The organism is Streptomyces sp. CA-294286, assembly GCF_050947155.1.
Taxonomy (GTDB): Bacteria; Actinomycetota; Actinomycetes; order Streptomycetales; family Streptomycetaceae; genus Streptomyces.
On sequence record NZ_CP192005.1, the window covers coordinates 4748628 to 4806298 of the forward strand.

Annotated in this window: 51 protein-coding genes (2 of these 51 cut by a window edge); 37 read left to right on the plus strand and 14 right to left on the minus strand. The window is 72.3% G+C overall.

Annotated elements, in window-relative coordinates:
* Positions 1-1508: the 5' portion of an isoleucine--tRNA ligase gene (ileS, locus tag ACQPZG_RS25695; RefSeq protein ID WP_433548079.1), read on the minus strand. 1669 nt of this gene lie to the left of the window's left edge; only the first 1508 of its 3177 coding nucleotides appear in the window; the start codon lies at positions 1506-1508; its stop codon lies off the left edge, out of view.
* Between the two features lie 589 nt (positions 1509-2097).
* On the opposite strand from ileS, the gene ACQPZG_RS25700 reads away from it, so the two are divergent.
* From ACQPZG_RS25700 to ACQPZG_RS25725, 6 genes are all read left to right on the plus strand, one after another.
* Positions 2098-2916, plus strand: a complete 819-nt coding sequence (locus ACQPZG_RS25700) for a TraR/DksA family transcriptional regulator (RefSeq protein ID WP_433548080.1) — start codon at positions 2098-2100, stop codon at positions 2914-2916.
* Positions 2917-3253: 337 nt separating this feature from the next.
* Positions 3254-3976: a signal peptidase II gene (lspA, locus tag ACQPZG_RS25705; RefSeq protein ID WP_433548081.1), complete on the plus strand. Its 723-nt coding sequence runs from the start codon at positions 3254-3256 to the stop codon at positions 3974-3976.
* A gap of 142 nt (positions 3977-4118) precedes the next feature.
* The gene (locus tag ACQPZG_RS25710; protein ID WP_433548082.1) at positions 4119-5060 is read left to right on the plus strand and encodes an RluA family pseudouridine synthase; all 942 of its coding nucleotides are present in this window, start codon (positions 4119-4121) and stop codon (positions 5058-5060) included.
* Between the two features lie 4 nt (positions 5061-5064).
* Entirely contained in the window at positions 5065-5529 is a 465-nt protein-coding gene (locus ACQPZG_RS25715) for a GNAT family N-acetyltransferase (RefSeq protein ID WP_433548083.1), read from the plus strand.
* A 212-nt stretch (positions 5530-5741) separates the two neighbouring features.
* On the plus strand, positions 5742-7328 hold the full coding sequence (locus ACQPZG_RS25720) for a Na+/H+ antiporter (protein WP_433548084.1): 1587 nt from the start codon (positions 5742-5744) through the stop codon (positions 7326-7328).
* A gap of 255 nt (positions 7329-7583) precedes the next feature.
* On the plus strand, positions 7584-8774 hold the full coding sequence (locus tag ACQPZG_RS25725; RefSeq protein ID WP_433548085.1) for a DUF418 domain-containing protein: 1191 nt from the start codon (positions 7584-7586) through the stop codon (positions 8772-8774).
* Between the two features lie 73 nt (positions 8775-8847).
* On the opposite strand, the gene ACQPZG_RS25730 is transcribed toward ACQPZG_RS25725, so the two are convergent.
* Positions 8848-10068, minus strand: coding sequence for a mechanosensitive ion channel family protein (locus ACQPZG_RS25730; protein WP_433548086.1), 1221 nt, complete (start codon positions 10066-10068; stop codon positions 8848-8850).
* A 30-nt stretch (positions 10069-10098) separates the two neighbouring features.
* Between ACQPZG_RS25730 and ACQPZG_RS25735 the strand changes: the two genes are divergently transcribed.
* Positions 10099-10668 (plus strand): dienelactone hydrolase family protein, encoded by a 570-nt coding sequence (locus tag ACQPZG_RS25735; RefSeq protein ID WP_433548087.1) that lies wholly within the window; start codon positions 10099-10101, stop codon positions 10666-10668.
* 34 nt (positions 10669-10702) lie between these two features.
* Here the strand turns inward: ACQPZG_RS25735 and ACQPZG_RS25740 are convergent, their stop codons facing one another.
* The 5 genes from ACQPZG_RS25740 to ACQPZG_RS25760 form a co-directional block, all read right to left on the minus strand.
* Complete coding sequence (locus tag ACQPZG_RS25740) at positions 10703-12445, minus strand: serine/threonine-protein kinase (RefSeq protein ID WP_433548088.1); 1743 nt, start codon at positions 12443-12445, stop codon at positions 10703-10705.
* Positions 12446-12450: 5 nt separating this feature from the next.
* Positions 12451-14139, minus strand: a complete 1689-nt coding sequence (locus tag ACQPZG_RS25745) for an alkaline phosphatase D family protein (RefSeq protein ID WP_433548089.1) — start codon at positions 14137-14139, stop codon at positions 12451-12453.
* 108 nt (positions 14140-14247) lie between these two features.
* Positions 14248-15060 (minus strand): thioredoxin domain-containing protein, encoded by an 813-nt coding sequence (locus ACQPZG_RS25750; protein ID WP_433548090.1) that lies wholly within the window; start codon positions 15058-15060, stop codon positions 14248-14250.
* 71 nt (positions 15061-15131) lie between these two features.
* Positions 15132-15827, minus strand: a complete 696-nt coding sequence (locus ACQPZG_RS25755) for a hypothetical protein (protein WP_433548091.1) — start codon at positions 15825-15827, stop codon at positions 15132-15134.
* Positions 15828-15870: 43 nt separating this feature from the next.
* A complete protein-coding gene (locus tag ACQPZG_RS25760; RefSeq protein WP_433549548.1) occupies positions 15871-17196 on the minus strand; it encodes a DUF2252 domain-containing protein in 1326 nt (441 codons plus the stop codon).
* Positions 17197-17386: 190 nt separating this feature from the next.
* Here ACQPZG_RS25760 and dnaE point away from each other — a divergent pair, with 190 nt between their 5' ends.
* Positions 17387-20920, plus strand: a complete 3534-nt coding sequence (gene dnaE / locus ACQPZG_RS25765) for a DNA polymerase III subunit alpha (RefSeq protein ID WP_433548092.1) — start codon at positions 17387-17389, stop codon at positions 20918-20920.
* 217 nt (positions 20921-21137) lie between these two features.
* Here the strand turns inward: dnaE and ACQPZG_RS25770 are convergent, their stop codons facing one another.
* Positions 21138-21305 carry a hypothetical protein gene (locus tag ACQPZG_RS25770; protein WP_433548093.1) on the minus strand — a complete coding sequence of 56 codons (168 nt, stop codon included), beginning with the start codon at positions 21303-21305 and terminating at the stop codon, positions 21138-21140.
* A 269-nt stretch (positions 21306-21574) separates the two neighbouring features.
* On the opposite strand from ACQPZG_RS25770, the gene ACQPZG_RS25775 reads away from it, so the two are divergent.
* The 4 genes from ACQPZG_RS25775 (at position 21575) to ACQPZG_RS25790 (ending at position 25829) form a co-directional block, all read left to right on the plus strand.
* On the plus strand, positions 21575-22882 hold the full coding sequence (locus ACQPZG_RS25775; RefSeq protein ID WP_433548094.1) for an NYN domain-containing protein: 1308 nt from the start codon (positions 21575-21577) through the stop codon (positions 22880-22882).
* 254 nt (positions 22883-23136) lie between these two features.
* Positions 23137-24123 (plus strand): ABC transporter ATP-binding protein, encoded by a 987-nt coding sequence (locus ACQPZG_RS25780; protein ID WP_433549549.1) that lies wholly within the window; start codon positions 23137-23139, stop codon positions 24121-24123.
* Positions 24120-24974, plus strand: coding sequence for an ABC transporter permease (locus ACQPZG_RS25785; RefSeq protein WP_433548095.1), 855 nt, complete (start codon positions 24120-24122; stop codon positions 24972-24974). The genes ACQPZG_RS25780 and ACQPZG_RS25785 overlap by 4 nt, the downstream gene beginning before the upstream one ends.
* Before the next feature lie 63 nt (positions 24975-25037).
* A complete protein-coding gene (locus ACQPZG_RS25790) occupies positions 25038-25829 on the plus strand; it encodes an ABC transporter permease (RefSeq protein ID WP_433548096.1) in 792 nt (263 codons plus the stop codon).
* A gap of 251 nt (positions 25830-26080) precedes the next feature.
* On the opposite strand, the gene ybaK is transcribed toward ACQPZG_RS25790, so the two are convergent.
* The 4 genes from ybaK to ACQPZG_RS25810 all read right to left on the minus strand — a co-directional run bounded on the left by ybaK (position 26081) and on the right by ACQPZG_RS25810 (position 30305).
* Entirely contained in the window at positions 26081-26590 is a 510-nt protein-coding gene (gene ybaK, locus ACQPZG_RS25795; RefSeq protein WP_433548097.1) for a Cys-tRNA(Pro) deacylase, read from the minus strand.
* A 17-nt stretch (positions 26591-26607) separates the two neighbouring features.
* Complete coding sequence (locus tag ACQPZG_RS25800) at positions 26608-27384, minus strand: LON peptidase substrate-binding domain-containing protein (RefSeq protein WP_433548098.1); 777 nt, start codon at positions 27382-27384, stop codon at positions 26608-26610.
* 5 nt (positions 27385-27389) lie between these two features.
* Complete coding sequence (locus ACQPZG_RS25805) at positions 27390-28475, minus strand: hypothetical protein (protein ID WP_433548099.1); 1086 nt, start codon at positions 28473-28475, stop codon at positions 27390-27392.
* A gap of 222 nt (positions 28476-28697) precedes the next feature.
* Complete coding sequence (locus tag ACQPZG_RS25810; protein WP_433548100.1) at positions 28698-30305, minus strand: oxidoreductase; 1608 nt, start codon at positions 30303-30305, stop codon at positions 28698-28700.
* Positions 30306-30449: 144 nt separating this feature from the next.
* Between ACQPZG_RS25810 and hisD the strand changes: the two genes are divergently transcribed.
* The 11 genes from hisD to ACQPZG_RS25865 all read left to right on the plus strand — a co-directional run bounded on the left by hisD (position 30450) and on the right by ACQPZG_RS25865 (position 39220).
* Positions 30450-31769 carry a histidinol dehydrogenase gene (gene hisD, locus ACQPZG_RS25815; RefSeq protein ID WP_433548101.1) on the plus strand — a complete coding sequence of 440 codons (1320 nt, stop codon included), beginning with the start codon at positions 30450-30452 and terminating at the stop codon, positions 31767-31769.
* Entirely contained in the window at positions 31766-32872 is a 1107-nt protein-coding gene (locus ACQPZG_RS25820; protein ID WP_433548102.1) for a histidinol-phosphate transaminase, read from the plus strand. Before hisD ends, ACQPZG_RS25820 begins: the two co-directional genes overlap by 4 nt.
* Positions 32869-33462: an imidazoleglycerol-phosphate dehydratase HisB gene (gene hisB / locus ACQPZG_RS25825; protein ID WP_185025646.1), complete on the plus strand. Its 594-nt coding sequence runs from the start codon at positions 32869-32871 to the stop codon at positions 33460-33462. Before ACQPZG_RS25820 ends, hisB begins: the two co-directional genes overlap by 4 nt.
* Before the next feature lie 4 nt (positions 33463-33466).
* On the plus strand, positions 33467-33634 hold the full coding sequence (locus tag ACQPZG_RS25830) for a hypothetical protein (RefSeq protein WP_433548103.1): 168 nt from the start codon (positions 33467-33469) through the stop codon (positions 33632-33634).
* Positions 33631-34272 (plus strand): imidazole glycerol phosphate synthase subunit HisH, encoded by a 642-nt coding sequence (gene hisH / locus ACQPZG_RS25835; protein WP_433548104.1) that lies wholly within the window; start codon positions 33631-33633, stop codon positions 34270-34272. The genes ACQPZG_RS25830 and hisH overlap by 4 nt, the downstream gene beginning before the upstream one ends.
* Positions 34272-35000: a bifunctional 1-(5-phosphoribosyl)-5-((5-phosphoribosylamino)methylideneamino)imidazole-4-carboxamide isomerase/phosphoribosylanthranilate isomerase PriA gene (priA, locus tag ACQPZG_RS25840; RefSeq protein ID WP_433548105.1), complete on the plus strand. Its 729-nt coding sequence runs from the start codon at positions 34272-34274 to the stop codon at positions 34998-35000. Before hisH ends, priA begins: the two co-directional genes overlap by 1 nt.
* A complete protein-coding gene (locus tag ACQPZG_RS25845) occupies positions 34997-35413 on the plus strand; it encodes a RidA family protein (RefSeq protein ID WP_433548106.1) in 417 nt (138 codons plus the stop codon). Before priA ends, ACQPZG_RS25845 begins: the two co-directional genes overlap by 4 nt.
* On the plus strand, positions 35410-36165 hold the full coding sequence (gene hisF, locus ACQPZG_RS25850; RefSeq protein ID WP_433548107.1) for an imidazole glycerol phosphate synthase subunit HisF: 756 nt from the start codon (positions 35410-35412) through the stop codon (positions 36163-36165). Before ACQPZG_RS25845 ends, hisF begins: the two co-directional genes overlap by 4 nt.
* Positions 36166-36287: 122 nt before the next feature.
* Positions 36288-37517 carry a cytochrome P450 family protein gene (locus ACQPZG_RS25855; protein WP_433548108.1) on the plus strand — a complete coding sequence of 410 codons (1230 nt, stop codon included), beginning with the start codon at positions 36288-36290 and terminating at the stop codon, positions 37515-37517.
* Positions 37518-37612: 95 nt separating this feature from the next.
* Positions 37613-37888 carry a hypothetical protein gene (locus tag ACQPZG_RS25860; RefSeq protein WP_433548109.1) on the plus strand — a complete coding sequence of 92 codons (276 nt, stop codon included), beginning with the start codon at positions 37613-37615 and terminating at the stop codon, positions 37886-37888.
* A 15-nt stretch (positions 37889-37903) separates the two neighbouring features.
* Positions 37904-39220 (plus strand): MFS transporter, encoded by a 1317-nt coding sequence (locus ACQPZG_RS25865; protein WP_433548110.1) that lies wholly within the window; start codon positions 37904-37906, stop codon positions 39218-39220.
* A gap of 156 nt (positions 39221-39376) precedes the next feature.
* On the opposite strand, the gene ACQPZG_RS25870 is transcribed toward ACQPZG_RS25865, so the two are convergent.
* Positions 39377-40009, minus strand: coding sequence for a TIGR03085 family metal-binding protein (locus tag ACQPZG_RS25870; protein ID WP_433548111.1), 633 nt, complete (start codon positions 40007-40009; stop codon positions 39377-39379).
* An 83-nt stretch (positions 40010-40092) separates the two neighbouring features.
* On the opposite strand from ACQPZG_RS25870, the gene hisI reads away from it, so the two are divergent.
* The 11 genes from hisI to lgt all read left to right on the plus strand — a co-directional run bounded on the left by hisI (position 40093) and on the right by lgt (position 49693).
* On the plus strand, positions 40093-40476 hold the full coding sequence (gene hisI, locus ACQPZG_RS25875; protein ID WP_433548112.1) for a phosphoribosyl-AMP cyclohydrolase: 384 nt from the start codon (positions 40093-40095) through the stop codon (positions 40474-40476).
* An 11-nt stretch (positions 40477-40487) separates the two neighbouring features.
* Entirely contained in the window at positions 40488-41984 is a 1497-nt protein-coding gene (locus ACQPZG_RS25880; protein WP_433548113.1) for an anthranilate synthase component I, read from the plus strand.
* A gap of 49 nt (positions 41985-42033) precedes the next feature.
* On the plus strand, positions 42034-42720 hold the full coding sequence (locus ACQPZG_RS25885; RefSeq protein ID WP_433548114.1) for a TIGR02234 family membrane protein: 687 nt from the start codon (positions 42034-42036) through the stop codon (positions 42718-42720).
* 87 nt (positions 42721-42807) lie between these two features.
* Positions 42808-43068, plus strand: coding sequence for an HGxxPAAW family protein (locus ACQPZG_RS25890; RefSeq protein ID WP_433548115.1), 261 nt, complete (start codon positions 42808-42810; stop codon positions 43066-43068).
* 193 nt (positions 43069-43261) lie between these two features.
* A complete protein-coding gene (locus tag ACQPZG_RS25895) occupies positions 43262-43738 on the plus strand; it encodes a DUF2752 domain-containing protein (protein WP_433548116.1) in 477 nt (158 codons plus the stop codon).
* A gap of 128 nt (positions 43739-43866) precedes the next feature.
* Complete coding sequence (trpC, locus tag ACQPZG_RS25900) at positions 43867-44676, plus strand: indole-3-glycerol phosphate synthase TrpC (protein ID WP_433548117.1); 810 nt, start codon at positions 43867-43869, stop codon at positions 44674-44676.
* A 7-nt stretch (positions 44677-44683) separates the two neighbouring features.
* Positions 44684-44827 carry a tryptophan biosynthesis modulator TrpM gene (gene trpM, locus ACQPZG_RS25905; protein ID WP_373312432.1) on the plus strand — a complete coding sequence of 48 codons (144 nt, stop codon included), beginning with the start codon at positions 44684-44686 and terminating at the stop codon, positions 44825-44827.
* A gap of 79 nt (positions 44828-44906) precedes the next feature.
* Positions 44907-46190 carry a tryptophan synthase subunit beta gene (gene trpB, locus ACQPZG_RS25910; protein WP_433548118.1) on the plus strand — a complete coding sequence of 428 codons (1284 nt, stop codon included), beginning with the start codon at positions 44907-44909 and terminating at the stop codon, positions 46188-46190.
* The gene (gene trpA / locus ACQPZG_RS25915) at positions 46187-47002 is read left to right on the plus strand and encodes a tryptophan synthase subunit alpha (RefSeq protein ID WP_433548119.1); all 816 of its coding nucleotides are present in this window, start codon (positions 46187-46189) and stop codon (positions 47000-47002) included. The genes trpB and trpA overlap by 4 nt, the downstream gene beginning before the upstream one ends.
* A 132-nt stretch (positions 47003-47134) precedes the next feature.
* Complete coding sequence (locus tag ACQPZG_RS25920) at positions 47135-48220, plus strand: DsbA family protein (protein ID WP_433548120.1); 1086 nt, start codon at positions 47135-47137, stop codon at positions 48218-48220.
* A gap of 486 nt (positions 48221-48706) precedes the next feature.
* On the plus strand, positions 48707-49693 hold the full coding sequence (gene lgt / locus ACQPZG_RS25925) for a prolipoprotein diacylglyceryl transferase (RefSeq protein WP_433548121.1): 987 nt from the start codon (positions 48707-48709) through the stop codon (positions 49691-49693).
* Positions 49694-49821: 128 nt separating this feature from the next.
* Here the strand turns inward: lgt and rbsK are convergent, their stop codons facing one another.
* On the minus strand, positions 49822-50733 hold the full coding sequence (rbsK, locus tag ACQPZG_RS25930; RefSeq protein ID WP_433548122.1) for a ribokinase: 912 nt from the start codon (positions 50731-50733) through the stop codon (positions 49822-49824).
* A 316-nt stretch (positions 50734-51049) separates the two neighbouring features.
* Here rbsK and ACQPZG_RS25935 point away from each other — a divergent pair, with 316 nt between their 5' ends.
* The 3 genes from ACQPZG_RS25935 to ACQPZG_RS25945 all read left to right on the plus strand — a co-directional run.
* Positions 51050-51778 (plus strand): VIT1/CCC1 transporter family protein, encoded by a 729-nt coding sequence (locus tag ACQPZG_RS25935; RefSeq protein WP_433548123.1) that lies wholly within the window; start codon positions 51050-51052, stop codon positions 51776-51778.
* A gap of 455 nt (positions 51779-52233) precedes the next feature.
* Positions 52234-56799 (plus strand): glutamate synthase large subunit, encoded by a 4566-nt coding sequence (gltB, locus tag ACQPZG_RS25940; protein ID WP_433548124.1) that lies wholly within the window; start codon positions 52234-52236, stop codon positions 56797-56799.
* On the plus strand, positions 56792-57671 hold the 5' portion of the coding sequence (locus tag ACQPZG_RS25945) for a glutamate synthase subunit beta (RefSeq protein WP_433548125.1). The gene runs 581 nt beyond the window's last position; 880 of the gene's 1461 nt are visible here — the first part of the coding sequence; its start codon is at positions 56792-56794; its stop codon lies off the right edge, out of view. Before gltB ends, ACQPZG_RS25945 begins: the two co-directional genes overlap by 8 nt.

Below are 57671 nucleotides of genomic sequence, written 5' to 3' on the forward strand. Positions count from 1 at the left end.
CTGTGGTCCTGACCGGACAGCTCGGAGAGCTCGGCGCGGGAGCCCACACAGGTGAGGTGGTCGTCCTCGCAGCGCCAGATGGGCAGCGGGGTGCCCCAGTAGCGGTTGCGGGACAGGGCCCAGTCGATGTTGTTGTTGAGCCAGTCGCCGAAGCGTCCGTGCTTGACCGAGTCCGGGAACCAGTTGGTCTTCTCGTTCTCTTCGAGCAGACGGTCCTTGACGGCGGTCGTACGGACGTACCAGGACGGCTGCGCGTAGTAGAGCAGCGCGGTGTGACAGCGCCAGCAGTGCGGATAGCTGTGCTCGTAGGGGACGTGCCGGAACAGCAGACCACGGGCGTCCAGGTCGGCGGTGAGCTGCTCGTCGGCCTTCTTGAAGAACACGCCGCCGACGAGCGGGATCTCCTCCTCGAAGGTGCCGTCGGGGCGGACCGGGTTCACCACCGGCAGGCCGTACGACTTGCAGACCACGAGGTCGTCGGCGCCGAAGGCGGGGGACTGGTGGACGAGGCCGGTGCCGTCCTCGGTGGTGACGTAGTCGGCGTTGACGACGAAGTGGGCCCCGGAAGGGCCGGTCCCGTCGGTTGCCCCGCTCGCACTCGGGAACTCCACCAGCTCGAAGGGGCGCTGGTAGGTCCAGCGCTCCATCTCGGCGCCGGTGAAGGACTCGCCGGTCACCGACCAGCCCTCGCCGAGGGCCTTCTCCAGGAGCGGTTCGGCGACGACGAGCTTCTCCGTGCCGTCGGTGGCGACGACGTAGCGGACCGTCGGGTGCGCGGCGACGGCCGTGTTGGAGACCAGGGTCCAGGGGGTGGTCGTCCAGACCAGGAGCGCGGCCTCGCCCGCGAGGGGGCCGCCGGTCAGCGGGAAGCGGACGAAGACCGACGGGTCGACGACCGTCTCGTAGCCCTGCGCCAGCTCGTGGTCGGAGAGGCCGGTGCCGCAGCGGGGGCACCAGGGGGCGACCCGGTAGTCCTGGGTGAGCAGGCCCTTGTTGAAGATCTCCTTCAAGGACCACCAGACGGACTCGACGTACTCCGGGTCCATGGTCCGGTACGCGTCGTCCAGGTCGACCCAGTAGCCCATCCGCTGGGTCAGCTCGGCGAAGGCGTCGGTGTGGCGGGTGACGGACTCGCGGCACTTGTCGTTGAACGCGGCGATGCCGTAGTTCTCGATGTCCTGCTTGCCGCTGAAGCCGAGTTCCTTCTCGACCGCCAGCTCGACGGGCAGGCCGTGGCAGTCCCAGCCCGCCTTCCGGCCCACGTGGTAGCCCTGCATCGTACGGAAGCGGGGGAAGACGTCCTTGAAGACGCGGGCTTCGATGTGGTGGGCGCCGGGCATGCCGTTGGCGGTCGGCGGACCCTCGTAGAAGACCCACTCGGGGCGGCCCTCGGAGGCTTCGAGGGACTTGGCGAAGACCTTGGCCTGCTCCCAGAAGTCGAGCACGGCGTGTTCCAGGGCGGGCAGGTCGACCTGTGCGGGGACCGGGTTGTACTGCGGCGGTGTCATCGGGCGCTCTTCCTCCGGCGGACTGGTGGCTTCCGTCGGAGGGACGAGAGCGATCGTGCTGCTCCCGCGGTACCACCCTCCTTGACCTCGGACGACGTGCGTCCGCGGCCCCCTCATTAGGGGCGCGATGCCGGGTCTAGTCGTCCGCCCGGCTGCGGCGGACTTTCTTCCGGCGGCTCCGGGGTGATGCTTCACGCCGTGCTCGCCCCCGGGCTCTCACCGTCCCCGGATCGCTCATCGCTGCGTGCGGCGCTACTCGGCCCCATCGACGCCTTTCGCTCCGGCCAGTGTACGGGCCGGGGCAGACGGCCGCAGACAGCTCTTCCGGGGCGGGCGCGGGAAGGGCGCGGCGCGGGGCGGGCGGCGCGAGTGACACCCGAATGGCCATACGGGGGCGGGCGGAGTGCGCACGCGCGCGCGTGGGGCGATTACCCGGCGGAGAGCTGGGCACAACGGATGCAGGTTCGTCTCGATACGGCGTAGGGGAGGGCACGACCGGCGGAATCCCCCGTTGCCGCGGCGCCGAGGCCGATTTATCGTCCCAGCACGATTCGCGTGCAAGATCACAATATGTGAAGGGGCCGCGGCCATGGTGGCTGACAAGACCGCCGGAACGAAGAAGACGGCGTCGAAGAGAACCACCGGAGCGGCGGCCGGAAAGCAGCCCGCCGAGGAGGAGCAGAGCGTCGGGGCGGGCGGCAGCGAGCACGCGGCGGCGCCCGTGAAGCGGACCGCCTCCGCCGCCGGGAAGACGGCGAAGAAGTCCCCGGCGGCGAAGGCGGCGAAGACAGCGGTGAAGAAGGCTCCGGCCAAGAGGGCCGCGGCCGGGAAGACGGCTTCGGCGGCGCCCGCCGGAGAAGCCGGGAGACAGGCCGCACCCGCGGCCGAGGCGGCGGCCGAGGCCGCGGAGACGGGAGCCGAGACGGTGGTTGCGAAGAAGAGTCCGGGCGGGGCCGCGACGGCCGGGAAGAAGGCGGTGCCGGCGGCGCGCGCGACCACCGGGGTGGTGCCGGGCGAACTGGCCGTGCGGCCGGGGGAGGACCCCTGGACCCCGGCGGAGGTCTCCGAGGCGCGGGCGGAGCTGGACAGCGAGATCCTGCGGCTGCGCGCCGAGATCGCGGCTGCCGAGGAGGCGCTGAGCGGGCTGATGCGCGACTCCGGGGACGGGGCGGGCGACGACGACGCCGACACCGGAACCAAGAACATCACCCGCGAGCACGAGATGTCGCTGGCCGCCAACGCCCGGGAGATGCTGGAGCAGACGGAACACGCGCGGGACCGGCTGGACGCGTGGACGTACGGCGTCTGCGAGAACTGCGGGAAGCCGATCGGGAAGGCACGGATGCAGGCGTTCCCGCGGGCGACGCTGTGCGTGGAGTGCAAGCAGAAGCAGGAGAGGCGGTACTGAGGAGGCGCTCGCGAGACTTCCCGCCCCGCCCCGCCCCGTCCCGTCCCTTGCCGGGCCAGGGCGTCGGGGCGCTCACGCGGCATCCCGTCCACGCACGCCGCGCGGGCGCGACCCGTCCGCTCACGTTGCGCGGGCGTGGAGCGGAGGCCGCGTCGGGTGGGGTGCGGCCCGGTGCCGGGCCGTCCCTCCCCCGGACCCCTCACCCCGGCCTCGCGGGGCGGGCCCCGGGCGGCCCGCGCGGTCCCAGGAGCCGCGGGGGCGCGGTCGCGGGGGCTCGGGGTCCGTACGGGTGTGCCGTACCCTCGTGCTCATTCGGGTTTGAGGGCGAGGGACTTACGTGGCAGAGGCGGAGCGCATCATCGGTACGCCAGATGTGGGAGGAGCCGAACCGGAGCAGCCCTCGGAGGTCGAGAGCGCTGCTGCGGGGCGGGCTGCCGGGGACGGCGCGGGAGGATCCGCGCGCACCGGGGAGCCCGCAGACGAGGCGGAGGCCGGCCGGGCCGCAAGTGCGGCGGGCCAGACCCAGGACGGGTCCGGGCAGGCCGAGGGCGAGGCGGTGCCGGCCGCGCGGGGGAAGCGGAAGCTCGCGGCCCTGTTCGTGATCGCGCTGCTCGCCTACGCCCTGGACCTCGGCACGAAGCTGCTGGTGGTGGCCAAGCTGGAGCCCAGCGGCGAGACGATCGACGTGATCGGCGAGCTGCTGCAGTTCCGGGCGATCCGCAACGCGGGCGCCGCGTTCGGCTTCGGCGAGGCGTTCACGATCATCTTCACCCTCATCGCGACCTCCGTGATCGTGGTGATCGCCCGACTGGCGCGCAAGCTCTACAGCACGCCGTGGGCGATCGCGCTGGGGCTGCTGCTCGGCGGGGCGCTGGGCAACCTCACGGACCGGATCTTCCGTACGCCCGGCTTCCTGGAAGGGGCGGTGGTCGACTTCATCGCGCCCGCGAACTTCGCCGTCTTCAACCTCGCCGACTCGGCGATCGTCTGCGGCGGCATCCTGATCGTGATCCTGTCGTTCCGGGGCCTGGACCCGGACGGGACCGTGCACAAGGACTGACGAGGACCGACGCGCCGCCGGGCGGGGCCGGGCGGCAGTGCCCGTCGCGGGGGAGTCGGGCGGGGCAGGCCGAAGGCCCGTCGCCAGGGGGCGGGGGCGGCTTTCGGTAAGGCTTGTCGGTGGGGTCCTGCATACTCGACGGGTGAGTACGATTCCCGAGATCCGCACCCTGCCCGTTCCCGATGGCCTGGAGGGCGAGCGCGTCGACGCCGCCATTTCCCGGATGTTCGGGTTTTCCCGGACCAAGGCGGCCGAGCTCGCCGCTGCCGGAAAGGTCCAGGTCGACGGCTCGGTGGTCGGGAAGTCCGAACGCGTGCACGGCGGAGCCTGGCTCGAAGTCGAGATGCCCGCGCCGCCCACCCCGGTACAGATCGTCGCCGAGCCCGTCGAGGGCATGGAGATCATCCACGACGACGACGACGTCCTGGTGATCGTGAAGCCGGTCGGCGTCGCCGCCCACCCCAGCCCCGGCTGGACCGGCACGACCGTGATCGGTGGTCTCGCCGCCGCCGGGTACCGGATCTCCACGTCCGGCGCGGCCGAGCGCCAGGGCATCGTGCACCGGCTCGACGTCGGCACGTCCGGCCTGATGGTCGTCGCCAAGTCGGAGCGCGCGTACACCTCCCTGAAGACGCAGTTCCGCGAGCGTACGGTCGACAAGCGCTACCACGCGCTGGTCCAGGGCCACCCCGACCCGATGAGCGGCACGATCGACGCCCCCGTGGGCCGGCACCCGAACCACGACTACAAGTGGGCCGTCGTGGCGGAGGGCAAGCCGTCCGTCACGCACTACGACCTCATCGAGGCGTTCCGTGCGGCCTCCCTGCTCGACATCAAGCTGGAGACCGGCCGCACGCACCAGATCCGCGTGCACATGTCCGCCCACCGCCACCCCTGCGTCGGCGACGTAACGTACGGCGCCGACCCCACCATGGCCAAGCGCCTGGGCCTGACCCGGCAGTGGCTGCACGCGATGCGGCTCGGCTTCTCGCACCCCGGCGACGGCGAGTGGGTCGAGTTCGAGAGCCCCTACCCCGACGACCTGCAGCACGCGCTGGGCGTGATCCGCGCCGAGAGCGAGTGACCCGGTGACCTCCTGCACGGTGCGGGTGGCCGAGGGCCCCGAGGACGTCGACGCCTGCTTCGCCGTGCGCAAGGAGGTCTTCGTGGTCGAACAGGGCGTACCCGCCGACCTGGAGTACGACGCCCTCGACGCCACCGCGGTGCACGTCCTGGCGGTGGCCGCGGACGGGACGCCGCTGGGCACCGGGCGGCTGCTGCACGGGGCGGACGCGGCCGGGCGGACCGGTGCGGGGCCGGAGGTCGGCTCGCTGGGCCGGCTCGCGGTCCGGGTGGCGGCGCGCGGGCTCGGCGTCGGCGCAGCGCTGGTGCGGGGCATCAAGGACGCGGCCGGGAAGCGCGGGCTGACCGCGATCGACCTGCACGCGCAGATCGGCGCGCTGGGTTTCTACGAGCGGCTGGGGTACACGGCGTACGGGCCTCGGTTCCTCGACGCGGGGATCGCGCATCGGGCGATGCGCCGCGCGTTCTGACACCTGGCGGCACGCGCCGGTGTCCGGCACCGCCGAGCAGATGCGGCGGGCGGCACGGCGGTCGCGTGCGGTGAGCGCGTCGGCACGCCTGTCTCCTGGGGCTGACCGGATCGTCCGGTCGGCCCTTTTGTGACTGTTTGCCGTGCTTCGTGGCAGGCTGGAAGCCTTGATCACCCCTGAGCCACCGTTTCGAGCCGCCCGGAGGGCACCCCGTGGATCAATTGGCGCTGCTGTTCGTTCTGCTGCTCGGAGCGGTGGTCTCCGTTCCGCTCGGGGAGCGGCTGGGGCTGCCCGCGCCGGTGCTGATGACGCTCGCCGGGGTGGTGCTGGCGCTCGTCCCCTTTGTGCCGAACGTGGAGATCCCGCCGGAGTACATCCTTCCGCTGGTGCTGCCACCGCTGCTGTACGCGGCCGTGCAGCGCACCTCCTGGCGCCAGTTCACCGCGAACTTCCGGCCCATCCTGCTGCTGGCGGTGGCACTCGTCTTCGTGACGACGGCGGCGGTGGCGGCCGTGGCGAACGCCGTGGTGCCGGGACTGCCGATCGCCGCAGCCCTCGCGCTCGGCGCGCTCGTCGCGCCGCCGGACCCGGTCGCGGCGACCGCCGTCGCGGGATCACTGGGGCTGCCCAGGCGGCTGGTGTCGATCCTGGAGGGGGAGGGCCTGTTCAACGACGTCACGGCGATCGTGCTGTACCACGTGGCGATCGGTGCGGCGGTGAGCGGGACGTTCTCCTGGCCGGCGGCCATGGGCGAGCTGGTGCTGTCGGCGGTGGTCGCCGTCGTGGTCGGCGGCGGGCTCGGCTGGCTCAGCAACAAGCTGATGGGCTTCCTGGGGGACCCGACGCTCCAGATCGGGCTGACGCTGCTGGTGCCGTTCGTCAGCTACGTCCTGGCGGAGGAGTTCATGGGCTCGGGCGTGCTGGCGGTGCTCGCCTCCGCCCTCTACCTCGCCTCGCACGCGGTCGACGCGGACGACGTGCAGGGGCGGCTCGCCGGACAGACCTTCTGGCAGATCGTGGACACCCTCGTCACCGGCGTCGCCTTCGGTCTCATCGGACTCGAACTCCACTCCGTCTTCGGCCTCTCCGACGGGCGGTTCGGCGAGATGCTCGGCTGGGGTGCGGCCATCGCCGCCACCGTGGTGGGCGTGCGGCTGCTGTGGCTGCTGCCGGCCACCTGGCTGGCCAAGAGGCTGCACAAGCGGCGGGACGTGGACGAGGACATTCCGGTGAGCTGGCGGGAAACCGTCGTCATGTGGTGGTCGGGGATGCGCGGCGTGGCCTCGGTGGCGCTGGTACTGGCGATCCCGCTGAAGACGGACTCGGGCGAGCCCTTCCCGGCGCGGGACGAGATCCTGTTCATCGCCTTCACCGTGATCATGACCACGCTGGTGCTCCAGGGGCTGACCCTGCCCTGGCTCGTGCGCAAGCTGGGCGTACGGGCGGACACCGACGCCGAGCGGGAGCTGGAGCACACGCTCGCGGTGCGGGCGGCGAAGGCGGCACGACGCCGTCTCAAGGAGATCGAAGAGGTCGAGGAACTCCCCGAGGACGTGTCGGACCGGCTGCTGCGCGGCGCCTTCGACATCGGGGCCCGGATCAGTCCGGACATCGGGGACGACGAACGCCGGGAGGCGTACGCGTCACGGGCCGAACGGATCAAGGCGATCGGCCGGATCCGCCGGGAGATGATGTCGGCGGCCCGGCACGAGGTGCTGGCGGCGCGGAACGAACCGGGGGTGGACCCCGAGGTGGTGGACCGGGTGCTGCACCAGCTGGACGTACGAAGCCTGCGCTGAGGCCCGCCCCGGAGCACGCCGCAGGGTGACCGAGAGGGCCCGCCGCCCGCCGGACATGTTTCCGGGGGCGTCCGCAGCAGCCGCGGCGGCTGCCCGGTGTACGCATGTCGCGGCGGAGATCGTCCCCCGGTACGGGCGGCGGCCCGTGGCGACTGCATCGAAGGGTGCAGTGCCAACTCGGCACTGGTCATGACGTAGCGCAGTGTTCACCCGGCAACGATGAGAGGGCAGTCGAGCCGGAGGAGCCGAACGGTCATGACGGATACGGGCGCGGTGGGCGTACGGGATACGGCGGTCGGGAACGCCGGGGCGGGGAAGCGGTTGCCGCTGCTCGACGTGCTGCGCGGGGCAGCCATCCTCGGCACCCTCATGACCAACGTGTGGATCTTCGCGGCCCCCGGTGCGGAGCGCGGTGTCCTGGAGGGCGGCTTTAAGTCGTCGCTGGCAGACGGGACCGTGGGAGGCGCGGCGGAGGGCGTCTTCCGGATGCTGGCGGACGGCAAGTTCCTGTCGCTGCTCACCGTCCTGTTCGGGGTCGGACTGGCCGTCCAGTTCGCCTCCGCCCAGCGGCGCGGGACGCCGTGGCCGGGACCTTACACGTGGCGGGCGCTGTTCCTCTTCGCCGAGGGAACCGTGCACTTCGTCCTCGTGTTCGCCTGGGACGTCCTCATGGGGTACGCGGTCACGGCGCTCCTCGTGGCCTGGTCGCTGAACCGCAGCGAGCGCTTCCGGTCGTTCCTGATGTGGGGGCTGGGGGCGCTGCACCTCGCCGTGATGCTGCTCGGGACGTGGGCGCTCGTCGCCGACGACAGCCCCGCGCCGGGGGTCGATCCGCGGTCGGTGGCGCTGTACGCCGAGGGCGGTTACCCGGACCAGGTGCTGTTCCGGTTGCAGAACGCGGTGGCCCTGCGCATGGAACCGGTACTGACCTTCGGACTGCTGGTGTTCCTGTTCCTGCTCGGCGTACGGCTCTTCCGGGCCGGCGCCTTCGGCGACGACGCACGCGGAAGGTCGCTGCGGGCCCGGTTGCTGCGCTGGGGCGTCGGGGTCGGCCTGCCGCTCACCCTCGCCGCCGGATTCGGCGGATCCGACTACTTCCTGATCGAACGGTACGTCGCCGCACCCGTCCTGGCGCTCGGACTCATCGGCCTGGCGGGGGCCCTCCTCGACCGGGTCCGCGGCAACGCGTGGCCGGTCACCGGGCTCAGCGCCGTCGGCCGGTGCGCCCTGTCCTGCTACGTCCTGCAGAACGTGCTGTGCATGTTCCTCTTCTACGGCTTCGGCCTCGGCCTCGCGGCCCGGTGGGCGGACCACGGACCCTGGTGGGTGATGGGCGTGTGGGCCGGCACGGGGGCGCTGCTGATGGGACTGTCGGTGCTGTGGCTGCGCCGGTTCGCCCAGGGGCCGCTGGAGTCCGTGCAGCGCAAGCTGCTGCGCGGGCGGTAGCCGGACACGGCGGAGGCCGGACCGCCGTGCGGCGAGTCCGGCCTCGTACGCCGTGGGGTGTCGTGCGTCGTGCCTAGCCGCGCCCGGTGCGCGTCTGGTGGCCGCGGGCGGCGGCCGCGCGGCGGCCCTCCGCACGGTCCGCGCCCGGCGGCGGGGCGTCGTCGTCGGTACGGAGGTCGGAGTTGTTGGTGTGGATCTCCTCGGCACGCGGGGCCCGCCCGTTGGAGGAGGCCGGCGACGGCCACTGGCCGCTCGGCGGCGGCACCGCCTCGGCGGTGTTCACCTTCGGCAGGGCGTACGGGTGGTGCGTGCACAGCCAGTCGATGAGCTGCTCGCGCACCGCGCACCGCGCCGTCCATATGTCGTCGGCGTCCTTCGCGGTCACCACCACCCGCACCTCCATGGTGGAGGCGGTGGTGTCCGTCACCGCAAGGCTCCAGTCGCGGCCGTCCCAGGACGGGGTGGCCGCCAGGATCTCCCGCAGCTTGACCCGCATCGCGGCCACCGGGGCCCGGTGGTCGAGCTGGAGGAAGACGGTGCCGGTCATCTGGGCGCCGCCGCGCGACCAGTTCTGGAACGGCTTGCTGGTGAAGTACGACACGGGCATGGTGATGCGCCGCTCGTCCCAGGTCCGCACCGCGAGGAAGGTCAGCGTGACCTCCTCGACGACACCCCACTCGCCGTCCACGACCACCGTGTCGCCCAGCCGCACCATGTCGCCGAACGCGATCTGGAAGCCCGCGAAGAGGTTGCCGAGCGTCGACTGGGCGGCCACACCGGCGACGATTCCGATGATTCCCGCGGACGCGAGCATCGACTTCCCGATGGCCTGCATGTCGGGGAAGGTCATGAGCATGGCCGAGACGGCGATGACACCGACGACCGCCGTCACGATCCGCATGATGAGCGTCACCTGCGTGCGGACCCGGCGGACCCGGGCGGCGTCCCGGGACAGGGACGCGTACCTGGCGTAGGACGACTCGACGACCGTGGACGCGACCCGCACGGCCAGCCAGGCGGTCGCGGCGATCAGGACGAGGGAGAGCACCTGTCCGATGCCCGCCTCGTGCTCCTGGACGAGGGTGAGGGCGGTCTGGTCGTACGCGCCTCTCAGGAGGGCGGTGAGCAGGACGACCATGAGCGGCGGGCGGCAGCGGCGCAGCAGCCCCCACAGGGGGGTTTCGTGGTGGCGTGCATCGGCTCGGCGCAGCACGAGGTCGACGGCCCAGCCGAGCAACAGCGTGAGCACGACCGAGCCGCCCAGGACGATCAACGGGCGCAGTACGTTCTCCATGACTCCGACGCTAACTGGCAGGATTGCGGAATGGACATCATTCTTTTCCACTCCGTCTACGGTCTGCGCCCGGCCGTGCATGCTGCCGCCGAACGGCTGCGCGCCGCCGGGCACCAGGTGCACGTGCCCGACCTCTTCGAAGGGCAAACCGCCGGGAGCGCGGAGGAAGGCCGCGCGCTGCTGGAGGAGGTCGGCCGTGACGAGCTGCTGCGACGGGCCGTGCTGGCCGCGGCCCCGCACTCCGACAAGGGGCTCGTGTACGCCGGGTTCTCCTGGGGCGGGTCGGTCGCGCAGAACCTCGCCCTCGGCGACGACAAGGCGCGCGGCCTGCTTCTGCTGCACGGCACCTCGGACATCGCGGAGGGAGCGAGCGTCGACGACCTGCCCGTGCAGTTGCACGTCGCCTCGCCCGACCCCTTCGAGTCGGACGACTGGCTGAACACCTGGTACCTCCGGATGCAGCGCATCGGCGCCGACGTGGAGGTCTACCGCTACCCGGGCGCCGGACACCTGTACACCGACGCCGAACTGCCGGACTTCGACCAGAAGGCCGCGGAGCAGACGTGGAAGGTGGCGGTGGGTTTCCTGGCGACGCTGTAGCGCCGCACCGCCAGGGGCAGCGGCGACGGTGCGCCTACGGGCGGGCGCAGCGGCCCTGCGGCCTGTTCGCGGGCGGGCCGCACAGGTAGACGCGGTCGGCCGCGTCGTGGCTGAGCCAGCGGCCGACGCACTGGTCGGCGGTCGAACGGCCGCGGAAGGCGCAGTGCGCGAGGGCGGCACGGCCGCTCTCGAACGGGCCGGGCGCGTACACCACCCAGTAGCCGGGGCGCAGGGAGGCGAAGTCGTCGCTGCGGAGCACCTGCGCCTCCGGGACCTGCCGCCGGATCGAGGCCAGGCTGCTCTCCAGCGCGGCCCGGCCCGCCGGGACCGGAGCGGAGTGCAGCTGAGCGATCCATGTGTCGGCCGGACCGGCCGGCGGCGCGGGCCTGCTGGACGGGCGCCGCGAGGGCTCCGTGGCGGCGGAGGCCGTCGGGGGCGCGGTGGCGGGCGGGGCGGACGCCGGGCCCGGGGCGGACGCCCCGGACGCGGACGCGGACGAGGTGGCGGACGCGGGCGAGGTGGCGGACGCGGGGAGGGGCGGGGCGGGCACGCCCGCACCGCCGCCCGCCGCGGAAGCGCCCGACGTGCCGGAGCCCTCGGCCCCCGGCCCCGGCTGCCTGGCCAGTACGTACGTGCCCGCCGCGACCAGCGCGAGCGCGAGGACCGCGCCCGCGGCGGTCAGCGCCCGGCGCCGTCCCCGCCGGGCGGGCTGCCCGTGACCGTGCGAGGGGGCGGTGGTGGCGCTCGCGAGCGGCCCGGGGCCCAGGGTGGGCGCGTACGGGAACGGAACGGGGGGCGGCGGCACGCCGTCCCGTACCGTCGGCGTCGGGGGCCCCGCCGCGGCGCCCGTTGCGGCCTCGGGCCACCGCCCCGCCGCCACGTCCGTCAGCAGCGCGTCCAGGCGGGCCGCGTCGGGACGGGCGGCCGGGTCGCGGACCAGCAGCGCGGCCAGCACGGGGCCGAGCGGCCCGGCCAGCCGGGGCGGCGGAACCGGATCGTCCAGTACGGCGGCCAGGGTGGCCAGGGTGCTGCCGCGCCGCATCGGACTGAGCCCCTCCACCGCGACGTACAGCAGCATCCCCAGCGACCACAGGTCGCTGGACGCGGAGTCGTCCGCGCCCCGGATGCGCTCCGGGGCGATGTACTCGGGCGAGCCGATGAACTCGCCCGTCACGGTCAGCGGGGAGGCGTCGACGAGGGCGGCGATGCCGAAGTCGGTGAGGACGGCCGTGCCGTCCGGCCGGAGCATGACGTTCGCCGGCTTCACGTCCCGGTGGTGGATCCCGGCGGCGTGCGCGGCGCGCAGCCCGGCCAGGACCTGGCGGCCGAGCCGGGCCGCCTCCCGGTAGTCCAGCGGCCCGCCCTCCAGGCGCTGGTGCAGCGACCTGCCGGGCAGCAGCTCCATCACGAGCCAGGGACTGGGCCCGCCCGTGCCGGTCTCCGGGTCCGCGCCGCCCACGATGTGGTGGATGGTCACCACGTTCGGGTGGTTGATGCGGGCCAGCGCCCGAGCCTCGCGCAGCACCCGCATCCGCAGGTTGCGCGAGGCCGTCGGGTCGGCGGCGGCGAGGGCCGGGTCGGGCGGGCGCACCTCCTTGAGGGCGACCTCGCGGTGCAGCGCCAGGTCGCGGGCACGCCACACGGAGCCCATGCCGCCGCTGCCGAGCAGTTCCAGCAGCTCGAACCGGCCGTCGACGATCCGCCGCCCGGCCTCCTCGCCGCTGCCCCCGCTGTCCCCGCTGCCGCCCGTGCCGTCCCGGCCCTCGCCCCCGTTCATGCGGATCAGCGTACGGGCTGGTACACCCTCTCCACCCGCTGAGTACCCGAACGGGTCCGGTAGGACCTGATCCACGAACTGGTCGCGTCCTTGCGGGTCTTGTCGGATATCGCGTAGTAGTCCATCTGCGTGTGCTCGGCGGTGACGTTCAGGACGCCGTAGCCGTGGGAGTCCATGTCCAGCCACTTCACGTGCCGGTTGGCGGCCTTGACGGCGGTCGCGGCGGCGAGCGAGACGGTGTGCGGGGCGACGCGCAGCATGTCGTCGAGGTTGTCGGACGTCACGGAGGTGACGACGAACTCGACGCCCGCCGAACCCGAGAGCGGGTAGGTGGCGGCCTTGACCGGGAGGTCGTTGGCCCAGGACATGTGGATGTCGCCGGTGAGGAAGACGGTGTTGCGGACGCCCTTGCCGGTGAGGTGGCCGATGAGTTCCTTGCGGTCGTCGGTGTAGCCGTCCCACTGGTCGGTGTTGATCGCCAGGCCCTCCCGGGGCAGGCCCACCAGCTCCGCTATCGGCTTGAGGAGGTGGGCGGGGAGCGCGCCGAAGGCCACCGGCGAGATCATCACCGAGGTGCCGACCAGCTTCCAGGACGCGTCGGAGGAGGCCAGGTGGCCCTTCAGCCAGTCGAGCTGGGCCCGGCCGGTGAGCGTGCGGCCCGGGTCGTCCACCGCGCCGCTGCCGACCGCGACCTGCTGGGAGCGGAAGGTGCGCAGGTCCAGCAGGAGCAGGTCGGCGAGCCTGCCCCAGCGCAGCCGGCGGTAGACGGTGCCCTCGGTGGAGGTGCGTACCGGCATCCACTCGAAGTAGGCCTGTTTGGCGGCGGCCACGCGGTCCGCCCAGTCGCCCTCGGCGCCGGGGGTGTGGTTCTCCGCGCCGCCCGACCAGGCGTCGTTGGCGAACTCGTGGTCGTCCCAGATGGCGACGACCGGGTGCCGGTGGTGCAGGGCCTGGAGGTCGGGGTCCGTCCGGTACGTGCCGTGCCGGGTGCGGTAGTCGGCGAGCGTGACGATCTCGTGCTTCGGCTCGTGCTGCCGTACGGCGTACTGGGGCTTGGGGTACTGGCCGGCCCCGTACTCGTAGAGGTAGTCGCCCAGGTGCAGGACCGCGTCCAGGTCGGAGCGGGCCGCGAGGTGCCGGTAGGCGGAGAAGAAGCCGGACTCCCAGTTGGCGCAGGACACCATGCCGAAGCGGACGCCCTCCGTCACGGAGTCGGCCGCGGGGGTGGTGCGGGTGCGGCCCGCGGGGGAGCGGACGTCGCCGCAGGAGAAGCGGAACCAATAGGCGTTCTCCGGGCGCAGGCCCCGGACGTCGACCTTGACGGTGTGGTCGCTCGCGGCGCTCGCGGTGGTCGTTCCCCGCGCGACGACGCGGGCGAAGTCGCGGTCCTCCGCGACCTCCCAGCCGACCGCGGTGTCCGGACCCAGACCGGAGCCGGGCACCGCCTCGGGAACGGGGGTGACGCGGGTCCAGAGCAGGACGCCGTCGGGCAGCGGATCGCCGGAGGCGACACCGTGGAGGAACGCGGACGCCTGTGCGGTCGCCCCCGAGGCGACCGCGACGGCCGGAGCGGCGGCGCCGCCCACCAGGACGGGAACCGCGGCGGTGGCGGCGACGGCTCTGAGAGCGGTGCGGCGGGACGGGGTCCGGGTCGCGGCGGGGACACCCGTGGCAGAAGAGGTTTGACTGGTCACGGCCGATCACACTACTGATCGGTAGGTCGTACGGGTGGACGAACGGAGAAAGTTCGTCCACCCGTCGGCCGGGCGATGCCCCGATGTGCCCCGCGAGGTGAGGGAACGTCAGCCCTTGAGGGCCTTCTCCATCGCTGCCTGGAAGTCCGCCGGGGCCATCGGCGCGGCCTCGGTGCCCTCCTTGACGACGGGCTTGCCGTCCATCTTCAGCGTCGGCGTGCCCTTGATCCCGCTGTCGTTGAACTTGTCCGACATCTTCAGCGCCCACGCGTCGTAGGTGCCGGCCTTGACCGCGTCCTGGAACTTCTTGTTGCCCTTGAGGGCGGGGATCTGGTCGGCGACCTTGATCAGGTAGTTGTCGTCGGCGAACTTGTCCTCGCGCTCGTCCGGGTGGTTGTTCTGCGTGTACAGCGCGCCCTTGAAGGACAGGAAGGCATCCGGGCTCACGTTCAGGGCCGCGCCCAGGGCGCTGGTGGCGTTCTTGGAGCCCTCGCCGCCCGCCATGTTGTCGATGAACGTGGCGCCGATGTACTGGACCTTGTACTTGCCGGCCTCGACGTCCTTCTTGATCTGCTCGCCGTTCGCCTGCTCGAAGGCGGCGCAGCTCGGGCAGCGCGGGTCCTCGTACAGCTCCAGGGTCTTCTTCGCGTCGGCCTTGCCGACGACGACCGTGGTGCCGTTCTCGCCGGAGCTGTTGGCGGGCTTGGTCACCGGCGCTTCCTTGGCCGCTTCCCAGGCCTTCGGCTTGTTCGCCTGGATGACGCCGTAGCCGACACCGCCGGCGATCGCGAGGACCGCGACGACCGAGCCGGCGACGACCAGCTGCCGCTTGGTCCTGTCCTTCTTCGCCTGGCGCTCGCGCTCGATGCGCAGCCGCTCGCGGGCCGCCTGCTTGTTCGCCTGGTTGTTGCGTGCGCTCATGATCGTTCCAACTCCGTGGGTACTGGACTGCCGTGTGGGGACCGGCCCGGCCGGGGTCGGCGACCCGGGGCTCAGGCGGCGGGGACGAACGCGGCGGCGGGCGGCCCGCGCCTGCCCACGCTGTGCACCAGCAGCCGCGAGCGCAGCAGCACCCCGGCCGCGTTCCGGCGCCGGACCGGCCGCGCGGGTTCCCGTACGGGCGGAGCACCGGCCGCGGACGCCACCGCGAGCAGCAGCGGCCGGAAGGCGCACACCGCGGCCGTCCGGACGAGCCCTGCCAGCGCCGCCTCGCCCCGCCGCAGCCACAGCGCGGCCAGCAGCCCGGTCGCCACGTGCGCCCCGAGCAGCAGCCAGGGCAGCGCGGGGTCGGGGGAGGCCAGCAGCGAGGTGAGGTCCTCGCGGGGGCCGGTGTGGACGAAGGGGGCGGCGAGCGGCGTGCCGCCACAGAGCACGTCGAGGCCGAAGGTGCGCAGTGCGCCGGCGACGGGCCCGCCGGACGGCCCGTAACAGACGTGCTGCCCGGTGGTGAAGAGGGTGTCCGCGGCCAGTTCCAGCGGCACCAGCAGGGCGGCGATGCGGCCGAAGCCGCGCTCGCGTCCTGCCAGTGCGTACGCGAGGGCGAACACGGCGGCGCCGACGACGGCGACCGTGACCGGGGGCAGCGGAGCTCCGGACAGCAGCACGTGCGAACCCACGGACAGCGTCACGACGAGTGCCGTGAAGAGTGCTGCCCGCAAGGTTCTCAGCGGAGTCCTGGATATGCCCATCGGTGTGAGTGTGCCACGGCCGCCCGTGCGGGACGTCCCAGCCCTAGAGACCTGTGATCCGACCGTTGCGGAACAGGTCGACGAAGATCTGGTGGTCGCGCCGCGCCCGCGCTCCGTAACGGTGTGCGAAGTCCACCAGGAGTGCGCCGAAGCCCTCCTCGTCGGCGGCGATGGCCGCGTCGATCGCGCGTTCCGTGGAGAACGGGACCAGCGAGTGCCCGCTCTCGTCGTCGGCCGCGGAGTGCATGGTGGCGGTCGCCCGCCCGAGGTCGGCGACGACCGCCGCGATCTCGTCCGGCTCGTCGATGTCGGCCCAGTCCAGGTCGACGGCGTACGGGGACACCTCGGCGACCAGCTGGCCCTGGCCGTCCAGCTCGGTCCAGCCCAGCCACGGATCGGCGTTGACCTGGAGGGCGCGCTGGGAGATGACCGTGCGGTGGCCCTCGTGCTGGAAGTAGTCGCGGACGGCGCGGTCGGTGATGTGCCGGGAGACCGCGGGGGTCTGCCCCTGCTTCATGTAGATGATCACGTCGTTCTCCAGGGCGTCGCTGTTGCCCTCCAGGAGGATGTTGTACGAGGGCAGCCCGGCGGAGCCGATGCCGATGCCGCGCCGCCCCACGACGTCCTTGACGCGGTAGGACTCGGGGCGGGTCAGCGAGGACTCGGGCAGCGTCTCCAGGTAGCCGTCGAAGGCGGCGAGGACCTTGTAGCGGGTGGCGGCGTCGAGATCGACGGCACCGCCGCCGGACGCGAAACGCCGCTCGAAGTCACGGATCTCGGTCATCGAGTCCAGCAGGCCGAACCGGGTCAGTGACCGGGCGTCGCGCAGCGCGCCGAGCAGCGCGCCCTCGGCCGTGTCCAGGGTGAAGGGCGGCACCTCGTCGTTCTTGGCGCCGGTGGCGAGCTGGTGGACGCGCTCGCGGTAGGCGGCGGCGAAGACCCGTACGAGATCGGTGATCCGGTCGTCGCCGAGCGCCTTCTGGTAGCCGATCAGCGCGACGGAGGCGGCGAACCTCTTGAGGTCCCACAGGAACGGGCCGACGTACGCCTCGTCGAAGTCGTTGACGTTGAAGATCAGACGGCCCTCGGCGTCCATGTACGTACCGAAGTTCTCGGCGTGCAGGTCGCCGTGGATCCACACCCGGGAAGTCCGCTCGTCCAGGTACGGGCCGGTGTGCTCCTCGCTCTCCAGGTCGGCGTAGAACAGGGAGGCGGCGCCCCGGTAGAAGGCGAACGCGGAGGCCGCCATCTTGCGGAACTTGACCCGGAACGCGGCCGGATCGGCGGCCAGCAGCTGCCCGAAAGCGGTGTCGAACACGGCGAGAATCTGCTCGCCGCGCTGGGCGGCCTCTGTCTGCGGAACCGACATCGCCGGGGCCTCCTGGTGCATGACGCGACTGTGCGTGCGGGACAAGTGGGACAGGTCTGCTGACCGGTTCAACGCACGACCGTACCGCTGAGTGCCCGGGGGTCTGTCGGTCCCCCGAAGTAGACTTCCAGCCTGCCCGTCCCCCTCGTTTCCCGCCCCGTCACCGACCGCAGCACCGGAGGCCCCCGCCGTGACCAAGCCGCCCTTTACGCACCTCCACGTCCACACCCAGTACTCGCTGCTGGACGGTGCCGCGCGGCTGAAGGACATGTTCCAGGCGTGCAACGAGATGGGCATGACGCACATCGCGATGTCCGACCACGGCAACCTGCACGGCGCGTACGACTTCTTCCACTCCGCGCAGAAGGCCGGCGTCACCCCGATCATCGGCATCGAGGCGTACGTCGCCCCGGAGTCCCGGCGCAACAAGCGAAAGATCCAGTGGGGCCAGCCGCACCAGAAGCGCGACGACGTCTCCGGTTCCGGCGGTTACACCCACAAGACGATCTGGGCGGCGAACAGGACCGGGCTGCACAACCTCTTCCGGCTGTCCTCCGACGCGTACGCCGAGGGCTGGCTCCAGAAGTGGCCGCGGATGGACCGGGAGACCATCTCGCAGTGGTCGGAGGGCCTGATCGCCTCCACCGGCTGCCCCTCGGGCGAGCTCCAGACCCGGCTGCGCCTGGGCCAGTACGAGGAGGCCCGACAGGCCGCCTCCGACTACCAGGACATCTTCGGCAAGGACCGGTACTTCCTGGAGCTGATGGACCACGGCATCGAGATCGAGCGCCGGGTCCGCGACGACCTCGTCAGGATCGGCAAGGAGCTGGGCATTCCGCCGCTGGTCACCAACGACTCGCACTACACGTACGCGCACGAGGCGACCGCGCACGACGCCCTGCTGTGCATCCAGACCGGCAAGAACCTCTCCGACCCGGACCGCTTCCGCTTCGACGGCACCGGCTACTACCTCAAGACGACCGACGAGATGTACGCCATCGACTCCTCGGACGCCTGGCAGGAGGGCTGCCGCAACACGCTGCTGGTCGCCGAGCAGATCGACACCACCGGCATGTTCGAGAAGCGCGACCTGATGCCGAGGTTCGACATCCCCGACGGCTTCACCGAGGTCACCTGGTTCCAGGAGGAGGTCCGCCGCGGCATGGCGCGCCGCTACCCCGGCGGTGTCCCCGACGACCGGCAGAAGCAGGCCGAGTACGAGATGGACATCATCATCCAGATGGGGTTCCCGGGGTACTTCCTGGTCGTCGCCGACTTCATCATGTGGGCCAAGAACAACGGCATCGCGGTCGGTCCGGGCCGGGGCTCGGCGGCCGGCTCGATCGTCGCGTACGCCATGGGCATCACCGACCTCGACCCGATCACCCACGGGCTGATCTTCGAGCGCTTCCTCAACCCCGAGCGCGTCTCGATGCCCGACGTCGACATCGACTTCGACGAGCGCAGGCGCGTCGAGGTCATCCGCTACGTGACGGAGAAGTACGGCGCCGACAAGGTCGCCATGATCGGCACGTACGGAAAGATCAAGGCGAAGAACGCCATCAAGGACTCCGCCCGCGTCCTGGGCTACCCGTACGCGATGGGCGACCGGCTCACCAAGGCGATGCCCGCCGACGTCCTCGGCAAGGGCATCGACCTCTCCGGCATCACCGACCCCAAGCACCCGCGCTACAGCGAGGCGGGCGAGATCCGGGGGATGTACGAGAACGAGCCGGACGTGAAGAAGGTCATCGACACCGCGAAGGGCGTCGAGGGCCTGGTCCGGCAGATGGGCGTGCACGCGGCCGGCGTGATCATGTCCAGTGAGCCCATCGTCGACCACGCCCCGATCTGGGTGCGGCACACCGACGGCGTCACCATCACGCAGTGGGACTACCCCCAGTGCGAGTCGCTCGGCCTGCTGAAGATGGACTTCCTGGGCCTGCGCAACCTCACCATCATGGACGACGCCGTCAAGATGGTGAAGGCGAACAAGGGCATCGACCTGGAGATGCTCTCCCTGCCGCTCGACGACCCGAAGACCTTCGAACTGCTCTGCCGCGGCGACACGCTCGGCGTCTTCCAGTTCGACGGCGGCCCCATGCGCTCGCTGCTCCGCCAGATGCAGCCCGACAACTTCGAGGACATCTCCGCCGTCTCGGCCCTGTACCGGCCGGGTCCGATGGGCATGAACTCCCACACCAACTACGCGGAGCGCAAGAACGGCCGCCAGGAGATCACGCCGATCCACCCGGAGCTCGAAGAGCCCCTGAAGGAGACGCTCGGCCTGACCTACGGCCTCATCGTGTACCAGGAGCAGGTGCAGAAGGCCGCCCAGATCATCGCCGGGTACTCGCTCGGCGAGGCCGACATCCTGCGCCGCGTGATGGGCAAGAAGAAGCCCGAGGAACTGGCCAAGAACTTCGTCCTCTTCCAGGAGGGCGCGAAGAAGAACGGCTACTCCGACGCGGCGATCCAGGCGCTGTGGGACGTACTGGTCCCCTTCGCCGGATACGCGTTCAACAAGGCGCACTCCTCCGCGTACGGGCTGGTCACCTACTGGACCGCCTACCTCAAGGCGAACTACCCCGCCGAGTACATGGCGGCCCTGCTGACCTCGGTGAAGGACGACAAGGACAAGTCGGCCGTCTACCTCAACGAGTGCCGCCGCATGGGTATCAAGGTGCTGCCGCCCAACGTGAACGAGTCCGAGTCGAACTTCGCCGCCCAGGGCGACGACGTGATCCTCTTCGGCCTCACCGCCGTCCGCAACGTCGGTCAGAACGTCGTCGACTCGATCATCAGGTGCCGCAAGGCCAAGGGGAAGTACAGCTCCTTCCCCGACTTCCTGGACAAGGTCGAGGCCGTCGTCTGCAACAAGCGCACCGTGGAATCCCTCATCAAGGCCGGCGCCTTCGACGAGCTGGGGCACACCCGCAAGGGCCTCGTCGCGCACCACGAACCGATGATCGACAACGTGGTCCAGGTCAAGCGCAAGGAGGCCGAAGGACAGTTCGACCTGTTCGGCGGCGAGGAGGACAGCAGCGAGCCCGGTTTCGGACTCGACGTCGAGTTCTCGGACGTCGAGTGGGAGAAGGCGTACCTCCTCGCGCAGGAACGCGAGATGCTCGGCCTCTACGTCTCCGACCACCCGCTCTTCGGCCTGGAACACGTCCTGTCCGACAAGGCCGACGCGGCGATCTCCCAGCTCACCGGCGGCGACTACCCCGACGGCGCGGTCGTCACCGTCGGCGGCATCATCTCCGGCCTCCAGCGCAAGATGACCAAGCAGGGCAACGCCTGGGCCATCGCCACGGTCGAGGACCTGGCGGGCTCCCTGGAATGCATGTTCTTCCCCGCGACCTACCAGCTCGTCTCCACCCAGCTCGTCGAGGACACCGTCGTGTTCGTGAAGGGGCGGCTCGACAAGCGCGAGGACGTGCCGCGTCTGGTCGCGATGGAGATGCAGGTCCCCGACCTGTCCCACGCCGGGACCAACGCCCCCGTCGTGCTGACCATCCCGACCGTCAAGGTCACCCCGCCGATGGTCAGCAAGCTCGGCGAGATCCTGCAGAGCCACCGTGGCAACACGGAGGTCCGGATCAAGCTGCTCGGGGCGCGCAGGACGACCGTGCTGCGGCTCGACCGGCACCGCGTGACGGCGGACCCCTCGCTCTTCGGCGACCTGAAGGTGCTGCTCGGCCCGAGCTGCCTGACGGGCTGACACCCGCGGCGGCACGGACGCCACCCGCGCGGCAGAGGTCACGCGCGGCGGCACGCACGCCACCCGCGCGGCAGCAGAGGTCACGCGCGGCGGGGCGCACGCCACCCGCGCGGCACGGGTCACCCGCAGCGGGGCATGCGCCATCCGCGCCGGGCCCAGGACGAAGGAGAGGCGCGCCCCCGTGCACAGGGGCGCGCCTCTCGCGTTAGACCATCGATCAGTTGTGGCCGAAACGCTTCTGGTGCTTGCGGGCCACGTCCGCCGGGCTGCCCTGCGGAGGGGACTGCACCTGCGACTCGGTGTCGAAGGAGCTGCTCTTCTCCGCCTGCTGCGAGGCGCGGTCCTGCGGGGTGCTCTGCTTGCGGGAATTCTTGTTCTTGGCCATCGAATGCCTCCTGAAAGGGCTCGGTGCCAGGGCCGGGATCAGACTCACACAGCGGGACAGACCGCGCATTTTGGATCATCACGGTACGTAAGGGGCGGCCATCGGGGCTAACTTCCGGGGAACTTCGCTCCCCGCCACGCCGATGATCGAGTTCCGGCCGTTAAGCCCTTCGAGGTCGGGCAGACTCGATGAAAACCCGTACGTCTCCCGATCCGTGTCCTTTGTTTTCGCGTACTTCGAAAGTCTTTCTTCCGAGGTTCAGAAAGAGGGTGGAACGCGTGGACCGTTGCGTCGTCCTGGTGGACGCCGGCTATCTGCTGGGCGCCGCCGCGAGTCTGCTGGCCGGAGAGCCGGCCCGCTCGCGCATCACCGTCGATCACTCCGCCCTCATCCAGGGTCTGCGGGAGAGGGCCGAAGCCGACACCCAGCAGCCGCTGCTGCGCATCTACTGGTTCGACGGCGCCCCCGACCGTGTGCCGCAGCCCGAGCACCGCAGGCTGCGCGTCATGCCCCGGGTGACCGTACGGCTGGGGGCGCTGACCCGCAGCGACGGCCGCTGGGCGCAGAAGGGCGTGGACGCGGCCATGCACGCCGAGCTGACCGAACTGGCCAGAAATCGCGCCTGCTCCGACATCGTGCTGGTCACCGGGGACGGCGACCTGCTCCCCGGGCTGATGTCCGCGAAGGAGCACGGCGTCGCCGTCCACCTGTGGGCGGTGCAGGCCGCCGACGGCGACTACAACCAGTCCGAGGACCTGGTCGCGGAAGCCGACGAACGCCGCGTCCTGGACCGGGCGTGGATCACCAGGGCCGTACGCGCCAAGGAGTACGGCGGCAGCTGCGCCCCGCCGCCCGCGCCCCGGCCCGAGATCGCCGCCATTCTCTCCGCCCCGCTGCCGGAGTCCGCGCTCGCCGCACAGGCGGAGGCGCAGGCGCGGGAGACCGCGGCCCGCGCCGACGCGCAGTCCGCGGCAGCGGTCCGCAACGGGGACAGCGCCTCCCCGGCCCCCTCCCGCAACGGCTCCCAGGCCCCCGCCGCCGGCACGGCCAAGGGCGTCCCCACGCCGAAGGACCTGGCCGGGCTGCGCGGCCCCGGCAGCCACCCCGCCCCGCACCCGCAGCACCCGCAGACCCCGCCCCCGGCCGGCGCCACCCTGCGCTGGTCCTCCGACCGGGGCTGGGTCGAGCGCCCCGGCGGCTCCTCCGTCGGCGAGCCGCCCGAGACGGCCTCGCTGCCCACCCTCGCCCAGCTGACCAGCGCGGAGCAGCGCTGGGCGGACCGCGAGGAGGACATCACCACGGTCGGCGGCGACCCCTTCGAGGTCGGCCAGGTCTTCGCCCGGCGCTGGATGGAACGCCTCCCGGAGCCGGGCCACACCCAGAAGCTGTCGACGATGTACCCGCGCATCCCGCACCGCATCGACGGCGAGCTCCTGCGGTACGCGGCCCGCTTCGGACTCCTGGCCCACAAGGACGACCAGATCGACGAGCACGACCGGTACGCGATCAGGGCGGGCTTCTGGCGCGAGATCGACGTCCGGGCCGCGGCCGAACACGCCACGGCGTCGTCGGACTGACCGCCCGCGCGGCCTCGCGGGCGCGGCCCGACCGAACCGCCGCGCCGCCGCGGCCCGTTCCCGGCCCGCCCCGCGCGGACGTTCCCGGGAGCCCTGCGGGGCGCCCGGCCCGTACGCCGACGGAGGGACCCGGCGGACCCCGCACGGCCCGGGACCACGTAGGCTCGTGGCTCGTGAGTACGGGCACAGCAGCGGCTGAAGCGGGTCCGGCGGGCACCGCCCCGGCCCCCCACGACGGACAGACCACCTCCGTCGTGTGCGCGGTCGACAACCTCGTCAAGGTGTACCCCCCGGCCCGCGCCCGGCGCGGCGTGCCCGCGGTACCCGAGGTACGGGCCAGCGACGGCATCTCCCTGACCGTCCGGCGCGGCGAGATCTTCGGCCTGCTCGGCCCCAACGGCGCCGGCAAGACCACTCTCGTCCGCCAGCTCACCGGGCTGATGCGCCCGGACGCCGGCCGTGTCGACGTGCTCGGCCACGACCTCGTACGCCACCCCGAGCGGGCCTCCCGACTCCTCGCCTACCTCGGGCAGGAGAGCACCGCACTCGACGAGCTGACCGTGTCGTTGGCCGTCGAGACGACGGGTCGGCTGCGCGGGCTCGCCGCGAAGCACGCGCGGGCCGAGCGGGACGACGTACTCGAAGAACTCGGGCTGACGGCGATCGCCGGGAAGCCCCTGAAGAAGCTGTCCGGCGGGCAGCGGCGACTGGCCTGCTTCGCGACCGTGCTGGTCGGGGAGCGGCCGGTGCTCGTCCTCGACGAGCCGACGACCGGCATGGACCCGGTCGCCCGGCGCGCGGTGTGGTCGGCCGTCGACCGGCGGCGGGCCGAACGCGGCGCCACCGTCCTGCTCGTCACGCACAACGTCATCGAGGCGGAGACCGTTCTCGACCGGGTCGCCGTCCTGGAGCGCGGGCGGGTCATCGCCTGCGACACGCCGGCCGGGCTCAAGGAACAGGTCGCCGACGAGGTGCGGGTGGAACTGGTGTGGCGGGAGCGGGCCCCGCTCGACGTGCCCGAAGTGGCCGCACTGCGGGGACTGGGGGCGGACCGGGTGCAGGAGTCGGGAAGGCGCTGGACGCTCCGGCTCGCCCCGGACGAGGCGCGGGCCGCGGTCGCCGCGGTCACCGGAGGCGCGGCCTTCGCCGCCCTCGACGACTTCACGCTGGCCACCCCGAGCCTGGAGGACGTCTACCTCGCGCTCGGCGGCGGGCGCACGGAAGGACTGGTCAAGGCGTGAGCACGGTGTCTGAGATCGAGGCGGGGACGAATGCCGGTACGGGTGCGACGGAGGCCGTGACACCGCCGCGCGCCGGGGCGCCCGCGCCCTTCGGGGCGGCGGAGCTTGCTCCCCGTGCGCGGTTCCTGCCCTCGCTGGCCGCCGTGTACCGGGCGCAGCTGTCGCGGGCGCGGGTGGCGCGCATTCCGCTGCTGTTCGTGGCGACCTTCCAGTCCGTCGGGATCATGATCCTGATGCGCGGGGTCGTGGACGGCGGCAACGAGGCGCGGGCCGTGGTGGCCGGGTCCAGCGTGCTCGTCGTCGCCTTCGTGGCGCTGAACCTCCTCGCCCAGTACTTCGGGCAGCTCCGGGCGAGCGGCGGGCTCGACCACTACGCGACGCTGCCGGTGCCGCCCGCGTCCGTCGTGCTGGGCGCGGCGGCGGCGTACGCGTCGTTCACCGTGCCCGGGACGCTCGTCACGGCCGGCGTCGGATGCGCGCTGTTCGGGCTGCCGATGGGGAACGTATGGGTGCTGGCCGCAGTGATCCCGTTGGCCGGAGCGGCCCTCGCCGGGCTCGGCGCGGCGCTCGGACTGCTCGCCCCGCGGCCCGAACTCGCGACCCTGCTGGGGCAGTTGGGCATGTCGGCGGCGCTGCTGCTGGGCGTGCTGCCGAGCGAGCGGATGCCCGCCGCGATCTCGTACGCACGGGATCTGCTCCCCTCGACGTACGGGGTGGAGGCCTTCGCCCGCACCTTCGACGCGCATCCGGACTGGGCTGCGGTCGTACGGGACCTGGGCGTGTGCGCGGGGGTGGGGATCGTGTCGCTGGCGGTCGCGACGTGGGCGTACCGGCGGGCCGCGGTGCGCTGAGGGCGGTTGTCCGGAGGGCCGTCCGGTGAGGCGCGGCCCCGGTGCGCCTGGCACGATGTCAGGGTGACCGCACCTCTGACACCGCCTCACCAGCCTTCGCCCCACGACCCCTGGCAGACGCCTGTCGGGGACGAGCAGGAGGCGACGCCCACGGAGCCCTCGGCCGACGGTTCCGCCGACGGCGACCCCGATCTCGCCACGGACATCCGGCGCGCCGTGGTCGTGCTGGTGGTGATGGCCGTGGCCGGGCTGGCACTGGGGCTGCTGTGGGTGTGGCTGGCACCGAAGGTGCCGCTCGTGTCCACGGACAAGGCGGTCTTCCTCAAGGACACCGAGGGCGAGGAGGCGGCCGGGGCCGAGGGCACCTTCGTCCTGCTCGGGGCCGCTTTCGGGCTGGTCAGCGGGGCGCTCGTCTTCTGGCTGCACCGGCGGGGCGGGGTCCCGGTGGTGGTGGCGCTGCTGCTGGGCGGGCTGTTCGGGTCGTGGCTGGGGTGGATGGCCGGGGGCTGGTTCGGGCCGACGGCGGACGTGGTCGCGCACGCGAAGACGGTGGGCACCGGGGTCGTCTTCGACGCGCCGCTGAAGCTGGAGGCGAAGGGGGCGTTGCTGGCGTGGCCGTTCGTGGCCGTGCTGGTGCATCTGGGGCTGACGGCGGTCTGGGGGGTGCGGGATCCGGAGCCGGAATTCGAGTGGGGGGCGTATTACGGGGCGCCGGGGACGCAGGCGGGGGAGACCGGGCCCGGGTCCGGAGCTGAGGGTGGGGCTCCGGGCGGGCCCGGGGCTGCGGACGGGACCGGGCTCGGGGGCGGGTCGGCGTCCGGGGCGGCGCCCGGGGGCGAGTCGGGGCCCAGGTAGGGCAGGGGGAGGTACGGGAGTGGCGGGGGCGTAGGGCGGGGGGTGCACCTCCGGTGGGGGCCGCCCCCTTGCCCGCCCCCCCCAAGCACTCGGCTTCGCTCGTGCAGGGGGGACCCCCGCGCCCCCGGGGGGCGGCCCCGCCGCCCAAGGGGGCGGGCGGAGGTGGGAGTGGCCCCGTCGCCCAAGGGGCTCAGGTTCGGCGGCCCTGCCGCCCGAGGGGGTGCGCGGGGGCGGGAAGTGGCTCCGGGGGGTCAGGGGCGGCTGATCGGGGCGAGGGTGGCCTGGGTGAGGGTGGTCAGGTCGGCGGGGGCCAGTTCGACCTCCAGGCCGCGGCGGCCCGCCGAGACGCAGATGGTGCGGTGCGTGGAGGCGGACGAGTCCAGCACCGTGCGCAGGCGCTTGCGCTGGCCCAGGGGGGAGATGCCGCCCCGTACGTACCCCGTGGTGCGCTCGGCCGCCGCCGGGTCCGCCATCGTGGCGCGCTTCCCGCCCACGGCCGCCGCGAGTGCCTTCAGGTCGAGACTGCCCGCGACCGGGACGACCGCCACCGTGAGTGCGCCGTCCACGTCGGCGACGAGGGTCTTGAAGACGCGGTCCGGGGTGACGCCGAGGGCTTGCGCCGCCTCCTCGCCGTACGAGGCCGTCGCCGGGTCGTGCGCGTAGGAGTGCAGGGTGTGGGCGGTCCCCGCCGTCGTCAGCGCGACCGTCGCGGGCGTCCCGCCGGACGTCTGTGCCTGCTTCTTCTTCGCGGTCTTGGCCAAGGGAGGCACTCCTGAACTCAGTTGGGGCAGGTGGGGACGCGGGTCAGGGCTTCCGCGGGGATGGACGGCAGATGCCGGATCAGGGCCGTCTCGGTGCGCAGGATGGTCAGTTCCTCGCGCAGCCGGGTCGCGGTGTCCGGCGCCTGGAGGAGGCGCTGGCGGGTGGGGGTGTCGAGCATGGTCGCCGCCGCCACCAGGTAGGACACCACCGACGGCTCGTCGGGGAGGTCGGCGGAGGTGGTGAGGGTCGCCTCGCGGGCTCCGGCCAGCCGCTTCTGGTAGGTGCGGAAGGCCCGCAGCACGCCTTCGGCGAGCGCGCCCGCCTCGTCGCCCGGTTCCTCCTCCAGCTCCTCCAGCTCGGCCGTCAGGTAGGGACCGGTCGCGTCCACGGACAGCAGCCGCACCCGCGTCGTGCCGGTCGCGAGGACCTCGAAGCTGCCGTCCTCGCGTTCGCGGATCGTCGCCGCGTCCGCGATGCAGCCGACCCGGTGGAAGGCCTGGACGGGGTCCGCGCCGAAGCCGGCCGCGGGGCCCTTGTCGGACACCGCCGTCGGGTCGTCGGGCATGCCGGTGGCGGTACGGGCGGTCTCCCGGCCGTCGCGGATGGCGACGACGGCGAACCGGCGCGGCTCGTCGTCCTCCGGGGCGGCACCGTCCTCGCCGTCCCCGGGGGCCGACTTGAGCAGGTCGCGCATCATGGCGCGGTATCGCTCCTCGAAGACGTTCAGCGGCAGCACGAGGCCCGGGAACAGAACCGAGTTCAGCGGAAAGAGGGGAAGGCGAACGGTGGTCACAGCGGTCAAGCGTAATGGCCGTCGGACCTGCTGCGGCCGGGAGTCCACCGACGGGCCCCCTGCGGCCTCGCACGGTCCGGCGCGGGCGGTGGGTCCGCGACCGCCAGGGCGCGTGCCGTCTCACGGGCTTCGAGGAAACGGCCGAGCGGGTCGTCGGTCAGCGACGCCCAGGGGAAGGAGGTGGCGTGCGGGCCGATCCGCCGGAACTCGGCCAGTGCCTCCGTCCACCGCTCCCGGCCCGCCAGCACGTACGCCAGGACGTTGCGGATCTCCGCCGCCCACGGGTCGCCCCTGTCGTACTCCGCCGACAGCGCGATCGCCAGATCGGCCGCCTTGTCGACGCGGGCGGCCAGGTCCACGGCGAGCGACGGCGGCGCGGCACCGTCCGAGAGCAGCGCGAACGCGGCCCGCAGCGGCAGCGCCTGGATCAGCGAGCCGGGCAGCGCGTCCTCGGCGGCCTGCTCGGCGAAGTCGAAGCACTCGCGGTACGTGGAGCCCTGCGCGGCCAGGTACTTCAGGGCGGCCACATGGCAGCCGTAGTGGTGCGAGGAGCGCCGTACGGCCTGCTCCCACAGCCCCTCGAAGGTGCCGTGCCCGGCCTGGGCGCCGCGCGCGTGGTCCAGGGCGATCCGCCACGGCACCGGATCACGGGGGGAGCCCGCGGCCGCCGCGTCGATCAGCGGGCGGGCCGGGCGCAGACGATCGGCCGGGGCGGGGAGGTCCAGTGCCCGGCTGACCTCCAGCTCCGCCTGGACGAGAAGGGCGTCCGGGTCGTGCGGGGCGGCCAGCAGCCAGTCGGTGAGCCAGTCCTGGCGGTGATGGGCGAACGTGGCGAGACGCAGCGTGTAGCGGTCGCGGTCCTCCCACTCCGCGCGCTCGCGGGTCGCGGCGAGGAGTTCCGAGGCGGGGGCGTACGAGCCGTGGGCGGCGGCGACCAGAGCGGGGGCGATCCGGTCGTCGGGGGCGTCGAGCAGCAGGTCGTCGCCGAACGCCGCCCGGTCGCCGGGCGACGGGGCGGCGGCGTGCGCGGCGCGCGCGGGAGAGCGGCGGGCCAGTCGGGCGGAGCTCAGCAGCGCGCGAAGGAATGACATGGTTCAACCATTGAAAACCGCAGGTGAGGGGCTTGCTAGGGGTGGGGTGTGAAGCTTTGGTGGCGGCAGGAAGGTTGTACGGGCCCTGGTCAAAGGACGGTAAAGAAAGGGGATGGATGAGAGGGTGCGGTGACCGGGGTGTGGGAGGAGTGGAACCGGAGCGGACAGCGGGCGGACGTCAGCCCCGGCGCAGGAGGCGGGAGGCACCGGCGGCGGTGGTCGTCAGCCCCGGCGCAGGAGGCGGGAGGCGCCGGCGGCGACCGTGGTGGCGAGGATCCAGCCCAGGAGGACGAGGACGGCGGCGGCCCACTGCCAGCCGCCCTCCAGCCGCCAGTGCCCGTCCTGGCCCAGGTTGATCACCGGGACGAGCAGGTCGAGGGCGTAGAGCGGGGCGCTCCACTGCGGGTGCTCGCCCGGTTTGATGGGCTCCGGGTCGTAGCGGGAGAACGCGAACGTGCCCGCCGCCCAGAGGACGGCCATCCACAGGGCGGCGCGCCCCGGGCGGTAGCCGTACGCCACCACCCAGTCCTGGAGGTAGCCCCACGCCTTGCCGGCCGGCGGCATCGTCTCCCGCTGCCGCCGCTGCTTGGCGAGCAGGACCTCGCGGGCCTCGGAGTCCTCGCCGCCGGCCCGCTTGACGGCCGCGAGGCGTTCGTAGGGTTCCGGGGCGTACTCGGCGGTGGCCGCCGTCACCCACTCCAGGCGGCGGACGAGCGGGAAGTGGCCGAGGGGGACCAGGGTCTCGTACACGAAGCCGCCCATCGAGAGCCTGCCGGGGCCGGGCCAGCTCGTCGACCTGTCGACCAGGGTGATGATCTTCGCGCCGGACAGCACGACCTTCCCGCGCTCCGGACGCTCGCACAGGAAGCGCAGCTCGGGGGCCTGGATGCGGCGCAGCGACAGCTCCTGGTCGTCCTCCATGGTGAAGCGGGCCTCCTGGAGGTCGACCGCGTCCCCGAACCGCCCGTCGTCCAGCCGCACCCCGCCCTCGCACTCGAAGCGCTGCATCCGCAGCCCCCGCACGGCCACGTGTCCCAGGCCCCGCCCGATCCCGTACGGCGGAGTGGTGTTGCCGTACGCGGCGGAGGGCAGGCCCGCCGGGGTCAGGTAGAGGGTGCGCTCGACGGTCAGTTGCGGGGCGTTCAGCGCGAGCTTTCCGTACGGGTTGCGCAGGTGGCTGCCGCGCAGGCTCATCGAGACGCCGACCTTCGCGCCGCGCAGGCTGACCTCCCCGTACGACTCGATCAGTTCGGCCTGGAGGTCCTGGGCGACGTTGAGTCCGTCGGCCGCGATGGCACGGTCGTTGCGGTCGCGGTGGACGACGATCTGGTTGATGAGCAGGTCGGTGCCGATCTGCGCGTCGGTGAGGCGTATCCCGCGTTCGATGCGGCAGCGGGGGAGGTGCAGGTCGCCCTCGGTGTGCAGCCGGGCGGCCTCCAGCCGGGGGAGCGCGCAGCCGACCAGGCGCAGGGTGCTGAAGCGGCACTCCGGGAGCAGCAGTTCGCTGTCGAAACGGCAGCCGTGCAGCTCGACGTACGGGGAGACCGTCCCGCCGGACAGGTCGAGCACCCCCTCGATCTGCACCCCGCGCACCTTGAGCGCCGCGACCCGCCCGGGACGGGCCTCGGGCCCGCTGAGCAGCAGCAGCGCCATCACCCGGGCGCGCACGGTGCGCTCACGACCCCACGGGCGGTCCACCATCGGGTCGTCGGCCAGCGGGTCGTGCACCCGCAGGTCGTACGCGCTGCCGTTGCGGAACGCCTGCCACATGCCCAGTTCCGCCGTGTTCAGCCAGTCCGGCGCCTCCGGGTCCTGCTGCGGATCGGACACCCCTTGCCCCCTCGCTCCCGTACGTAACGGAGTGCACGCTAGTGGTCACCGAGGACATCCGGGACGCCGGTGGTGTCCTGTGGCCTGTATCAGCCAGTGATACGGGCGTCCTGTGGCCGGAAGAGGTCTGAGAGAATTGACCGTGTGATCTCACGAATCGACCTGCGCGGCGGTGCCCTCCCCGAGGGCACGGCCCTGCGCGACCTGCTGCCCCGAGCCGACTTCGACGTGACGGCCGCCCTGGAGAAGGTGCGTCCGATCTGCGAGGACGTGCATCATCGCGGCGACGCGGCGCTGATCGAGTACGCGGAGAAGTTCGACGGGGTCGCACTGGAGCAGGTCCGGGTTCCCGCCCAGGCGATCACCGACGCGCTGAAGACCCTGGACCCGAAGGTGCGCGCCGCCCTGGAGGAGTCCATCCGGCGCGCCCGCATCGTGCACCGCGCCCAGCGCCGTACGACCGAGTCGACGCAGGTCGTGCCGGGCGGCACGGTCACCGAGCGCTGGGTGCCGGTGGACCGCGTCGGGCTGTACGCGCCCGGCGGCCGGTCCGTGTACCCGTCTTCCGTGATCATGGACGTGGTGCCGGCGCAGGAGGCCGAGGTCCCGTCGATCGCGCTGGCCTCGCCCGCGCAGAAGGAGTTCGGCGGACTGCCGCACCCGACGATCCTGGCCGCCTGCGCGCTGCTGGGCATCGACGAGGTGTACGCGGCGGGCGGCGCCACGGCCGTGGCGATGTTCGCGTACGGCACCGAGTCCTGCCCGCCCGCACCGATGGTGATGGGTCCGGGCAACATCTGGGTGGCCGCCGCCAAGCGCTACTTCACGGGCGTCATCGGCATCGACTCCGAGGCCGGACCGACCGAGATCGCCGTCCTCGCGGACGGCACGGCCGACCCGGTGCACGTCGCCGCCGACCTGATCAGCCAGGCCGAGCACGACCCGCTCGCCGCGTCGGTCCTGGTCACCACCAGCGAGGAGCTGGCCGCCGGGGTGGCGAAGGAGCTGGAGGCCCAGGTCGCCGTCAGCAAGCACCGCGAGGAGCGGATCGTCCCGGCACTCACCGGCAAGCAGTCCGCGATCGTGCTCGTCGAGACGGTCGAGGACGGCCTCGCCGTCGTCAACGCGTACGGGGCCGAGCACCTGGAGATCCAGACCGCCGACGCGGCCCGGGTGGCCGAAAAGGTGCGCAACGCGGGCGCGGTGTTCGTCGGCCCGTGGTCCCCGGTCTCCCTGGGCGACTACGCGGCCGGATCCAACCACGTGCTGCCCACCGGCGGCTGCGCCTGCCACTCCTCGGGGCTCAGCGTGCAGTCCTTCCTGCGCGGCATCCACGTCGTGGACTACACGAAGGACGCGCTCGCCGAGATCACCCACCACGTGGTGACCCTCGCGGAGGCGGAGGACCTGCCCGCGCACGGAGCGGCCCTGAAGGCACGGTTCGGTTGGAAGGTGCCCACGTGACCGGCATCGACGACCTCCCGATCCGCGACGAGCTGCGGGGCAAGTCCCCGTACGGGGCCCCGCAGCTCGACGTGCCGGTACGGCTGAACACCAACGAGAACCCGTACCCGCTGCCCGAGGCCCTCGTCGACCGGATCGCCGAGCGCGTCCGCGAGGCCGCCCGCCACCTCAACCGCTACCCGGACCGGGACGCGGTCGAGCTGCGCACGGAACTGGCCGGATACCTCACCAGGACGGCCGGACACCCGGTCGCCCTCGGAAACATCTGGGCGGCCAACGGCTCCAACGAGGTCCTCCAGCAACTGCTCCAGACCTTCGGCGGCCCCGGCCGCACCGCCCTCGGCTTCGAGCCGTCCTACTCGATGCACGCGCTCCTCTCGCGCGGCACCGGCACCGGCTGGCTCTCCGGCCCGCGCAACGACGACTTCACCATCGACGTCGAGCGGGCCCGCAGGACGATCGCCGAGCACCGGCCCGACGTCGTCTTCATCACCTCCCCCAACAACCCCACCGGTACCGCCGTCGAGGCCGATACCGTTCTCGCCCTGTACGAGGCGGCACAGGCCGCCAAGCCCTCGCTGGTCGTCGTGGACGAGGCGTACGGCGAATTCAGCCACCACGCCTCGCTGCTCCCGCTGATCGCGGGCCGGCCGAACCTGGTGCTCTCGCGCACCATGTCCAAGGCGTTCGGCGCCGCCGGGCTCCGGCTCGGCTACCTGGCCGCCGACCCGGCCGTGGTGGACGCGGTGCAGCTCGTACGCCTGCCGTACCACCTGTCCTCGGTCACGCAGGCCACCGCGCTCGCCGCGCTGGAGCACACCGATACGCTGCTCGGGTACGTCGAGCAGCTGAAGGCCGAGCGGGACCGGCTCGTCGCCGAGCTGCGCGCACTGGGCTACGAGGTCACCGACTCGGACGCCAACTTCGTCCAGTTCGGACGCTTCGAGGACTCCCACGCCGTCTGGCAGCAGATCCTCGACCGCGGGGTCCTGGTCCGGGACAACGGAGTACCGGGCCGGCTGCGGGTGACCGCGGGCACCCCCGACGAGAACGACGCGTTCCTCGAAGCGGTACGCGCCCTCAAGAAGGAGCAGAGCACATGAGCCGCGTCGGACGCGTCGAACGCACCACCAAGGAAACCTCCGTCGTCGTCGAGATCGACCTCGACGGAACCGGCAAGGTCGACGTGTCGACCGGTGTCGGCTTCTACGACCACATGCTCGACCAGCTCGGCCGCCACGGCCTCTTCGACCTCACGGTCAAGACGGACGGCGACCTGCACATCGACACCCACCACACCATCGAGGACACCGCGCTGGCGCTCGGCGCCGCCTTCAAGCAGGCCCTCGGCGACAAGGTCGGCATCTACCGCTTCGGCAACTGCACCGTCCCCCTCGACGAGTCGCTCGCGCAGGTCACCGTCGACCTCTCCGGCCGCCCGTACCTCGTGCACACCGAGCCCGAGAACATGGCGCCGATGATCGGCAGCTACGACACGACGATGACCCGGCACATCTTCGAGTCGTTCGTCGCCCAGGCGCAGATCGCCCTGCACATCCACGTGCCGTACGGGCGCAACGCGCACCACATCGTGGAGTGCCAGTTCAAGGCCCTGGCGCGGGCCCTGCGCTACGCCGCCGAGCGCGACCCGCGCGCGGCCGGCATCCTCCCGTCGACCAAGGGCGCGCTGTAACCCCATGACCGGCCTCAACACCATCCTGATCGTCGTCGGGCTCTTCCTGCTCGGCGGCGTCATCTCCTTCTCGAAGCAGAAGATGCCCAAGGGCGTCGTCGTGCTGCTCGGCCTCGCCTCGGTGATGTGTCTCACCGCGGGCGTCCTGCGGATCCAGGGACTCTGGGAATGACCAACACCAAGAAGGTCGTCGTTTTCGACTACGGCTTCGGCAACGTCCGGTCCGCCGAGCGGGCCCTCGCCCGGGTGGGCGCGGACGTCGAGATCACCCGCGACTACGACACCGCGATGAACGCGGACGGGCTGCTCGTGCCCGGCGTCGGCGCGTTCTCCGCGTGCATGCAGGGACTGCGCGAGGCGCGCGGCGACTGGATCGTGGGGCGCCGGCTGTCCGGCGGGCGCCCCGTGATGGGCATCTGCGTCGGCATGCAGATCCTCTTCGGGCGCGGCATCGAGCACGGCGTGGAGACCGAGGGCCTCGACGAGTGGCCCGGCGTGGTCGGGCCGCTCAAGGCGGACGTCGTCCCGCACATGGGGTGGAACACCGTCGAGGCGGCGAAGGACTCGCAGCTGTTCGCGGGCCTGTCCGCCGAGGAGCGGTTCTACTTCGTGCACTCCTACGCCGCCCACGAGTGGTCGCTCGAAGTCACCAACCCCCTCATCCGCGCCCCGCGCGTCACGTGGTCCACGCACGGCCGGCCCTTCGTGGCGGCCGTCGAGAACGGGGCGCTCATGGCGACCCAGTTCCACCCGGAGAAGTCCGGCGACGCCGGTGCCCAGCTGCTCACCAACTGGATCGGAACCCTGTGATGTCCCACAAGCTCGAACTCCTCCCCGCCGTCGACGTCCGCGACGGCCAGGCCGTCCGGCTGGTGCACGGCGAGTCCGGCTCCGAGACGTCGTACGGCTCCCCGCTGGAGGCGGCCCTCGCCTGGCAGAGGTCCGGTGCCGAATGGCTGCACCTGGTCGACCTGGACGCCGCGTTCGGCACCGGTGACAACCGGAAGGTCATCGCCGAGGTCGCCGACGCCATGGACATCAAGGTCGAGCTGTCCGGCGGCATCCGCGACGACGCGTCCCTGGAGGCCGCGCTCGCCACCGGCTGCCGGCGCGTCAACCTCGGCACCGCCGCCCTGGAGACCCCCGAGTGGGTCGCCAAGGTCATCGCACAGTACGGCGACAGGATCGCGGTCGGACTGGACGTACGGGGAACCACCCTCCGCGGCCGTGGCTGGACCCGCGACGGGGGCGACCTGTACGAAACCCTCGCGCGGCTCGACTCCGAGGGCTGCTCCCGCTACGTCGTCACCGACATCGCCAAGGACGGCACCCTCCAGGGCCCCAACCTGGAGCTGCTGAAGAACGTGTGCGCGGCCACCGACAAGCCCGTCGTGGCGTCCGGGGGCGTCTCCTCGCTCGACGACCTGCGGGCCCTCGCCTCGCTCGTGCCGGACGGTGTGGAGGGCGCCATCGTGGGCAAGGCGCTGTACGCGAAGGCGTTCACGCTCGAAGAGGCCCTGGAGGCGGTTTCCCGATGAGTGACTCCGTACGACGCGTGTCCACCGGCGCCCCCTGGGAGGAGCAGTTCGGCTACTCCCGTGCCGTGGAACTGCCGGGCGGGCTCGTCCTGGTGGCCGGCTGCACCTCCGTCACCCAGGACGGCATGATCGAGGCGGGCACCCCCTACGAGCAGACGATGACCGCCTTCGGCGTCGCCGAGAAGGCGCTGAAGGAGCTGGGCCTGTCCCGCACCGACATCGTCCGCACCCGGATGTACCTGACGCACGCCCGCGACGTGGACGACGTGGGCCGCGCCCACAAGGAACTCTTCGCCGAGATCCGGCCGGTCGCGACCCTCGTGATCGTCTCCGGCTTCGTCGACCCCTCGCTGGTCGTCGAGGTCGAGGTCGAGGCGTACCGGGGCGCCCCGGGAACCGGGGGTGCCGCATGAGCCTCGCCGTACGGGTGATCCCCTGCCTGGACGTGGACAACGGGCGGGTCGTCAAGGGCGTCAACTTCGAGAACCTGCGCGACGCGGGCGACCCCGTCGAGATGGCCAAGCTGTACGACGCCGAAGGCGCCGACGAGCTGACCTTCCTCGACATCACCGCCTCGTCGGGGAACCGCGGGACGACCTACGACGTGGTGCGGCGCACCGCCGAACAGGTCTTCATCCCGCTCACGGTGGGCGGCGGCGTCCGCACCGCCGAAGACGTCGACAAGCTGCTGCGGGCCGGGGCCGACAAGGTGGGCGTGAACACCGCCGCCCTCGCCCGCCCCGACCTCATCCGCGAGATCGCCGAGCGCTTCGGCCGGCAGGTCCTCGTCCTGTCGGTCGACGCCCGCCGCACCGCCGACGGCTCCTTCGAGGTCACTACGCACGGCGGACGCCGCTCCGCCGGCGTCGACGCCGTCGAATGGGCGCACCGGGCCGCCGAACTGGGTGCGGGCGAGATCCTGCTCAACTCGATGGACGCCGACGGCACCAAGGACGGCTACGACACCGAGATGATCGCCGCCGTGCGCAAGCACGTCACGGTCCCGGTCATCGCTTCCGGCGGTGCGGGCAGGCTGGAGCACTTCGCTCCGGCCGTCGGCGCGGGCGCGGACGCCGTCCTCGCGGCGTCGGTCTTCCACTTCGGCGACCTGCGGATCGCTGAGGTCAAGGCGTCGCTGGCAGCGGCCGGGCATCCGGTGCGCTGAGCCGGCCCGCCGGAAGGGCCGAGTCTGATTTCCCCGTACAACTGTCCCAAAAGCAGCTGTGGCGGAAGATCGCCGATGACTAGCGTTCCCCCTCGGAGAAGTGCTACCGAGGGGGAACAGTCATGTCAGCGTCAACATCACCGCCACCGCCCGGCCCTGCCGTCGAACTCCTGCAACTCAGCCCCGACTTCGTCGCCGACCCCTACCCCGTGTACGCCGCACTCCGCGCGCAGGGCCCGGTCCACCGGGTGCTGACCCCGCCGGGGGAGGACCAGTGGATCATCGTGGGGCACGAGGCGTGCCGCGCCGCGTACGTCGACCCCCGGTTCAGCCGTGACTGGCGTACCCACGGGCACCTCGCCCCGCAGCTCCCCGCCTACGCCCACGGGCCCGGCAACGCGCACGTCCTGCTGAGCGACCCGCCGGACCACACCCGGATGCGACGGCTGGTGACCCGTGAGTTCACGCCACGCCGCGTCGCGGCTCTGGCCCCGCGGGTGCAGCAGATCGCCGACGAGCTGATCGACGCGATGGAAGCGGGCGGGGCGTGCACCGCGGACGTCATCGACTCCCTCGCCTTCCCGCTCCCGATGACCGTCATCTGCGACCTGCTCGGCGTGCCCGACCTGGACCGGGACGCCTTCCGCGGCTGGTCCAACGAGGCGGTGGCGCCCACGAGTCCGGAGGCCGAGCAGGCCGCGTACGCCGCGGTCATGCCGTACCTCGGCGGCCTCATCGAGGACAAGCGCAAAGCTCCCGGCGAGGACCTGCTCAGTGCCCTGATCCACACCGCCGACGAGGCGGGCGACCGGCTCAACGAGGACGAGCTCCTCTCCATGGCCTTCCTGTTGATCGTCGCGGGCCACGAGACGACGGTGAACCTGATCGGCAACGGGCTGCGTGCCCTGTTCCACCACCCGGATCAACTCGCCCTGCTGCGCGCCGACCTGCCGGGCCTGATCGACGGTGCGGTGGAGGAGATGCTGCGGTACGACGGCCCGGTGGAGGGATCGACGCCGCGCATCGCGCGCGAGGACGTGGACTTCGAAGGCGTGCGCATTCCGGCGGGCTCCTCGGTGGTGATCGTCATGGCGGACGCCGACCGCGACGCGTCACGCTTCGAGGACGCCGGACGCTTCGACATCCGCCGGGACGCCCGCGGGCACCTCGCCTTCGGGCACGGCATCCACTTCTGCCTCGGCGCCCCGCTGGCCCGGCTGGAGGGCCGCATCGCGATCCGAACGCTGCTGGAGCGCTTCCCGGACCTGGCCCCGACCCAGTCGCCGGATGCCGGGCCGTGGGTCCCGGGGCTGCTGATGAGGGGAGTACGGAAGCTGCCCGTGCGCTGGTGAGCGACCCCTGCTCGTCGGTGTGGAAAGTGCGTGGCGAAGCGGAGGTCGCGCGAAGGAGATTGCGCGACGTTTCCTTCCCTCCCTACGGTGCGCACATGGCACCGGAAACCGAGCATGCGACCGATCCCCGGTGCGACACCGAACTCCCCGCGCGCACGGTCTTCTCCCGCCCCGCGCGTCCTCTGCCGGGCCCTGCCCGCCGGGGGCGCCTGCCCCGGCGCACCGCGACAGGGCTCCGCCAACTCTTCCAAGCAATCCGCAGGTTGATCAATCCCTACCGGGAGCCGGCACGCGCCGCCGAGGCGGCCGGCGACACGGAAGGACGCGAACAGGTCTCCGTCCGGATGTGCGGCTTCCCGTTCCGTCCCTGAGAGGGCCAGCAAACGATGACTGAATCACGCCGCGACCCGGCGGACGCCCCGGAAGCCTCCGCGGGCCCGGCGGCGCAGGACGCCCCGGAGGCAGAGCCCTCGGGCCGGCCCGCCCACCGGGACGGCAACGTCCTGCGCTGGCTCAGCGCCTACGCCGCCTCCCTCGTCGGCGACGCCGTGTACTTCCTCGCGCTCGGCTGGGCCGCCGCCCAGGCGGGCGGCCCCGCCGAGGTCGGCCTGATCATGGCGAGCGGGGCGGTGCCGCGTGCGGTGCTGATGCTCGGCGGCGGCGTGATCGCCGACCGCTTCGGCCCGCGGCGCATCGTCATCGTCTCGGACGCGATGCGCTGCGCGATGATCCTCGGCGTCGCGGCGGCCCTGATGCTGACCGGCCCCGCCGTCTGGCTGCTGGTGCTGGTGGCACTGGTCTTCGGGGCGGTGGACGCGCTCTTCATGCCGGCCGTCGGCGCGCTGCCCCCGCGCATCACCGCGCCCGACCAGCTCGTGCGGGTCCAGGGCATGAAGGCGCTGGCGAACAGGTTCGGCGGCATCGTGGGAGCGCCGGTGGCCGGACTGGCGATGGGGCTCGGCGGGGCCGCGGCGGCGTTCGCGGTCGCGGGCGCGCTGTTCGCGGGGTCGCTGGTGCTGCTGGTGGCGGTGCGGATCGCCCCGCTGCCCCAGGAGGAGCCGTCGGCCGAGGGAGACGGGCCGCAGCGCCGCTCCGTGTGGCGGGACCTGACGGACGGCTTCGGCTATGTCCGCCGTCACCGGCTCGTCGGGCCGTTGATCCTCTCCAACATCTTCTTCGACCTGGGCGGCATCCCCCTCATCAACGTGGGCGTCGTCCTGCTGTCCTCGGAGCGGGGCTGGGGCGCCACGGGCATCGCCTGGATCGTGGGCGCGTTCAGCGCCGGCGCGGCGGCCACCGCGCTGCTGCTCACCGCGCGGGGACGGGTGCCGCGGGCCGGGCGGGTGCGGCTGGCAGGGCTGGCCGGGGGGTCGGTGCTGGTCTGCGCCCTGGGGTCGGCGCCCGGTCTCGGGTGGGCGGTGCTGGTGGCCGCGCCGATGGGAATGCTCGTGGCGCTGTGCGGCGGGCTGACGGCGGGGCTGGTGCAGACGGCCACGGCGCCCGCGTACCTGGGCCGGGTCTCCTCGCTGATGTCGCTGATCAGCCTCGGGGTCGCGCCGCTGGCCTACCCGGTGGTGGGGGCCGCGATCGGACTGTGGGGCGCCACCCCGGTGTTCTGGGGATGCGGGGCGCTCTGCCTGGCGGCGGGTCTGGTGGGCGTCTCCTACCGGGAGGTGCGGGAGGCCGAACTGCCCGACGGCTAGCGCGCCGACGTGCCGGGACGCCAGGCGGCTCGGCGCGCCGAGCCGTCCGACGCCGGGCGACCCGGCGTACGGGAGGCCGTGCACGACGAGCGGGGCGGGGACGGCTCCCACGCCGCCCCCGCCCCGTACCTCTCCGTCGTCGTCGCGGCGGTCCGGTCAGATGCCCAGCTTCGCCTCGTGCAGCCGTGCGACCGCTTCCTTGTCGCCGTCCAGTTCCACCCGCGCCGCCTCCTGGCGGCCGAAGGCGAACAGGACGAGTTCGCCGGGATCACCGGTGACGGTCACCACCGGCGTTCCCCGGTGCGCGACCGCCGTCTGGCCGTCCGGGCGGCGCAGGACCAGGCCGACGGGGGACTTCCGCCCCAGCACGCGAGCCGTCTTCTCCACCCGCGTCCACAGGGCGTCGGCGAACACCGGGTCCAGGTCGCGCGGCGTCCACTGGGGCTGCGCGCGCCGCACGTCCTCGGCGTGGATGTAGAACTCCACCGTGTTCGCCGCCTCGTCCACCTGCTTGAGCGAGTACGGGGAGCGGCGGGGCGGCCCCGTGCGGATGAGCCGGACCAGCTCGTCGTACGGCTTCGCGGCGAATTCCGACTGCACGCGGTCGAGACGGTTCTTGAGCGGGGCCAGCAGCAGGCCGGCCGCCGCGTCCGGGCGTCGCTCCCGCACCACCGTGTGGGCGGCGAGATCCCGAGTGTTCCACCCCTCGCACAGGGTCGGGGCGTCGGGGCCCGCGGCTTCCAACAGATCGGCGAGCAGGAGCCGTTCGCGCTTGGCATGGGTAGACATGTCGGCCAGCGTACGACCGCGGAGAGCCGTCCGCACAGTGGACTACCGGCCTCGGTCCCCCCGGGAAGCTGCACAATTGCCCCATGAGTACGCCCGCACCCCAGAGCCCCCTCGACCCCGCCGTCGCGGCCCGCCTCAAGCGCACCGCCGACGGCCTGGTTCCCGCCATCGCCCAGCAGTACGACACCGGCGAGGTGCTGATGCTCGGCTGGATGGACGACGAGGCACTGCACCGGACGCTGACCACCGGCCGCTGCACCTACTGGTCGCGCAGCAGGAACGAGTACTGGGTGAAGGGGGACACCTCGGGCCACGTGCAGCACATCAAGAGCGTCGCCCTGGACTGCGACGGCGACACCGTCCTGGTGAAGGTCGACCAGACCGGGGCCGCCTGCCACACCGGCGCGCGCACCTGCTTCGACGCCGACGTGCTGCCGGTCGTCCTGCCCGCCGCGCAGGGCAAGTAGGGTCGGCGGGCATGGATCTGGAGACCTTCCGCAAGCTTGCGGCCGACCGCCGCGTCATCCCCGTCAGCCGCCGGCTCCTCGCGGACGGCGACACCCCCGTCGGGCTGTACCGCAAGCTCGCCGCCGAGCGCCCCGGCACCTTCCTCCTGGAGTCCGCCGAGAACGGCCGCTCCTGGTCCCGCTACTCCTTCGTCGGCGTCCGCAGCGCTGCCACCCTCACCGCCCGCGACGGCAGCGCCCACTGGATCGGCACACCGCCCGTCGGCGTGCCGACCGACGGCGACCCCCTCGCCGCGCTGCGGGCCACCGTCGAGACCCTGCACACCCCGCGCGACCTGGCTGCGTTCGTCGACGGGGCCATGCCGCCGTTCACCGGCGGCATGGTGGGCTACCTCGGGTACGACATCGTGCGCCGCCTGGAGAAGATCGATCGGCACACCACGGACGACCTCCGCCTCCCCGAGCTGACCATGCTGCTCACCTCGGACCTCGCCGTCCTCGACCACCGGCACGGCACCGTCCTGCTCATCGCCAACGCGATCAACCACAACGACCTCGACACGGGCGTCGACGAGGCGTACGCCGACGCCGTCGCCCGCCTCGACGCGATGGAGGCCGACCTGTCGCGGCCCGTGCCCTCCGCGCCCGCCGCCCTGCCCCCCTCGGAGGTCCCCCCGTACACGGAGAACTGGGGCGGGGCGAACTACCGGGCGGCGGTGGAGGACGTCAAGGAGCGGATCCGGGCGGGCGAGGCGTTCCAGGTCGTGCCGTCGCAGCGCTTCGAGACGCCGTGCACGGCGAGCGCGCTGGACGTCTACCGCGTGCTGCGGGCGACCAACCCGTCCCCGTACATGTACCTCTTCCGCTTCGACGGGTTCGACGTCGTCGGCTCCAGCCCCGAAGCCCTGGTCAAGGTCGAGGACGGGCGGGCCATGGTGCACCCCATCGCCGGCACCCGGCACCGCGGCGCCACCCCGCAGCTCGACCAGGCGCTCGCCGACGAACTGCTCGCCGACCCCAAGGAGCGGGCCGAGCACCTGATGCTCGTCGACCTGGGCCGCAACGACCTGGGGAGGGTCTGCGAACCGGGCTCCGTGGAGGTCGTCGACTTCATGTCGATCGAACGGTACTCGCACGTCATGCACATCGTGTCCACGGTGACGGGACGGGTCGCCGAGGGGCGGACCGCCTTCGACGTACTGACCTCGTGCTTCCCCGCCGGCACCCTCTCCGGCGCACCCAAACCGCGCGCCCTGCAGATCATCGAGGAGCTGGAGCCGACCGGACGCGGACTGTACGGCGGCTGCGTGGGGTACCTCGACTTCGCCGGGGACTCCGACACGGCCATCGCCATCCGTACCGCCCTGCTGCGGGACGGGACCGCGTACGTGCAGGCCGGAGCGGGCGTCGTCGCGGACTCCGACCCGGTCGCCGAGGACACCGAGTGCCGCAACAAGGCCGCCGCCGTCCTGCGTGCCGTGCACACCGCGAACCGCCTCGGCAGCTGAGCGGCGACCGCCGCGCGGGACGAGGAGGGGGGTGAGGGATAGTGGGGGAGTGAGCGCCGTACCCCCCACCCCCCGAGCCCCCGCCGAACCAGCAGCCCGAGCAGCCCGGGGCGGCGGCAGGCGCAGTCTCGCCGCCGCCCTGCTGCTCGGCGCGCTCGGCTCCACCGTCGTACTGATCGCCTCCGGACAGACCTGGACGTCGGCCACCGCCGCCGTCGCGGGCATCGGCGCCAGGACCGTGGACGCGGACGGCCAGTCCGTCACCGGCGTCCCGGCCGCCCTCGCCGTCGTCGCGCTGGCCGCCCTGGTCGCCGTCTTCGCCGTACGCGGGGCAGGCCGCGTGCTGGTCTCCGCGCTCCTCGCGCTGAGCGGCGCCGGAGCCGCCCTGGCCAGTGTGCTCGGCGCGAACGACCGCGCCGCGCTCGACGAGCAGGCCGCCCAGGTTTCCGGCGACCTCGCCGCCACCGTCACCGGCCTCACCCGAACGGCCTGGCCCTACGTCACCGCGGGCGGCGCCCTCCTCATCCTCGCGGCCGGTCTCCTCGCCCTGCGCTTCGGCGGGTCCTGGCCCGGCATGGGCGGCAAGTACGAGCGGGCCGGAAGCCCCCGCACCCCCACCCGCAAGCCGGCCGACCCCGAACGCCCCGAGGAACTGTGGAAGGCCCTGGACCGCGGCGAGGACCCCACCCGCGAATCGGACACCCGGGAAGGCGAAGCGCCGACGCGCGAAGGGTGACCCGACGTCACGCGCAGTGTCCCGGTGGGGAACAATGAGTCCGAGCATCCCGAAGCTGAAGAACACGAAGTCACCAAGGAGCACCTCATGGCCAGCCGCGGACACCACGGACACACCCCGGCCGCCTGGACCGGCGTTGTCATCGCCTTCATCGGCATCTGCGTCTCCAGCGCCTACATCGTGATGGCCAACTCCGTCGGCTTCTGGATCGGCATCGGCATCTCCCTGGTCGGCGGACTGGTCGGACTGTCGATGCGCATGGCGGGGATGGGCATGCCCAAGGAGGCTCCGGCCCTCGTCGAGGCCCGCGAGGCGGCGGGTCGCGCGCAGCTCCAGCACCAGCGGTAGGCACGGCGGACGGGCACGGCGGGGCGGACAGGACGCGTCCGGTACGCGCCCGGGTTTCGGCGGCACGCGGCGAGGCGCAGTCCACCACGGGCTGCGCCTCGTCCGCGCTCCGGCGCCCGATCCCCGGCGTCCGTACGGGGCACGGGCACGCCGGGTGCGTGCGCCGGAGGGCGCCGGCGGGGACAATCGGCACGTGGACGCCCCCTCGCCGACCCCCCCGCCCGCCCTCCCGCCCGCCGGGCCCCCCGTCCGGCAGCCGCCGGAGCTGCCCGCCTCCCCGGTGCGCCGCCTCGCGGCGCCGCTGGCCACCCTCGCCGCGGCCGTCGCCGCCTTCGCGTACGTCGGCGCCGTCGACCCGAACGAGCCGGGCCACTACCCGGTGTGCCCCCTGCTCGCCACCACCGGCATCCTGTGCCCCGGCTGCGGCGGGCTGCGCAGCGCGCACGCGGTCGCGCACGGCGACCTGCTGGGCGCGCTCGGCGCCAACGCCATGGCCGTGCTCGGGTACGCGGCCTTCGCCGTGCTGATGGTCGTGTGGATCACTTGGGCGGTGCGGCGCAAGCGGGTGCGCATCGCTCCGCCTCCCGTCCTCTGGTGGGTCCTGGGGGGACTCTTCGCCGTCTTCAGCGTGGTGCGCAACCTCCCGTTCGGATCTGCGCTCGCTCCCTGAAATTCGCAGGTCGGTGCCCACTCAGTGGGACGCCGCGCCGCTGGATGCGTCACCTTCGGCCCGGTGCGGATACCATCGGCGTGGCCGATCCCGGCTCTCCACCACAGTCCCGGAAGGGGGCAGCTCGCGTGAGTGTGCTCGACGAGATCATCGAAGGCGTACGCGCCGACCTCGCGGAGCGGCAGGCACGTGTCAGTCTGGAGGAGCTCAAGGAGCGGGCCGCCAGGGCGCCGGTGGCCAAGGACGGTGTCGCGGCCCTGCGCGGCGACAGCGTGAAGGTCATCTGCGAGGTCAAGCGGTCCAGCCCCTCGAAGGGCGCGCTCGCCGCCATCGCCGACCCGGCCGGCCTCGCCGCCGACTACGAGGCGGGTGGTGCCGCCGTCATCTCCGTGCTCACCGAGGAACGCCGTTTCGGCGGTTCGCTCGCCGACCTGGAGGCCGTCCGCGCCAAGGTGGACATCCCGGTGCTGCGCAAGGACTTCATCGTCACCGCGTACCAGCTCTGGGAGGCCCGTGCGTACGGCGCCGACCTGGTGCTGCTGATCGTGGCGGCGCTGGAGCAGGACGCGCTGGTCTCCCTCATCGAGCGCGCCGAGTCCATCGGGCTGACCCCGCTGGTCGAGGTGCACGACGAGGACGAGGTCGACCGGGCCGTCGCCGCCGGAGCGAAGATCATCGGCGTGAACGCCCGCGACCTCAAGACCCTCAAGGTCGACCGCGGCACCTTCGAGCGGATCGCTCCGGAGATCCCCGCGCACATCGTGAAGATCGCCGAGTCGGGCGTGCGCGGACCGCACGACCTGATCGCGTACGCCAACGCGGGCGCGGACGCCGTCCTCGTCGGCGAGTCCCTGGTGACCGGCCGCGACCCCAAGGCGGCCGTGTCCGACCTGGTCGCCGCGGGCGCCCACCCGGCACTGCGGCACGGCCGGAGCTGACCCGGTCATGACTCCGCACGCCCGTCTCGCCCGCGGTTGCCGCCCGCGCGGCTGCCGCGCGCCCGCACGGCGGGTGCGCGGCCGGCGGGTGCGCTACCACATCGGGTCCGAACCCGGTCAGATCAACGGCATGCGATGGCGTCGTCGCTGAACGCCCCCGCGGGCGTCGTCACAGCGACACACCTTTCACCTCCCTCCCGGATCACGTAGTGCGTACGAGGAGTTTCCGCATGCCCAGCGAGTTCTTCATTCCCGATCCCCAGGGTCAAGTGCCCACCAGCGACGGCTACTTCGGTGACTTCGGCGGCAAGTTCATCCCCGAGGCGCTGGTCGCCGCGGTGGACGAGGTCGCCGTCGAGTACGAGAAGGCCAAGGCGGACCCCGCGTTCGCCGCCGAACTGGACGACCTGATGGTCCACTACACGGGCCGGCCCAGCTCCCTCACCGAGGTGCCGCGCTTCGCCGAGCACGCCGGCGGCGCCCGTATCTTCCTCAAGCGCGAGGACCTCAACCACACCGGCTCGCACAAGATCAACAACGTGCTGGGCCAGGCCCTGCTCACCAAGCGGATGGGCAAGACCCGCGTCATCGCCGAGACCGGCGCGGGCCAGCACGGCGTCGCCACCGCCACCGCCTGCGCCCTGTTCGGCCTCGACTGCACCATCTACATGGGCGAGATCGACACCGAGCGCCAGGCGCTCAACGTCGCCCGGATGCGGATGCTCGGCGCCGAGGTCGTGGCCGTGAAGTCCGGCTCCCGCACCCTGAAGGACGCCATCAACGAGGCGTTCCGCGACTGGGTCGCCAACGTCGACCGCACCCACTACCTCTTCGGCACGGTCGCAGGCCCGCACCCCTTCCCCGCCATGGTCCGCGACTTCCACCGGGTGATCGGCGTGGAGGCGCGCAAGCAGATCCTGGAGCGGACGGGACGGCTCCCCGACGCGGCCGTGGCGTGCGTGGGCGGCGGGTCCAACGCCATCGGCCTCTTCCACGCCTTCATCCCCGACGAGAACGTCCGCCTGGTCGGGTGCGAGCCCGCCGGGCACGGCATCGAGACGGGTGAGCACGCGGCCACGCTGAGCGCCGGGGAACCGGGCATCCTGCACGGCTCCCGGTCCTACGTCCTCCAGGACGAGGAGGGCCAGATCACCGAGCCGTACTCGATCTCGGCGGGGCTCGACTACCCGGGCATCGGCCCGGAGCACTCGTACCTCAAGGACATCGGCCGCGGCGAGTACCGCGCGGTCACCGACGACGCCGCCATGCAGGCGCTGCGGCTGCTCTCCCGTACCGAGGGCATCATCCCGGCCATCGAGAGCGCGCACGCGCTCGCCGGGGCGCTGGACCTCGGCAGGGAACTGGGCGCGGACGGGCTGATCCTGGTCAACCTGTCCGGGCGCGGCGACAAGGACATGGACACCGCGGCCCGTTACTTCGGGCTGTACGACACGGACGCCGTCGTCGCCGAGGACGAGACGGCGGTCGCGGAGATCACGGGGGACGCCAAGTGAGCGGGAACGTACAGCTGTTGAGCGACACCCTGGCCGCGGCGAAGGGCGAGGGGCGGGCCGCGCTCATCGCGTACCTGCCCGCCGGGTTCCCGACCGTGGACGGCGGCATCGAGGCGGTCAAGGCCGTCGTCGCGGGCGGCGCGGACGTGGTCGAGGTCGGGCTGCCGCACAGCGACCCGGTGCTGGACGGCCCCGTCATCCAGACCGCCGACGACATCGCGCTGCGGGGCGGCGTGAAGATCGCGGACGTCATGCGCACGGTGCGCGAGGCGCACGCGGCCACCGGGGTGCCGGTACTGGTGATGACGTACTGGAACCCCATCGACCGGTACGGCGTCGAGCGGTTCACCGCGGAGCTCGCGGAGGCGGGCGGCGCGGGCTGCATCCTGCCCGACCTGCCGGTCCAGGAGTCCGCGCTGTGGCGTGAACACGCCGAGAAGCACGGTCTGGCCACGGTCTTCGTGGTCGCCCCCAGCAGCCGTGACGAACGGCTGGCCACGATCACGGCCGCGGGCTCGGGTTTCGTGTACGCGGCGTCGCTGATGGGTGTCACCGGAACGCGGGAGTCCGTCGGTCAGGAGGCCGCGGAACTCGTACGGCGGACCCGCGCGACCGGCAGCGAGCTGCCGGTGTGCGTCGGGCTCGGGGTCTCGAACGCCGTACAGGCCAAGGAAGTCGCGGCCTTCGCCGACGGAGTGATCGTCGGCTCGGCGTTCGTCAAGCGGATGCTGGACGCGCCGGACGAAGGGGCCGGGCTGGTCGCGGTGCGCGAACTGGCCGCCGAGCTGGCGGCCGGGGTGCGGCGGGACTGACGTACGGAGAGCCGACGTACGGGGGAGCGACGTCCATCCGTCGGCGGCGTAACTTTTAGGTTCCGTAGTCCATTTGAGTGGATTGTGGGTCGGGGTGGCACATCGGTGCCGCCCCGATTCGTTGCTGCGGGTGTGAGCGAGAAGAACTTCGAAGGTAAGCGAACCGCCCGAGAGCGGCTCATCCAGGAGCGCGAAGCACAGAAGGCACGCGACAAGCGACGGCGCGCGCTGGTGGTCGCCGCAGCGGTGGTCGGCGTCCTCGGCCTGGCCGCGGTCGTCGGCGTGGTCGCGGCGAACAGCGGTGACGACAAGGGCGACGAGGCATCCGACGGCAATTCCGGCAAGGTCGTCGCCCCCGCGGGCGCGGTCGGCGCCGAGAAGGTCGCCATTCCGGTGGGGGCGCCGGACGCGCCGTCCGTCCTCACCGTGTACGAGGACCTGCGCTGCCCGGCCTGCGGCATGTTCGAGAACAGCATGCGCGACACGATCAACCAGCTGGAGAAGGCCGGGAAGCTCCGGGCCGAGTACCACCTGGTGTCGTTCATCGACAAGGCGGTGATGGGCAACGGCTCGAAGTACGCGGCGAACGCGCTGGGCTGTGCCCAGGACGTGGGGAAGTTCCACGCGTACCACGACGTCCTCTTCCGCAACCAGCCCGAGGAGACGGACGACGCCTTCGGCAACAGGAGCCGTCTGCTGGACCTGGCGTCCAAGGTGCCGGGACTGCGGGGCACGGCCTTCGACAAGTGCGTCGACGAGGGCACGCACGCGGGATGGGTCACCAAGGTCCAGTCGGAGTTCAACAAGTCCAAGTACAAGGCGACACCGACGGTGCTGCTCAACGGGGAGCCGATCTTCCCGCAGAAGGGGAACGAGCAGATCTCGCCCGCCAACCTGGTGAAGTGGGTGGACGCGGCCAACAGGGGCAAGCCGGCCGGGACCAGGACACCGGGAGCACCGGGAGCGGGCGCGGAGCCGGGTGCACCCCGCGGCACCGCCCCGGGCGCCGCGCCGGGCTCTGCGCCGGGCGCCGCGCCGGGAGCCGTCCCGGGCGCCGCGCCGGGTTCTGTGCCCGGAGCCGTGCCGGGTGCTGCCCCGGGATCCGCGCCGGGAGCGCCGACGGCACCGCCCGGGGCCCCGGGCGCGGCTGCGGGCGCGGCGGCCGTGCCGGAGGGGGCGGGGGCTCCGGCTGCGGGTGGTGGCAACGGGCCCCGGTGAGGGTGAGGGGGCGGGTGAGGGGGCGGTGACCATGCCCGTGGTGCCGATGCGTGAGGTACGGCGGGGGACGGCGCGGGCACGGGCCCGGGGGCGTGCGGCGGATTCCGGACGGGTCGGGAGGGGCCCGGACGGGGGCGGACGGCTGGCGCCGGTGTCCGTGCCCGCCGTGGTGACCGGCCGGACGGACCCGCAGCATCCCCCGCTGCCCGCTGCCCCCCGCCGCGGCCCGCTCTGTCCTCCGTCGGCCCTTCCGGCCCTTCCGGCCCTTCCGACGCGTCCGGGACGGTCCGGGGCGCCCGACGTGACGACCCGGCCTCGGACGGTCCGGGACCTGCCGACCCCAGCCGCCCGGACGGGCCCGGGAGGGCGCGGAGCGGTGCCTGGGCGGCACGCGTCCGCCCGCGGCTCGCGCGCGGTCCCCGTTACCCAGCCGTTGCCGGGCGGGTTGTCTCTGTCCGCGCCCGGCAAGGTAGCGTCGGACACGCCATGAACCTTGCCTACATTCCCAGCCCGGCGGCCGGTGAGATCCACCTCGGACCCCTCCCGCTGCGCGGCTACGCACTCTGCATCATCATCGGTGTCTTCGTAGCCGTCTGGTACGGCAGCAAGCGCTGGATCGCCCGTGGCGGCAAGCCGGGGACGGTCGCCGACATCGCGGTGTGGGCGGTCCCGTTCGGCCTCGTCGGCGGGCGGCTCTACCACGTCATCACCGACTACCAGCTCTACTTCTCCGAAGGCCGGAACTGGGTCGACGCGTTCAAGATCTGGGAAGGCGGCCTGGGCATCTGGGGCGCCGTCGCGCTCGGTGCCGTCGGCGCCTGGATCGGCTGCCGCAGCAGGGGGATCCCGCTGCCCGCCTGGGCGGATGCCATGGCCCCCGCCCTCGCCATCGCGCAGGCCATCGGCCGCTGGGGCAACTGGTTCAACCAGGAACTGTTCGGCCGGGCCACCGACCTCCCGTGGGCGCTGAAAATCACCAGGGGGGACGAGCCGGGGCTCTACCACCCGACCTTCCTCTACGAGTCGCTGTGGTGCCTCGGTGTCGCGGCCGTCGTCGTCTGGGCGGACCGCCGGTTCAAGATGGGGCACGGCAGGGTCTTCGCGCTGTACGTCGCCCTGTACTGCGCCGGACGCGCCTGGATCGAGTACATGCGGGTCGACGACGCGCACCACATCCTGGGCCTGCGCCTGAACGTGTGGACGGCGCTCGTCGTCTTCGTCCTGGCCGTCGTCTACCTCGTCCTGTCGGCGCGCATGCGACCGGGCCGCGAAGCGGTCGTCGAGCCGGAGGGCGGGCCGGAGAGCGGGCCGGAGACGAAGTTGGACGCGGCGACCGACGCGGACGCCGCCGGAAAGGCCGGGGAAGCCGACAAGCCCGAGGCCGCCGGGCCGAGCCTCACGAAGGGCGAAGGCGCGAGTCCGTCGAAGGGCGACCCGGCCGAGGGCGGCAAGGCCGACGCCAGGAAGAGCTGACGCTCGTACGCGGGAGCGCCCGCGCGGGCGACATGGGGCCGCCGGAACCCTGCAAGGGTTCCGGCGGCCCTTTGGCGTGTCCGGGCTGCGCATGCGTCTGCATGTGTCTGCCGTGCCGGGGCCCGGCGTCAGAGGGCGTCGATCTCCTGTCGGCAGGGCATGGACGTCGACGCGCCGTGCCGCTGGACGGACAGCGCCGCAGCCGCCGCCGCCCAGCGCATGGCGTCCCGCATCGGCTTCCCCTCGCCGAGCGCCACCGCCAGGGCGCCCACGAAGGTGTCCCCGGCGGCGGTCGTGTCGACGACCGGATTCGCGGGAACGGCCGGGACGAAGACCGGGTCGGGAGCCTCACGGGTGACGTACGCGCTGCCCGCGGCGCCCAGGGTGACCACCACTTCGGGGACGTGCTCCAAAAGGGCGCGGGCGGCGAGCAGGGGGTTGTGGAGGCCGGTGAGGGACGCGGCTTCGTGCTCGTTGGGCACCAGCAGGTCGGTGACGTCCAGGAGTTCGGGCGGCATGGAGCAGGCGGGGGCCGGTGTGAGGATCGTACGCACCCCGTGCCGGCGGGCGGCGCGGGCGGCGGCGGTGACGGCGGGCAGCGGGAGTTCGAGCTGGAGGAGAAGGGCGTAGGCCCCGGCGATGACCGTCTCGTCGCCGGGGGTCAGACCGGTGACGGTGCCGTTCGCGCCGGGGATCACGACGATGGAGTTGCCGCCGTCGTCGTCCACGACGATGTGGGCCGTGCCGGAGGCGCCCTCGGCGGTGCGCAGGAAATCGGTGTCGACGCCGGAGTGTTCGAGGGCGGAGCGCAGGCGCGGCCCGAACTCGTCGGTGCCGACCGCGCCGATCATCGTGACCGCCCCGCCCGCGCGGGCAGCCGCGATGGCCTGGTTGGCCCCTTTGCCGCCGGGGACGGTGCGGAAGGAATGGCCCGCCACGGTCTCTCCGGGGGCCGGGGCCTTGGCGGCGTACGCGACGAGATCCATGTTGGTGCTGCCGAGGACCGTGAGGGTGGTCGGGCGGGTGGGCGGCTGGGTCATCCGGTGGCCTCTCGGGGGGAGGGTTCTCGTCCTGGCCCGCGGGATCCGGTGGGTGGACGGACGGTCGTCATGCCCGAATCATCCCTTTTGGCGAGCGGCGGAGAGAGAGGCGGGCCCCGGCGAGTTCCCTGACGGCTCCAACCGGATGGAAGCCTGAGAGGAAGGAGAGGCTTGCCTTGGAAACCATGGCGCAGGCCCCGATTTCGGTAAGTAAGTTCGGCCTTCCTTGCTGGTGGGAGCTTCGAATCCTGCGTAGGTTCCTGGTGTCGGGGGCTCCCCGACCGCAAGGATCGACGAGGGGTACGGGGGAAGCGGCATGGCCGTCATCGAGACCGGAGCGACGCCGCACGCGGCGCACCGCGACAACCACACCCACCGCGACGTCAACGGCGGCTGGCTGCGTCCGGCGGTGTTCGGCGCGATGGACGGGCTGGTGTCCAACCTGGCGCTGATGACGGGGGTGGCCGGCGGGGCCGTCTCGCCGCAGACGGTCGTGATCACCGGGCTGGCCGGGCTGGCAGCCGGTGCGTTCTCCATGGCGGCGGGGGAGTACACCTCGGTCGCCTCCCAGCGGGAGCTGGTCGAGGCGGAGCTGGCCGTCGAGCGGCACGAGCTGCGGAAGCACCCCCAGGACGAGATGGCGGAGCTGGCGGCGCTGTACGAGTCGCGGGGTGTCGAGGCGCACCTCGCCCGGCAGGTCGCGGAGCAGCTGTCCCGGGACCCCGAGCAGGCGCTGGAGATCCACGCGCGCGAGGAGCTGGGCATCGACCCCGACGACCTTCCGTCGCCACTGGTGGCCGCCGGGTCCTCGTTCGCGGCGTTCGCGCTCGGGGCTTTGCTGCCCGTCCTGTCGTACCTGCTGGGGGCCGTCTCGCTGCTGCCCGCCGTGCTGTCGGCGCTCGTCGGACTGTTCGCGTGCGGGGCGGTCGTCGCCCGGGTGACCGCGCGGACGTGGTGGTTCAGCGGGTTGCGGCAGCTCGTCCTCGGCGGATCGGCGGCGGCGGTGACGTACGGGCTGGGCGCGCTGTTCGGGGCCGCGGTCTAGCGGCCCGGCGTGGGCGGGTCCCGGGTCCGTACGGAAGGAGCGTGAGCAGCAGCCCCCCGGCGGGCCGGTGGGCCGGTTCCGCCGGGGGGTGCCGCGCCGAGGTGCGGGCGTGTCGGCAGTGTGACGTACGCCCCGGCGCGGATTCCCGGCATGCGCCGTAGGATGAGGCTCTATGCAAGGTGGCGCATAAGTAGCCGTTACTCATCGGTTTCGTCCAGTTGACCACCGGGCATGAGCCGTAAGCGCCGCAGGCAACGATGCCTGTCCGCACGGTCCAGAGGGTGGCGTTCTGTCCGCCCCGCACCACATCCACCGCTACGGGCGGTGTCCGCATGGTGGAATGAGCTATCCGCTTCCTGAGAAGCCAGCCATCATGTAACCTGCACGAAATTTCGCGGAGGGCCAGTGTCGTCCCTCGGTATTTGCCTTATGCCACGACGACGACGGGAGTGCCGATGCGTACCCACGCCTGGTCGCCCATGGACGGTCGCCCCGCCCAGCAGGGGATGTACGACCCCCGTAACGAGCACGACGCCTGCGGCGTCGGCTTTGTGGCCACCCTCACCGGTGTGGCCAGCCATGACATGGTCGAGCAGGCGCTGACGGTACTGCGCAACCTCGAACACCGCGGTGCCACCGGCTCCGAGCCCGACTCCGGCGACGGCGCCGGCATCCTGCTCCAGGTCCCCGACGCCTTCCTCCGCGAGGTCGCGGACTTCGAGCTCCCGGCGGCCGGCGCCTACGCCGTCGGCATCGGCTTCCTGCCCGCCGACCCGGACGCGGGCGCCGAGGCCGCCGCGCGGATCGCGACGATCGCGGCCGAGGAGGGACTCACCGTCCTCGGATGGCGCGAGGTCCCCGTCGCCCCCGGTCTGCTGGGCAACGGCGCCCGCGCCACCATGCCCGCCTTCCGGCAGCTCTTCGTGACCGACGGCCACAGCGCGGGCATCGCCCTCGACCGCAAGGCATTCGTCCTGCGCAAGCGCGCCGAGCGCGAGGCCGGTGTGTACTTCCCGTCGCTCTCCGCGCGCACCATCGTCTACAAGGGCATGCTGACCACGGGGCAGCTGGAGCCGTTCTTCCCGGACCTCTCCGACCGCCGCCTGGCGACCGCCGTGGCGCTCGTGCACTCGCGCTTCTCCACGAACACCTTCCCGTCGTGGCCGCTGGCCCACCCGTACCGCTTCGTCGCCCACAACGGTGAGATCAACACCGTCAAGGGCAACCGGAACTGGATGAAGGCGCGGGAGTCGCAGCTGGCGAGCGAACTCTTCGGCGAGGACAAGCTGGAGCGGATCTTCCCCGTCTGCACGCCGGACGCCTCGGACTCCGCGTCCTTCGACGAGGTGCTGGAACTGCTGCACCTCGGGGGGCGCTCGCTGCCGCACTCGGTGCTGATGATGGTCCCCGAGGCGTGGGAGAACCACGACTCCATGGACCCGGCCCGCCGCGCGTTCTACCAGTACCACGCCACCCAGATGGAACCCTGGGACGGCCCGGCCTGCGTCACCTTCACCGACGGCACCCAGGTCGGCGCGGTCCTCGACCGCAACGGTCTGCGCCCCGGCCGCTACTGGGTCACCGACGACGGCCTCGTCGTCCTCTCCTCCGAGGTCGGCGTCCTGGACATCGACCCCGCGAAGGTCGTCCGCAAGGGCCGCCTCCAGCCGGGCCGCATGTTCCTCGTCGACACCGCCGAGCACCGCATCGTCGAGGACGACGAGATCAAGGCGACGCTCGCCGCGGAACACCCGTACCAGCAGTGGCTCCAGACCGGCGAGATCGGGCTGGAGGACCTCCCCGAGCGCGAGCACATCGTGCACACCCACGCCTCGGTCACCCGCCGCCAGCAGACCTTCGGCTACACCGAGGAAGAACTGCGGATCATCCTCGCCCCGATGGCGCGGACCAGCGGCGAGCCCCTCGGCTCGATGGGCACGGACTCGCCGATCGCGGCGCTCTCCGAGCGCCCCCGGCTGCTCTTCGACTACTTCACCCAGCTGTTCGCCCAGGTCACCAACCCGCCGCTGGACGCGATCCGCGAGGAACTGGTCACCTCGCTGCGCTCCTCGCTGGGCCCGCAGGGCAACCTCCTGGAGCCGACCGCCGCGTCGTGCCGCTCCGTCACCCTGCCCTTCCCGGTGATCGACAACGACGAGCTGGCCAAGCTCATCCACATCAACGCCGACGGCGACATGCCCGGCATGAAGGCCGCGACCCTCTCCGGCCTCTACCGGGTCTCCGGCGGCAGCGACGCACTCGCCGCCCGCATCGAGGAGATCTGCGCCGAGGCCGACGCCGCCATCGAGGCCGGCGCGCGCCTGATCGTGCTCTCCGACCGGCACTCCGACGCCGAGCACGCGCCGATCCCGTCGCTGCTGCTCACCTCCGCCGTGCACCACCACCTCATCCGCACCAAGCAGCGCACCCAGGTGGGCCTGCTGGTCGAGGCCGGCGACGTCCGCGAGGTGCACCACGTCGCGCTGCTGATCGGTTACGGCGCCGCGGCCGTCAACCCGTACCTGGCGATGGAGTCGGTCGAGGACCTGGTTCGCGCCGGGACGTTCCTGGAGACGGACGACGCCGAGCAGGCCATCCGGAACCTGATCCACGCCCTCGGCAAGGGTGTCCTCAAGGTCATGTCCAAGATGGGCATCTCCACCGTCGCCTCCTACCGGGGCGCCCAGGTCTTCGAGGCCGTCGGCCTGAACGAGGACTTCGTCGCCACGTACTTCAACGGCACCCCCACCAAGATCGGCGGCGCGGGACTCGACGTCGTCGCCGAGGAGGTCGCCGCCCGGCACGCCAAGGCGTACCCCGCCTCCGGCATCGCCGCCTCGCACCGCCGGCTGGAGATCGGCGGCGAGTACCAGTGGCGCCGGGAGGGCGAGCCGCACCTCTTCGACCCGGAGACGGTCTTCCGCCTCCAGCACGCGACGCGCGGCCGCCGCTACGACATCTTCAAGAAGTACACGGAGCGCGTGAACGAACAGTCCGAGCGGCTGATGACGCTGCGCGGCCTGTTCGGCTTCAAGTCCGACCGGCAGCCGATCCCGATCGACGAGGTGGAGTCCGCCGCCGAGATCGTCAAGCGGTTCTCCACCGGCGCCATGTCGTACGGCTCCATCTCCCAGGAGGCGCACGAGACCCTCGCCATCGCCATGAACCAGCTGGGCGGCAAGTCCAACACCGGTGAGGGCGGCGAGGACGCCGAGCGCCTGTACGACCCGGCGCGGCGCTCCTCCATCAAGCAGGTGGCGTCCGGCCGCTTCGGCGTGACCAGCGAGTACCTGGTCAACGCGGACGACATCCAGATCAAGATGGCGCAGGGCGCCAAGCCCGGCGAGGGCGGCCAGCTGCCCGGCCACAAGGTGTACCCGTGGGTCGCCAAGACGCGTCACTCGACGCCCGGCGTCGGCCTCATCTCGCCGCCCCCGCACCACGACATCTACTCCATCGAGGACCTCGCCCAGCTGATCCACGACCTCAAGAACGCCAACCCGGCGGCCCGCATCCACGTGAAGCTGGTCTCCGAGGTCGGCGTGGGCACGGTCGCCGCCGGCGTCTCCAAGGCGCACGCCGACGTCGTACTGATCTCCGGCCACGACGGCGGAACCGGCGCCTCCCCGCTGACCTCGCTCAAGCACGCGGGCGGCCCCTGGGAACTCGGCCTCGCCGAGACCCAGCAGACCCTCCTCCTCAACGGCCTGCGCGACCGCATCGTCGTGCAGACCGACGGCCAGCTGAAGACCGGCCGCGACGTCGTCATCGCCGCCCTTCTCGGCGCCGAGGAGTTCGGCTTCGCGACCGCCCCGCTCGTCGTGTCGGGCTGCGTCATGATGCGCGTCTGCCACCTCGACACCTGCCCCGTCGGCATCGCCACCCAGAACCCGGTCCTGCGCGAGCGGTTCACCGGCAAGGCCGAGCACATCGTCAACTTCTTCCAGTTCATCGCCGAGGAAGTCCGCGAGATCCTCGCCGAGTTGGGCTTCCGCACGGTCGAGGAGGCCGTCGGCCACGCCGAACTCCTCGAAACCGACCGGGCGATCACCCACTGGAAGGCCCAGGGCCTGGACCTGGCACCGCTGTTCCACGTGCCGGAGCTGCCCGAGGGCGCGGTCCGCCACCAGGTCGCCGCCCAGGACCACGCCCTGGAGAAGGCGCTCGACAACCAGCTGATCAAGCTGGCCGCCGACGCCCTGGGCGCGGACTCCGCGGAGACCGCCCAGCCGGTCCGCGCGCAGATCGCCATCCGCAACATCAACCGCACCGTCGGCACGATGCTCGGCCACGAGGTGACCAAGAAGTTCGGCGGGGCCGGACTGCCCGACGACACCATCGACATCACCTTCACCGGGTCGGCCGGCCAGTCCTTCGGCGCGTTCGTCCCCAGCGGCATCACCCTGCGCCTGGAGGGCGACGCCAACGACTACGTCGGCAAGGGCCTCTCCGGCGGCCGGGTCGTCGTCCGCCCGGACCGGGGCGCCGACCACCTCGCCGAGTACTCCACCATCGCCGGAAACACCATCGGCTACGGCGCGACCGGCGGCGAGATCTTCCTCCGCGGCCGGACCGGCGAACGCTTCTGCGTCCGCAACTCCGGCGCCACCGTCGTCTCCGAAGGCGTCGGCGACCACGGGTGCGAGTACATGACCGGCGGCCACGCCGTCGTCCTCGGCGAGACCGGACGCAACTTCGCCGCCGGCATGTCGGGCGGTGTCGCGTACGTCATCGACCTCGACCGCAACAACGTCAACGCGGGCAACCTGGGCGCCGTCGAAACCCCGTCCACCTCCGACCAGCAGTGGCTGCACGACGTCGTGCGCCGCCACCAGGAGGAGACCGGATCGACCGTCGCGGCGAAGCTGCTGGCCGACTGGCCCGCCGCCGCAGCTCGATTCAGCAAGATCATCCCGTCCACGTACAAGGCAGTGCTCGCCGCCAAGGACGCCGCTGAGCTGGCCGGGCTCTCCGAGCAGGAGACCACCGAGAAGATGATGGAGGCGGCGACCCATGGCTGACCCCAAGGGCTTTCTGACCACCGGGCGCGAAGTCGCCAGGACCCGCCCGGTCGAGGAGCGCGTCAAGGACTGGAACGAGGTCTACGTTCCCAAGTCGCTCCTGCCGATCATCAGCAAGCAGGCCGGCCGCTGCATGGACTGCGGCATCCCGTTCTGCCACAACGGCTGCCCGCTCGGGAACCTCATCCCCGAGTGGAACGACTACGCCTACCGCGAGGACTGGACGGCCGCCTCCGAGCGCCTGCACGCCACCAACAACTTCCCGGAGTTCACCGGGCGGCTGTGCCCGGCGCCCTGCGAGTCGGCGTGCGTGCTCGGCATCAACCAGCCCGCCGTCACCATCAAGAACGTCGAAGTCACCATCATCGACAAGGCGTGGGACAGCGGCGACGTCACCCCGCAGCCGCCCGAGCGGCTCTCCGGCAAGACCGTCGCCGTCATCGGCTCGGGGCCGGCCGGACTCGCCGCCGCCCAGCAGCTCACCCGGGCCGGACACACCGTCGCCGTGTACGAGCGTGCCGACCGCATCGGCGGGCTGCTGCGCTACGGCATCCCCGAGTTCAAGATGGAGAAGTCCCACATCAACCGGCGCATCGAGCAGATGCGGGCCGAGGGCACCAAGTTCCGCACCGAGGTGGAGATCGGCCGCGACGTCGACGCGGCCAAGCTGCGCCGCCGGTACGACGCGGTGGTCGTCGCCGCCGGCGCGACCGTCTCCCGCGACCTCCCGGTCCCCGGCCGGGACCTCAAGGGCATCCACTTCGCGATGGAGTACCTGCCCCTCGCCAACAAGGTGCAGGAGGGCGACCTGACCGTCTCCCCGATCACCGCCGAGGGCAAGCACGTCGTGGTCATCGGCGGCGGCGACACCG

What these genes read in the sequence shown, in the direction of transcription:
- ACQPZG_RS25700 (WP_433548080.1), top strand. Translation starts at nt 2,098, where the DNA reads ATGGTGGCTGACAAGACCGCCGGAACGAAGAAGACGGCGTCGAAGAGA.
- ACQPZG_RS25725 (WP_433548085.1), top strand. Translation starts at nt 7,584, where the DNA reads ATGACGGATACGGGCGCGGTGGGCGTACGGGATACGGCGGTCGGGAAC.
- ACQPZG_RS25730 (WP_433548086.1), bottom strand. Translation starts at nt 10,068, where the DNA reads ATGGAGAACGTACTGCGCCCGTTGATCGTCCTGGGCGGCTCGGTCGTG.
- ACQPZG_RS25735 (WP_433548087.1), top strand. Translation starts at nt 10,099, where the DNA reads ATGGACATCATTCTTTTCCACTCCGTCTACGGTCTGCGCCCGGCCGTG.
- ACQPZG_RS25740 (WP_433548088.1), bottom strand. Translation starts at nt 12,445, where the DNA reads ATGAACGGGGGCGAGGGCCGGGACGGCACGGGCGGCAGCGGGGACAGC.
- ACQPZG_RS25750 (WP_433548090.1), bottom strand. Translation starts at nt 15,060, where the DNA reads ATGAGCGCACGCAACAACCAGGCGAACAAGCAGGCGGCCCGCGAGCGG.
- ACQPZG_RS25755 (WP_433548091.1), bottom strand. Translation starts at nt 15,827, where the DNA reads ATGGGCATATCCAGGACTCCGCTGAGAACCTTGCGGGCAGCACTCTTC.
- ACQPZG_RS25760 (WP_433549548.1), bottom strand. Translation starts at nt 17,196, where the DNA reads ATGTCGGTTCCGCAGACAGAGGCCGCCCAGCGCGGCGAGCAGATTCTC.
- ACQPZG_RS25770 (WP_433548093.1), bottom strand. Translation starts at nt 21,305, where the DNA reads ATGGCCAAGAACAAGAATTCCCGCAAGCAGAGCACCCCGCAGGACCGC.
- ACQPZG_RS25805 (WP_433548099.1), bottom strand. Translation starts at nt 28,475, where the DNA reads ATGTCATTCCTTCGCGCGCTGCTGAGCTCCGCCCGACTGGCCCGCCGC.
- hisB (WP_185025646.1), top strand. Translation starts at nt 32,869, where the DNA reads ATGAGCCGCGTCGGACGCGTCGAACGCACCACCAAGGAAACCTCCGTC.
- ACQPZG_RS25830 (WP_433548103.1), top strand. Translation starts at nt 33,467, where the DNA reads ATGACCGGCCTCAACACCATCCTGATCGTCGTCGGGCTCTTCCTGCTC.
- hisH (WP_433548104.1), top strand. Translation starts at nt 33,631, where the DNA reads ATGACCAACACCAAGAAGGTCGTCGTTTTCGACTACGGCTTCGGCAAC.
- priA (WP_433548105.1), top strand. Translation starts at nt 34,272, where the DNA reads ATGTCCCACAAGCTCGAACTCCTCCCCGCCGTCGACGTCCGCGACGGC.
- ACQPZG_RS25845 (WP_433548106.1), top strand. Translation starts at nt 34,997, where the DNA reads ATGAGTGACTCCGTACGACGCGTGTCCACCGGCGCCCCCTGGGAGGAG.
- hisF (WP_433548107.1), top strand. Translation starts at nt 35,410, where the DNA reads ATGAGCCTCGCCGTACGGGTGATCCCCTGCCTGGACGTGGACAACGGG.
- ACQPZG_RS25855 (WP_433548108.1), top strand. Translation starts at nt 36,288, where the DNA reads ATGTCAGCGTCAACATCACCGCCACCGCCCGGCCCTGCCGTCGAACTC.
- ACQPZG_RS25860 (WP_433548109.1), top strand. Translation starts at nt 37,613, where the DNA reads ATGGCACCGGAAACCGAGCATGCGACCGATCCCCGGTGCGACACCGAA.
- ACQPZG_RS25865 (WP_433548110.1), top strand. Translation starts at nt 37,904, where the DNA reads ATGACTGAATCACGCCGCGACCCGGCGGACGCCCCGGAAGCCTCCGCG.
- ACQPZG_RS25870 (WP_433548111.1), bottom strand. Translation starts at nt 40,009, where the DNA reads ATGTCTACCCATGCCAAGCGCGAACGGCTCCTGCTCGCCGATCTGTTG.
- hisI (WP_433548112.1), top strand. Translation starts at nt 40,093, where the DNA reads ATGAGTACGCCCGCACCCCAGAGCCCCCTCGACCCCGCCGTCGCGGCC.
- ACQPZG_RS25880 (WP_433548113.1), top strand. Translation starts at nt 40,488, where the DNA reads ATGGATCTGGAGACCTTCCGCAAGCTTGCGGCCGACCGCCGCGTCATC.
- ACQPZG_RS25890 (WP_433548115.1), top strand. Translation starts at nt 42,808, where the DNA reads ATGGCCAGCCGCGGACACCACGGACACACCCCGGCCGCCTGGACCGGC.
- trpM (WP_373312432.1), top strand. Translation starts at nt 44,684, where the DNA reads ATGACTCCGCACGCCCGTCTCGCCCGCGGTTGCCGCCCGCGCGGCTGC.
- trpB (WP_433548118.1), top strand. Translation starts at nt 44,907, where the DNA reads ATGCCCAGCGAGTTCTTCATTCCCGATCCCCAGGGTCAAGTGCCCACC.
- lgt (WP_433548121.1), top strand. Translation starts at nt 48,707, where the DNA reads ATGAACCTTGCCTACATTCCCAGCCCGGCGGCCGGTGAGATCCACCTC.
- rbsK (WP_433548122.1), bottom strand. Translation starts at nt 50,733, where the DNA reads ATGACCCAGCCGCCCACCCGCCCGACCACCCTCACGGTCCTCGGCAGC.
- ACQPZG_RS25935 (WP_433548123.1), top strand. Translation starts at nt 51,050, where the DNA reads ATGGCCGTCATCGAGACCGGAGCGACGCCGCACGCGGCGCACCGCGAC.
- gltB (WP_433548124.1), top strand. Translation starts at nt 52,234, where the DNA reads ATGCGTACCCACGCCTGGTCGCCCATGGACGGTCGCCCCGCCCAGCAG.